Raw genomic sequence first — 56805 nt, 5'->3', positions numbered from 1 at the left:
GCTTGATGGAATTGCCTATGCAAGCGAGGCAAAAGTAGGCCAAGCGAAAGGTCAACAAAGTGTTGAAAAGATAAGGCTATGGGTAAAAATAAGCGTATTTTGGGGCATGTTGTTTGGCATTTTGTATAGTGTATTTTTTATATTATTTGGCAGCTCCATTATAAAGCTGTTGACTAATGTACCTGAGGTTATTGAAGAGGCTACATATTACTTACCGTGGGTAATTGTGCTGCCAATTTTAGCGATGAGTTGTTTTTTGTTTGATGGTATATTCGTTGGTTTAACACGTGCTAAAGCAATGCGAAATAGTATGCTGTTATCGGCGACAATAGGTTTTTTTGGGGTGTTTTGGCTATTTAAGGAATGGCAAAATAATGGCTTATGGTTGGCAATGAGTTGCTTTATGCTAATGCGGGGTGTAACACTTATAATTAAATATCAGCAGCTAAAAACTAATAATCAATTACTTGATTAAACCGTTATTTCCACAGATCGGGGTCGTTATTTTTGGCAGGGATGTTTTTCAATACTTGCGAAAAACGATTGGCAAAAATACCCGCGTAGCCCCAGAATGCAAAAAACAATGCCGGCGCTAAAATTACTATGCCAATGACTTGTAAACTATAATGACTGTAATAACCCAAAGTGATAAATATCACGGCCAGCACAAACAGTGCTAGGCCGCGAAAAAAGCGCTTTAGACTCAACTTAGGGTCGCTCCCTAAGCGGTAAATGAGTGGCTTTAGCATAGTGGATTAATACTTAGTAATAAGAGTGCTCGCCAGCTTCGTGATCGGTTATGTCAGCCACACCGGTGATCTCATCAAACTTAGCAATCATTTCTTTTTCAATGCCTTCTTTTAGTGTGACATCAATCATAGAGCAACCATTACAACCACCACCAAATTGAAGCACAGCAATACCAGCAGCAGTGATCTCTACTAAGCTTACTTGGCCGCCATGATTTGCAAGTTGTGGGTTAACTTCTGTTTCTAACATGTGTTGAACGCGTTCATTTAGGCTTGCGTCTTCACCTAGCTTACGTGCTTTAGCATTAGGCGCTTTTAGAGTTAGCTGCGTGCCCATTTTGTCAGTAACAAAATCAATTTCAGCTTCGGCTAAAAAAGGCGCGCTTTCGGCATCAACAACAGCGTCAAAACCGTTAAAGTTTAGGCGAATATCGCTCTCTTCTACCGCGTCTTCTGGACAATAAGAAACACCACATTCAGCTTGTGATGTACCAGGATTAACAACAAACACACGAATATTCGTTTGTTGAGATTGATCTGCTAATAGCTTAGCAAAATGCGCTTGCGCTGTTTCGGAAATTGAAATCATAAAACCGTCTATACTTGACTAAATTACTCGGATACTGCATATCATACTCCGCTCATCGTGTTGCGGCTAGTGTTGAACGTAAAAAGTTGGCATCTATTTTAAGCAATGGTAGCGTGCAATTAACAAACATTTTTAGAGTGATTTATATGCGGTTTATATTAACAGTAATGGTGATACTAGCCAGTTTTTCAAGTGTGGCAAAGCCCCTGTCGTATTATTTTGAGCAACAGGTTGAATTTGATCCCAGCATTCCAACACCTGAAAAAGTACTTGGTTATCAAGTGGGTGAATGGCATGTAAGGCATGATCAGCTTGTACGCTATATGGAAATTTTGGCTCAAAAAAGCGATCGAGTTAATTTTGAAGTAATAGGTCGTACCCACGAGCAGCGCCCACTAGTTATGCTCACTATTACCGCAGCTAACAAACTAAAAAATATAGAACAAACTCGCCAAGCACACTTAGCTCGCCTAAATAACTCAAACAATAAATTAGCAGAGCAGCCAAGCGTTGTGTGGATGGGTTATAGCGTTCATGGTAACGAATCGTCAGGGAGTAATGCTGCCTTGCTAGTGGCTTATTATTTAGCAGCCGCGCAAGGTGATGAAATAAATGAGCTACTTAACAACACGGTGATTTTACTCGACCCGTCGCTTAACCCAGACGGCTTAGCACGTTTTGCTAATTGGGCTAATAGTAATCGTGGGATGAACTTATCGTCAGATCCGCAAACGCGTGAGCATGTAGAGAGCTGGCCAAGTAGCCGTACCAATCATTACTGGTTTGATTTAAATCGTGATTGGCTTTTACTGCAGCACCCTGAGTCGCGAGCGCGTATAGCCAAGTTTCATTATTGGAAACCTAATATTTTAACTGACTTTCATGAAATGGGACCAAACAGTAGCTACTTTTTTCAACCAGGGATCCCAAGTCGTAAACACCCCATTACCCCTGAAGAAAATGTGAGCTTAACCAAAGCAATTGCAAATTATCATGCAAAAACTTTAGATGAAAACAACGCACTGTATTTTACAGAAGAAAGCTTTGATGACTTTTATTATGGCAAAGGTTCAACTTACCCTGATGTAAATGGCGGTGTCGGTATTTTATTTGAACAAGCAAGTTCTCGCGGTCATATTCAAGAAACGATCAATGGCCCGCTAACTTTTTCGTTTACGATTAAAAACCAACTTTTAACGAGCTTATCAACGTTTAAAGCGGCGATTGATAACCGCCAAGCTTTGCTAGAGTACCAAGCTAACTTTTATAACAAAGCAGTTACATTAGCAAAAGATGAAGACTATCAAGGCTATATTGTTCAAGGTGGGGAAGATAAAACACGTACTAACGACTTTTTAAGCATACTTAAACAGCACCAAATTAATGCTTATCCAGTTAAAGAGGGACTAAAAGCTGAAGGTAAAAACTTTACCGTTAATAGCTATTTTGTGCCGCTTGCGCAACCACAATACCGATTAGTTAAAGCTATTTTTAGTGAACAGCAAAACTTTGCCGATAACACTTTTTACGATGTATCAGGTTGGACATTAGCGCATGCGTTTAATTTACCATTTGCTAAAGTAAACAGCCGCTGGGGATTAGAGGTTGATACTACGGCTTGGCAAAAAGCAAAACAGCCTGTTTTAACGCCGCTAACTAAAAACTATGCCTACGGATTTGCTTGGGACGACATGCTTGCCCCAAAAATGCTCAATAGTCTGTTACAGCAAGGTATTAAAGCACGTGTTGCATTAAAACCATTAACCGCAACATCAACGAGTAATGAGATAAATTTTGATGCTGGCAGTATTATTATCCCTGCAGGACTGCAAACAGAGACTGATTGGGTGGCAAAGCTAAATCAAGCACAAAGCCAATTTGATATTGAAATTAAGCCAATTACCACAGGCTTAACCAGTAAAGGTGCCGACTTAGGCTCGCGCTCTATGGCGGTTGTTTCTGCGCCTAAGGTGTTATTAGTTGGCGGTAAAGGGGTTAGCCAATATGAAGCAGGTGAAGTGTGGTATTACCTAGATCGCTTTGTAGGCGTAGCGCCTACCATTGTTGAAATGAACCGTTTAGCGTCTTTAGAGCTCAGTAATTACAGCCATATTGTGTTGCCACATGGTAATTATTCTACTTTATCTGATTCCGATAAAGTTGCTATAAAAAGCTGGGTAAGAAAAGGTGGTGTTATTTGGGGACACAAAGGCGGAGCAAAGTTCTTAGCTGATCAGCAGTTATTAAAAGCAAACTACTTATCACGTAAAGATGTTGCCAGCGCATTTGATACTCAAGGTTTAAAATATGCAGACAAAGACCATCTAGCGGGTCGCCAGCGTATTGCAGGCGCTATATTTAATACTGATGTAGATACTACGCACCCACTGACGTTTTCATTTAAGCGTGACACTCTGCCAGTATTTAAAAACAGTACCTGGTTACTTGAAGCCTCGCAAGCGCCGTTTGTAAATATACTCACCTATACACAACAGCCGTTACTTGCTGGTTTTACTGATGCAGTTAATGTAGAGCAAGTGGCCGGCGGTGCTGCGCTAATGGCTCACTCTTATGGTCGAGGTAGTGTGATTGCGATGACAGACAACCCTGTATTTAGAGGTTACTGGTATGGCACCAGCCGATTATTAAGTAACGCTTTATTTTTCGGTCATACCTTTCGTGTCAGTGGTAACTAAATCTAAAGTGGCGTTAAACAGGTCGTAAATGCCCAGACTTGTTTAGCGCCCGCTTCTTTTAGCGACAAGGTGGCTGCATTGAGTGTTGCACCTGTGGTCATAATATCATCAATAATGACCACCGTTTTACCCTCTAAATTGGCAGTACATGAAAAAGCCTGCTGTAAATTTTTTATCCGCTTTGTTTTGCTCAGTTGTGACTGTGCCGAGGTGTTTTTATTGCGTATTAAAACATTATTCAAGACCTTAAAGGATGACAAACAAGGCTGCCATACTTGGGTAACCTGATTAAATCCTCGACTAAAAAAACGCGACTTGTGCAAAGGTAAAATAATAAATACAGCAGCAGCTAAATGCTGTTTATTAGTAAAAATAGTAAGTTGTTTTTTGATGACTTGCTGCAGTGCTTTTTTGTAATGAATTTGATTATTAAATTTGAGTTGTTTTAGCCATAAATCAAAAGGGGGTTGATAAAAAGCGCAGGCAAATAGTTTCTCAAAGCTGCAGTTAGGAAACATTTCTACAATATCTGGGCGGTAAAATAAATTGTCATACTCAGCCAAATCTAGCAAAGGCAGGTCATCTAAACAAAACTGACATAGTCCCAGCGAGTTGTGTACCTGATTCTGACACAACACGCAATACGAGGGAAACAGCCAATCAGTTAGGTTAAGTTTCATTCGCTGATTCTCCTCATTACAAACTCCCCCTAAAACGCTATCATAGATTTAAGTTTGGTTAAGGTTAGGCAAATATGCAAAATGAATGTGTGTTGTTGCATGGTTGGGGAATGAACCAAGGCGTGTGGCAGTTAATAAAACCAGAATTAGAATTTTTATATTCTGGTAAGGTACGTTGTTTAGACTTACCTGGTTACGGTGATCATGATGTCTCTTTGGATCCGTATACTTTACATGATGCAGCTCAGCTGGTGAGTCAGCAATTAAAACCAAAATCTGTTTTGATGGGATGGTCTTTAGGCGGTTTGTTTGCCATTTATATTGCCAAACATTGGCCAGAAAAAGTGTCAAAAGTTATTTTAGTTGCCTCCACTCCTTTTTTTGTAGAGCAATTGCCCTGGGAAGGTATTAAACCTAAAGTGCTCACACAGTTTAAAGAACAGCTATTGCAAGAGCGTTCAAAAACGATAGAGCGCTTTTTGGCGATTCAAGCGATGGGCAGTGAGTCGGCGCGAGATGATGTAAAACAGCTAAAACAACTATTGAGTCAGTCACCGCCGCCGAGTAATCAAGCATTAAGTGTGGGGTTAGATATACTGCAAAGTGAAGACTTACGTGAATTATTTTCTCACTGTCCCGTCGCGATTAGTGGAATTTTTGGGCGTTTAGACTCTCTCGTTCCTTATCGAGCAATTGAAAAAATGGTCGCACTTAATTCTGACTTTGAGTACGAAGTAATAGACAAAGCATCACATGCGCCATTTATTTCTCATAAAAACGAATTTTTATCTGCCGTTAAATCAATGCTTTGAAGCAAAGCCATGAATACAGCGGTTTAAAGCTTTATTTTGCGTGATTTTTGAGCGATAATTAAACAATATTTATTTGCTGGAGGTTTATTATTATGCCGATTGGATCTGTATTTAATAGCGGTGTTGAAGGGTTTAATAGAGCCAGCCAAGGTATTGAAAAGGCCAGCGCTGAGATTAACCGTGCCAGCATAGAGCAGCAAGATGATTCTCAATTAGCGCAGCAACGTCAATTAACGGCTGCTCGCCCTGAAGAAGCCGTAACCGCGCCGGTATCCCAACCTGCACGAATTGATGATGCATTAGTAAACTTAAAAGTTGAAGAGTTTAATGCCAAGGCTAACACGCAATCAATTCAAACTGCAGATGATGTACTAGGCACTTTAGTTGATATTAAAGTGTAATTCCTCATGAATATCGTCACGCCGTTTCCGTCTATCAATATAAACACTGCAAATGTTTATACGGAGACTGCTCGGCGTGACAATCAGTTACGTGAAGTCATTCCCCCAGCCGCTGCAAACACCGCCGGTAGTACTGAAAACAAAGCTCAAAGTGATGCAGAAAAAGCCAAACTACCTGGTAACAGCGATAGTTCAACTTATACTGCAAGCGGCAAAATTGCAGACAACAAAATTATTGAACAACGCGAAGGCAATGCTGATAGTGATCAAGATGATGCCGAGCAAGAAAAACAGCAAGCTGCCGAAGAAGTTAGTGAGCAAGAAGAGCTTCAACTTGAGCAAGAACAGCAACAAATTAAAGAGCTCAAAGCTCGCGATACCGAAGTGCGAACCCACGAGCAAGCGCATGCGGCTGTTGGTGGACAATATGCCGGTTCACCCAGTTACGAATACCAAAGAGGCCCCGATGGCACTAATTATGCCGTAGGTGGTGAAGTACCGATTGATGTTGGGGTTATCAATGGCGATCCGCAAGCAACCATCGATAAAATGCAAACGGTACGTGCTGCTGCACTAGCACCAGCAGAACCCTCAGGTGCCGACAGAGCGATTGCGGCAGACGCCACACAGAAAATGGCTGCCGCACAAGCTGAGTTAGCTTCAGCTGATGACGAAGACAGCAGCGAAGATAAAAGTAGAGTCAGTGCGTCGTTTTCTAATAGTGAAAGTTCAGAAGTAAAAACCGCTAAAAGCGAAGAACAATCGCGTGATATTGAAGTTGAAGCGCGTGCAGGACGCATTGCTAGCTTTTATCAACTGGCGACATCACCCGCGATTCAGAGCGAATTTTCAGCGCAAATTTAGCTTATTTAAAATGCATAAAAAAAACCGCCTAGGCGGTTTTTTTTATTTTTAAATATATCGTTTAAATTACTTTTTCACTTTTGCGTTAGCAAAGGCGTCAGCAAAGGCATTCCCCATCATCGCATTGCCTGTATCGCGTTTAGGCTTAGGCGCTCGTGCTTGGTTGGTATTATTGCTGCGAGGCTTTTGCTGTGCCGCAGCAGCTGCTTTATTGCTGGTGTCTATGTCGTCATCTAGGCGCATAGTAAAACTAATGCGTTTACGGGCAGCATCGACTTCAACCACTTTTACTTTAACAATGTCACCTGCTTTAACCACTTCGCGTGGGTCTGAAATAAACTTGTTAGTAATAGCTGAAATATGTACGAGTCCATCTTGATGAACACCCACATCAACAAATGCACCAAAATTAGCAACGTTAGAAACCACACCTTCTAAAATCATACCAGGCTTAAGGTCACTAATTTTTTCAACACCGGCTTTAAACTCCGCGGTTTTGAATTCAGGACGTGGATCGCGACCTGGTTTATCAAGCTCGCTAATAATGTCAGTCACGGTTGGTAAGCCAAATTTATCGTCAATATAGTCGTTTGCAGCGAGTTTACTTAAAAATTCACTGTTACCAATTAAGTTATTTACGTCTACCTGATTATGTTCACAAATACGCTTAACGATTGGGTATGCTTCAGGGTGAACTGATGAGTTATCTAGCGGATCGCTGCCATTATTAATGCGTAAAAACCCGGCCGCTTGTTCGAATGCTTTTGGCCCTAAGCGTTCTACTTTTTTCAATTGACTACGTTTTGTAAATGACCCATTCGTGTCACGGTAGTTTACAATGTTTTGAGCCAACGTTTTGTTTAAGCCAGAAACACGTGCAAGCAAAGGCACTGAGGCCATATTTAAATCAACCCCAACACTGTTTACACAGTCTTCTACTACAGAAATTAGGCTTTGCCCAAGTTGGCTTTGTGATACATCGTGTTGATATTGGCCTACACCGATAGACTTAGGCTCTATTTTAACTAGTTCAGCTAATGGATCTTGGAGGCGACGTGCAATAGATACTGCACCGCGTAAAGATACATCTAAATCTGGGAACTCATTAGCGGCAAATTCAGACGCAGAATACACCGAAGCGCCGGCTTCACTGACCATAATTTTATTCAGTTTAAGCTCGGCATTGGCTTTGATAAGTTCGCCAACCAGTTTATCTGATTCGCGAGAAGCAGTGCCGTTACCAATCGCAATAAGCTCAACTTTATGTTGGCGGCATAATTGCTCGAGCGTACGCAGTGATTTATCCCAATGATTTTGCGGTGCATGTGGGAAGATTGTTTGTGTAGCGAGCAGTTTTCCTGTGCTATCGACTACCGCAATTTTACAACCAGTACGCAAGCCAGGATCTAAACCAAGTGTTGTGCGAGGGCCTGCAGGCGCTGCCATTAATAAATCTTTTAAATTTTTAGCAAATACGTCAATGGCACCGGTTTCGGCTTTTTCACGCATTGCGGCTAAAAACTCGTTTTCTAAGTGTAGCCCAAGCTTAATTTTCCATGCCCACTGCACCACAGTTAATAACCATGCACTAGCAGGTTTGTTTTTAATATCTAGGCGGTAATGATCACTGATCATTTGGGCACATAACTGGGCTGGATTTTCAGCACTTGGCTCAGGGTTAATCGTTAACTGTAAAATGCCTTCATTACGTGCTCTTAGCATGGCTAATGCACGGTGCGAGGGCACTTTTTTTAACGGCTCTTGATGTTCAAAGTAGTCTCTGTATTTAGCACCTGCTTGTTCTTGCCCGTCAATTAACTTACTCTCAATCGCCCCATTTTGACTAATATGGCTTCTAAACTTAGCGAGTAATTTAGCGTCTTCAGCAAAACGCTCCATTAGAATAAATTTGGCACCATCAAGGGCTGATTTTGTATCAATAATGGCTTTATCGGCATTAATATAGTGAGCAGCTTCAGCTTCTGGGTCGAGCATTGGGTCGTTAAATAACGCATTAGCAAGAGGTTCTAAACCGGCCTCAATAGCGATTTGACCTTTAGTGCGACGCTTTGCCTTATAAGGCAAGTATAAATCTTCAAGCTCGGTTTTACTTTGCGCTGCTTTTATATCAGCTGCTAATTCCCCGGTAAGCTTATTTTGAGATTCTATCGTCGATAGAATAAAGCCACGACGCTCTTCAAGTTCACGTAAATAAGATAAACGTTGTTCTAGAAGGCGTAGTTGGGTGTCATCTAATCCACCGGTCACTTCTTTTCTGTAACGGGCAATAAAGGGGACGGTTGCGCCTTCATCAAGTAACTTTGTTGCTGCAACCACTTGTTGCTGCTGTGCATTTAGCTCAGTTGCTAAACGTGCAGAGATATCGCTCATGCAAAAACCTTTTAATACAAAAAATAAGACCAGCTAAGAAGTTAACTGATGCGTCAATGTCTTGAATAATATCACAGGGGAAGGTAATAAAAAGCTCTTAAAGCAAGCTATTTTACTTGCTTTAAGATGCCATTACTGAGGTTGGAACTATACTAATAAAAAGCTGATTTAGTGAGGGTGCTCTATACTTTCGAGTACTTCACTAAATGTGTGCGCTATTGGACTAATATGAACAGGAATTTGCAGCTTACGTGCTATATCGCGTGCTGAAATTAAACCACTTATTTCATTATTAGCCGCAGTGACTAATAAAAACATAGCGCCATGATGTTCCATAGTTTGCAGTGCATCACCAATGCATGAGTAGCTTAAGCTTTTCATACTTACACCCATTAAATTACTTAGCGGTGTCATTAAATAGCGCAAGCTAATTTCACTACGAGGCAAGCCTAAACGCTGTGCTAAAATCATGATTTTTGAGCTTTGTAAATCAGCACTCGCCACTATACCTACTAGCTTTTGCTGCTCATCAGTTACCAAAATAAAATCAGAGCGTTGAGTCGTTAACTGTTTTGACGCTTGTTCAATTGTTGTATCAAACGATGCACGCATCGGGCTTGTATCAGTAAAACTAGTCACCACTTGTGTAGCAGGTGAAGTTAAATCAATGACAGCTTCATTAGTAAATGTATTCGCAATAGTGCCATGCGAAATATCTTGGGTACGGAGTTCTTTAAAGTTAGACATAATATCCACCTAATTAGTTATAAAATTTAATAATGTTTAAAAGCAAGTTATTAAACTAAATAACGGGTGGCGCTCGCGGGTGTGCATGGCTGTAAGGTGTGACTAAAAGGCTGCTTTCATAATGAAAGTAAAACGCTAAAGGAAGTGGTTGAATTTCTCTAAGCGCAATAACACCGACATGAGAGTCTATATCGGTGTCGAGGTTTGCTTGGTCAGGAGAATCGCAAACAATAAATTCAGCAGGTGTAAAACCAGCATCAATTTGCGTATTTTTGGGTATTGCATGCAATGTCAAACTTACACTCATGAAGAGTGTAAACAATAGGGCATGTTGTAATATGCGCGCTGTAATGTTTGACATAGTGACGACCTTAATTAACTACTCTCAAATTAATACATCATAACTTGAGTTATTTTAGTTATAGCTTACTCAGATAATATAAACAATAAAAAGTTAATATGATCTGAATCAAAACTAAGCAGTTTTATTTTTGGTAGGAAATATTATTTACATACCATTGCTTAGCACCTTGAGGGGTCATGACCTCAAAATCATCGTCTACTTGTTTTTTTAATAATGCTCGCGCCATCGGTGAGTCAATAGAAATGTAATCGTTGCGATCATAAATTTCATCGGGACCGACAATTCTAAACTTCTTACACTCCCCAGCCTCGTTTTCTATTTCAACCCAAGCACCAAAAAAAACTTTGCCGTCTTGCACGGGTGAGTAATCAACAATTTTTAAATCGGGGATGCGCTTACGTAGATAGCGCACTCGGCGGTCTATTTGGCGTAATAGACGCTTGTTATACTGATAGTCTGCATTTTCAGAGCGATCACCAAGGCTTGCAGCCCAACTCACAATTTTAGTGACTTCTGGGCGTTTTACATTCCAAAGATGGTCATGTTCTTGCTGAAGTTGTAAATAACCTTCGCGAGTAATTAAGTTTGTTTTCACGCCGTGTTCTTGTTTAATTTTCATGTGTGGCACGGTATTAAAATAAAGGCAGCTTGTCGAGATAAAATAGCCACCAATTGGTTTGAAATGTTCAGTAACAATCTAAGCACTTAATTAGTTTTTTATTATTAAGTTTTTCATTTATATTAACTATTAATAAATTATAAAAATAAGCAACAGATTATGGGACAAGAGACAGTAAAAGTATTAGTGGTTGATGACGATAAACGTTTGCGCAGTTTGCTTGAGCGCTATTTAGTAGAGCAAGGATTTATTGTTAGAACAGCCGCCGATTCACAGCAAATGGATAGGCTTATTGAGCGTGAAAACTTTCACTTAATGGTGCTTGATTTAATGCTGCCTGGAGAAGACGGGCTCTCTATTTGCAGACGGTTACGTCAAAAGGAAAACCAAATCCCAATTGTGATGTTGACCGCTAAAGGTGATGAAGTAGACCGCATTATTGGTTTGGAGCTCGGTGCTGACGATTATATTCCTAAACCGTTTAATCCACGTGAGTTACTTGCCCGCATAAAAGCAATTTTACGTCGCCAATCAAAAGAAGTGCCAGGGGCGCCCTCAGCAGAAGAGAATTTAATCAAGTTTGGTAAATTTACCTTAAATTTAGCCACACGAGAAATGAGCGAAGGGGATAATACCGTATCACTCACAAGTGGTGAATTTGCCGTATTAAAAGCGTTGGTATCTCACCCTCGAGAGCCGTTAAGTCGTGATAAATTAATGAACTTGGCAAGAGGTCGTGATTACAGTGCGCTAGAGCGTAGTATTGATGTGCAAGTGTCACGCCTTCGCCGTATGATTGAAGTGGATGCGGCTAACCCGCGTTATATTCAAACTGTATGGGGATTAGGTTATGTGTTTGTTCCTGATGGTGAAAAGTAATAATTATGGGGATGTTTCCACGTAGTGCGTTTGGGCAAACTGTTTTTTTAGTGGCAGCTTTGTTGCTGATTAACCAAATTGTATCCTACGTCACAGTAAGTTTATATGTTGTTAAACCCACCATTGAGCAAGTTAATTTGATGCTCGCTAAGCAAATTAAAACTGTATTTATTGACTGGGAAGATGGGGTTGAAGTAACCGATGAAGTTTCAGAAAAGTTTTTTGAAATAACCGGTATTGAGGTGATGACTCAGCGTGAAGCGATGCGCAATGGCTTAGGGCAAAGTCGTGAGTATTCAGGGCTATCGCGAAGTATGTCAGAGCAGTTGAATGGGTTTTCTCGGGTACGCATTAGTCAAACCGATCCACTTATTTATTGGGTGGAAGCCCCGCAAGCACCGGGCTATTGGGTTAAAGTTCCCTTAACCGGATTTAAAGAAAGTAATCTTGAATTTTTAACTTTTTACTTATCCAGTATAGGCTTTTTAAGTGTATTAGGCGGGTGGCTATTTGCAAGACATTTGAACCGACCATTAAAAGCACTGCAACAAGCGGCAATAAAAGTAGGCGTTGGTGATTTTAGTACTAAGTTACAAGAACAAGGCTCAAGTGAAGTTATTGAGGTAACGCGGGCTTTTAACCAAATGTCGCGAGGTATTGCAGCCCTTGAAAATGATCGTCGATTACTCATGGCCGGTGTCTCTCACGACTTACGCACACCGCTTACCCGTATACGCTTAGCCACAGAAATGATGGTTGATGAAGATGATTATTTACGCGAAGGTATTATTTACGACATTGAAGATATGAATGGCATTATTGATCAGTTTATTGAATATTTACGCCATCATAAACGTGAAGAACAAAGCTATGAAGATATCAATGCGTTGGTAGCCGAAGTCGTACAAAGTGAATTAAAGCATCAACGTGTTATCACGTTTGAAAGCAATCCTAACCTAGGTAATATTCCCATCAGCTCAGTGGCTATTAAGCGAGTAGTGACGAATATGATCGAAAATGCACTGCGTTACTCGCAAGGGGATATTGAGGTGCAAAGTTATTTTAATAGCAATAAAAAGTACGTCATTATTGCGGTTAACGATAATGGCCCAGGTATTCCTGAGAGTGAATTAGAATCAGTGTTCGAACCATTTAAGCAAGGTGACGCTGCACGAGGCAGTGAAGGCAGTGGTTTAGGCTTAGCTATTATTAAACGCATTATAGACATGCATAATGGCAAGGTTGTGCTCTCTAATCGCCCTGAAGGTGGTTTAAGTGCGCAAATATATTTGCCAGTTAAAGTGGTTAATCAAAACTAAGTAAAGCTATCCGCCGTTATATGCGGATAGCTTTAACCATTTTATAGTGCTTTAAAACGAATGGCTGTACCACCACTGGTGGCCAATTTTAGTGTGAGTTTATCATTTGCGGTAACAGTGCGTTTTTCGATTTTTAAATCGTAAGGGTTGTTCTTCCACTCTGCCTTATCACCATCTTTGTAGATTTGCGCTTCAAACTGTTTATCTTTATCTAAGAAGTCGAGTTTAACCTCAATAGTGCGGGCGTTTTCATCAGTTACAGCGCCTAAGTACCAGTCATTACCAGTGTACTGATCGCGTTTACGTTCTTTACGTGCAAATACAATAAAGTCGCCTACTTCTCCATCAAGCGCAATACTTTGTTGCCAATCGGTCGGTACGTCTTGAATAAATTGAAAAGCATCGGGCTTAGCTAAATAATTTTTAGGTAAATCAGCCGCCATTTGAATTGGGCTGTACATTACAACATAAAGTGCTAATTGCTTTGCAAGTGTTGTTTGCGGACGGTTTGTATCGCCACCTAAGCCATTAAAACTCATGTCAAAAATACCCGGTGTAAAGTCCATTGGGCCTGCAAGCATACGCGTAAAAGCAAGCATTGGAATGTGCTCTGGTGGGTTGGGTGGCGTGCCCCATGCGTTAAATTCTTGGCCGCGAGCGCCTTCACGAGCAATCCAATTAGGGTAAGTTCGGCGAAGGCCGGTGTCTTTTATTGGCTCATGAGTATTAATACTTATTTTATGTTTTGCAGCTAGCTTAACGTTGTATAAGTACTCATTAACCATAAATTGGCCGTCATGCCACTCAAAACGGGCAATGCCGTTTTCATCAATGCGTTTAATATTGCCACCATCGGCCACATAACCGGTTTTAATTTGGCTTACATTTGATTGCTCGTAAAGCGCAAAAGCGTCTTCCATTTGATTACGATAATTTGTTACGTTACCTGAGGTTTCATGGTGGCCAATTAACTGCACCCCTTTTTGCTTACCGTAGCGGGTAAGCTCCTCAATATCAAAGTCATCATATGCTTGGGTAAAGCTAAATACATCGCCATTAAAAAACCAGTCGCCATCCCAACCGGTGTTCCAACCTTCCACTAATACACCATCAAAGCCGTATTTTGCGGCAAAGTCCATGTAGTATTTAGTATTTTTTGTGGTAGCACCGTGTTTTTCGCCACTACCCCAAGTATTCTCATTGATGTGCATGCCCCACCAAATACCTACGTATTTGCCTGGTTTAACCCAGGACACATCACCGAGCTTATTTGGCTCATTTAGATTTAAAATAATATCTGAATTAACTAAGTCTACCGCATGTTCGCCAATTTGAATGGTGCGCCAAGGCGTATTAAATGCACCGTGCTTTTTGACTGCTATACCATCTGACCATGGCGTTAAATCGGCGCTAAAAGTGCCTGGGCGACGTTGGTTAAGCACCATGCCCGCATAATCGACTAGGGCTGCTTCATGAATACTGACATGCACGCCGTTGCCATTTTTAAAAGTAAAAGGGGTGTGAGCGAGTGCAGCATCTTGTAAGGCTGTGGTGTTGTAGACATATTCGTAACGATTCCAACCGCGAGCAGGTATCCACCATGCAGTGGCTTTATCGGCACCGGCGATGGCAAACTCGGTCAGCTCTTTAGTAATTTCTGTTTTTTCAAAACCGGCTTGTTTAGGGACTTCATAGCGAAATCCCACACCGCTATCAAAGGCTTTAAATCGCACTGTGTATGTGCCACCGTGGGGTGCGGGTTTATTAAAGGTAACGGCAATTTCATTGTGCTTGTCGACAACGGTTTGACGCTCACCCCAAGGCTGTTGCCATTGGCTATCTGTTTGTGAGTGGGTTACTTCACTAATAACAAAACCTTCATCAAATGGCGCTTGGCTTTTAAATCTAAAACCTAAATGTGACTGCGCAATAACAGGTTTACCATTAAAGCTAATAGAATAGTAAGGAGATGAAGATTGATCAGATATGGTGATTTTAATTTTTTGATCAGGCGATTCCAGCATGGCTTCTTTTGCAAAAGCGCTGCTTGAAAGTAAAGCAACTAGCAGTAAAGGTAATCTCATTGTGTGTCCTTTATGTCAAATTGTAGACTATGAGCATAAAGTGAAGGTGGGGTTATTACGAGATGACTGCAAACGTATTCAATGTAATTAAACACATAAAAAAGGGCTCTAGCGAGCCCTGTTTTGTATTTATAACTTATTATTTTTTATCAAAAGCGCGTTTCATGTAATTAGGTGTTGCGAGTGCACCGTGATGAATGCCGCCATTGTAGTATTCACTATACTGTGCAATTATTGCTGCGCCGTCTTCTCTAAAGCCATTAAATGCCTCAGATTTGCGAGCTAGCGTCACTGACCATAACCCACTTGGGTAAATAGGTTGTGGGAATGGGAGTGTTTGTAAATCGTTAAAACCAACACTTAGCATAGCTTCGCGCATTTCAACCAACAGTGGCAGATGCATTAATGGCGATTCACTTTGTTGTACCAGTATTCCACCAGGGCGAAGTGCGTTTAAACAGCTAGTATAAAACGCATGGTTAAATAAACCTTCACCTGGGCCTACCGGATCAGTACCATCAACAATCACTACATCAATAGACTCACCAGCTGCTTCGCGCATGTATTTAATGCCATCGTCAAACATCACAGTAGCACGTGGGTCGTTATTTGATTCACATAACTCTGGAAAGTACTTTAACGACATTTGGGTAACCACTTCGTCAATATCGATTTGTGTAACAGTTTCTACACTTGGATGCTTGAGCACTTCACGTAATGTACCGCAATCGCCGCCACCAATAATAACTACGTTTTTTGGGTTTGGATGCGCCAGTAATGCTGGGTGGCTGATCATTTCGTGGTAAAAAAAGTTTTCACGGCTACTTACCATAGTACAACCATCAATGATCATTAAATTACCAAAGTCTGTGGTTTCAAACATTTCTACTTTTTGAAAAGGAGACTGTTTTTCATCTAACTTTTTGTTAATACGTAATGAAAATGCGCTGCCATCGCGGTCGCTAATTTCAGTAAACCACTTACTTTGATCTAAATTTGCCATAGTTGTTGTTACACTTTTGGTTGAGTATGAAAAAAAGGAGGCAATTCTGCCAGTGCTTGGCCTATTGCTCAATCAAATTTTACTCTCTTTAGCGAATAAAGTTAGTTATAAAGAGGGGAAAGTTCAATTTTTGTTAGCTTAGCAGATAGTGACGTATTAAAATGCCCCTTTACACCTAATTTAATAAAGAAGAGTTGCCATGACTTGGGGTTTAGAAACAGCACGTGCTACATACAATGTTGCTCATTGGAGCGATGGTTATTTTGATATTAACGCACAAGGTGAGTTGATAGCCTATCCGGATGGCGACCAAACAAAACCTGCCATTTCTTTAAGTCAGCTTACTGAGCAATTTAAGCAGCAAGGGTTAACATTGCCCGTACTGGTGCGCTTTACTGATATTTTAAAAAATCGTGTAGATACGCTCACCAATGCCTTTACTCAAGCGCGCACTAACCGCGAATATAACGGCAAATACACCTGTGTTTATCCTATCAAAGTAAACCAACAGCGCTCTGTTGTGAGTAAGTTATTAGCTCACCCAAGTGGCCTAGTGGGACTTGAAGCTGGTTCTAAGCCTGAACTAATGGCCATTTTAGGGGTGGCGAAAGAGCCTATTACTATTGTATGTAACGGCTACAAAGACAGCGAGTTTTTACGTTTAGCCTGTATTGGTCAAGCAATGGGACACAGCGTTAAAATTGTGGTTGAAAAACTCTCAGAGCTAACCACATTGCTTGAAGAAATTGATAATTTAGGCATTGAACCGGCTATTGGAATTCGTATTCGCTTAAATTCGGTTGGCAAAGGTAAATGGCAAAATACCGGTGGTGAAAAAGGTAAGTTTGGTTTAACCGCAGGACAAGTACTCAGTGCAGTGGAAGTACTTAAGCAACATAGCAAGTTGCATTTAATGCAAATGGTGCATTTTCATATTGGTTCTCAAATCGCCAATATTCGTGATATCCATCGTGCCTTGCGCGAATGTGCTCGCCATTTTGCTGAATTAACTCAATACGGTGTACCGCTAAATACGGTTGATGTGGGTGGCGGGCTTGGCGTTGACTACGAAGGCTCAGGCTCACGCAGTGCCTGCTCAATGAACTACACAGTCGAAGAGTACGCGCGTAATGTAGTGAATGCATTTGCCGATGTGTGCGATCAGCATAACTTAACGCACCCTGCGATTATTACCGAATCTGGCCGTGCATTAACGGCTCATCATGCAGTGTTGATCACCGATGTCATTGATGTAGAAAAAGCACCGAATCATTTAAACCCAGAACCGCCATTGGAAAACAGCGCATTAGTGCTAGATGAAATGTGGCAATGCTTACAACGTTTGAACCCACGTATGGCACTTGAAATATATCATGATGCTATGCACTTATTTAGCGAAGCACACGATCAATACGTGCATGGTTTAGTGAGCATGCTAGAGTGGGCGAAAATAGAGCAGCTTTACTTTACGATTTTACACCGAGTTCGTGCATCGTTAAGCGTTAACGCACGTGCTCATCGCGAAGTGCTGGATGATTTAAACGAAAAGCTAGCCGATAAACTGTTTGTGAATTTTTCATTGTTTCAGTCATTACCTGATGTATGGGGTATTCAGCAGTTATTTCCGGTCATGCCCATCGAAAACCTAACGCAGCCGCTTACTCAGCGCGCGATTATCCAAGACATTACTTGTGATTCTGACGGGCAAATACGTGAGTACGTTGAAGGTGCAGGTATTGAAACTAGTTTACCTATCCCTGAATATACACAAGGTCAGCAGTATCATATTGCCATGTTTATGGTGGGGGCATACCAAGAGATTTTAGGTGACTTACATAACCTATTTGGTGATACCGACTCAGTCCATGTTGAGCTTAATGAGCAAGGATATGTATTAACCAATGCCATCAAAGGTGACAGCGTTAAGGATGTATTAAAATTTGTTGATTATGATAGCGAGTTATTAGCTGATAACTTTGCCACTCAAATTAATAAACTTGATGTATCAGAACACTGTAAAGAAGGGTACCTAGCCGAGCTCAATGCAGGGCTTGAGGGCTACACCTATTTTGAAGATTAATTTAGTTGCATAGTTAAGCGCGGTCTTAGTGGCTGCGCGATGTTTAAAGGAATAGAAGTAATGTCAGTTATTCGCAGTGTATTTAGTATTTTCTTTTATACAATAAACACTCTTTTTTGGTTTGTGCCTATTTTTATTTGTGGCATCGTTAAGTTAATCCCAATCAAACCACTACAAAAATTAATGAGCTGGACGGCCAAGCAATGTGCCTCTATTTGGGTGACCTTCAACACGTTAAATCAGACGTTATTAACGCCAACTAAACTTAATGTTATTGGCCTTGAAGAGCTTAAATTAAAAGATTGGTACCTAGTCATTGCTAACCACCAAAGCTGGGTAGATATTTTAGTGTTACAGCGGGTGTTTAACCGAAAAATACCTTTTTTGAACTTCTTTTTGAAAAAAGAGCTTATTTACGTACCTGTTTTAGGTTTGTGTTGGTGGGCACTCGACTTTCCTTTTATGACCCGTACCAGTAAAAGCCAATTAAAAAAGAATCCTAAATTGCGTGGTAAAGATTTAGAAACCACCCGTAAAGCCTGTGAAAAATTTAAAGAAATGCCAGTCAGTGTGGTTAACTTTGTTGAAGGGACGCGTTTTACAGCGCAAAAGCATGCGCGTCAAAATAGCCCGTTTCCTCACTTACTTAAACCGAAAGCGGGTGGTGTGGCGTTTGTAATGCAAGCCATGGGTGAGCAAATTTCTAAAGTGGTAAATGTCACTATTCATTACCCTGAGGGCATTCCTACCTTTATGGATTTTGCAGCCGGTAAAGTAAAACACATTGATGTACATGTTGAAGTAAAAGGCGTTAGTGACGACTTAATTGGTGATTACACTAATGATCCTGACTTTAGAGTACGCTTTCAAAGTGAATTAAATCGCGTGTGGGAAGAAAAAAACCAGACGTTGGTTAATCTCAAACAAAAATAACAAAATGAGCTGACAGTTATGCTAAAAAAATGGTTACCTAATTGGTTAAATGGCTTAATTGTTGGCTGTGTTTTATTTGCTAATTTAATAATATTTGGCGCATTAGTGCTTACCCTAGGGTTAGTTAAATTAGTGCTGCCCATACCTGTAGTGAGTAAATTATTACACAGTGCGTATAAAGGGTGGTGCAAAGGTAACCGCTTAGGGCTGTGGTTAGGCTGTAATAATATTAAAGTTAATATTAGTGGGGAGGTAAACGCCAACAGTTGGTATTTGCTAATCAGTAATCATATTAGCTGGCTTGATATTGCGGTATTGAGCTCGTTGGATGCATTGCCAGCCCCTAAGTTTTTTTTAAAAGATGAGCTTAAATACGTGCCATTTATTGGCACTGGTGCGTGGGCGATGGGTATGCCCTTTATGAAACGAGTGACCAAAGCGCAATTGGCTAAAAATCCGAATTTAAAAGGCTTAGATGTCGAGCGTACTAAGCGCAGTTGCCGTAACTTTCGTCATCATCCTACAACCATAGTTAACTTTGTAGAAGGTACGCGTTTTACTGCGCAAAAGCACCAGCATCAACAAAGTCCTTTTCAGCATTTATTAAAACCTAAGGCTGGTGGAACTGCTTTTGCCTTAGAGGTTTTAAACGAGCAGTTTGACGCTATGCTTAACACCAGTTTAGTGTATAGCGGTCAGTCAGATCATGTGTGTCGTAATATTTTAAAAGGCGAGTTGGAGTCTATTCATATTACTATTGAGGTTATGCCAATAAATACACAGATGATTGGCAGTTACCAAACCGATAAGGCATTCAGGGCCCAGTTTCAGCAATACTTAAATAACTTATGGACAGTAAAAGATAAGCAATTAAGCGCTATTCATATTCAGCAAGCTAGTACTGAATTAACACCCAGTAAGGAAATTGAAATACCATGAGCAAAACACACCTACAGGAGCTAATTACTCCTTGGTTTGAAAAAGTCCCCGATGCTTTTTTTCTCAGCGCAATCACCGCCTCATCAATTGGCATTCTTTCATTATTATTTGTTTACTTATTTACTCGTCGCTTGATGTTACCGGGTATTCAAAAGGTGGTGACTAAACTCTCTCCTGAGCGTATTGGTTCATTGTCACCTATGTTAACTAAGCTGAATAAACGAATTGCTTGCTTGTTATGTTGTGTACTTTTTTTAGCCACATTTGATAGTGTTTATCCGGTTAATGCAATTGCTCAAGAGATCCTTAAAACCATTGGCCAAGCATTATTAATTATTTATATTGGTTTTATTATTAGCAGCATAGTGAGCATTGCTGGCGCTATTTATAACCAATTAGATTTTGCTCGCGAAGTACCTATTCAAGGCTTAATTCAAGTGGTTAAGCTGATCACCTTTATTGTGTGTTCAATATTAATTGTTAGTATTGTGCTTGAAAAATCGCCGACTTATATTCTCTCTGGTTTTGGTGCTATTGCCGCTGTTACTTTATTAGTATTTAAAGACACCATATTAGGTTTTGTCGCCAGCATTCAAATTGCCGCTAATCGTTTGGTGACCTATGGAGATTGGATCCAAGTAGATAACTACGGCGCCGATGGCGAAGTAATTGATTTAGGACTTAATACTGTAAAAGTGCGTAACTGGGATAACACCATAACGACCATCCCTACTTATATGCTGGTGGCCGGTTCATTTAAAAATTGGCGCGGTATGCAAGAATCTGGTGGGCGACGCATCAAGCGTTCTTTAAACATTGATATGAACAGCATCTTTTTAGTTGATGACGATTTTAAAGCGCAAATAGAAGCGGCTATACCACTGCAAGAATATATTCGACTAGGCACACTTCCCGATCCGGTGTCGAACTTAGGGCTATTTCGTCGCTATGCAGAGGGTTACTTAAAACAACACAGTAAAATCAATACCTCGCTCACACTTATGGTGCGTGAACTACAACCGCTTAATCATGGCTTACCGATTGAGTTTTACTGCTTCAGTGAAGACAAACGTTGGATATCGTACGAGCACTTACAAGCTGAAATTATGGACCATTTACTGGCCGTATTACCTGTGTTTGGGCTGCGCGCTTATCAAAGTGTCAGTGGGCAATTAAGCCCAGCTGACGGAGCCAATATGGCAGGTAAACCCAGCATTAAAGTGCCCAATAATGCTGTCCAAGGCCAACACCAATAAACAATAACAATAGCCACCAAATAGGTGGCTTTTTAATACGTAACCATGCAAACGCAGCAATCACTAATGCAATTTGCCAAATATTGCTTACGGCAGAAGTCCAAATGGGCGAATATAATGCAGCTGCCAAAAAGCCAACTACAGCAGCATTAAGCGCTGCAATTGAGCTGGCAAAGCGAGGATTACTGGCCAAGTTTATCCAGCTTTTTTGAAACGCCAGCATCAGTAAAAAACCGGGTGAAAATATCAATAATGTTGCGATTAGCGCACCCACTAATGGTTGTGCAGAGTTCAATTGTGCCCCCAAGTAGGTGGCTATAGTAAACATTGGGCCAGGAACGGCTTGGGCACTGGCGTACGCAGTTAAGAATTGATCATTACTCAGCGTTGGAACTCCCGCTTGCAAAACAGGTAATACAACGTGTCCACCACCAAATACCATGGCACCTGCTTGGTAAAAAGGCGCGAATAACGCAGCGTTTTCGCCAAGTGGGATAAAGCTGATGGCAAGTAGTAGTGCAAATAAGCCAAGAGCAATCCAATTGATGTTGGTTTTTTCTCTGCTAACATTTTCTGTAGATTTAGCTAAGTTAAGTAAAGGCCATAAAGCACCGATAATGGCAGCGGTTACTAAAATGGCGATTTGAGTGCCCAACATAGGAAATAAAATCAGTGCTAAAGTACTCATTATTGCCAGAAGTTTAAGTACCGCACTGGTGCAAAAGCTTTTCGCCATACTAAGGGTCGCATCAGCAACAATAACCACGGCAAATAGTTTCAAACCTGCAATAATAGCAAAATAAACAGCATCAAACTGATGTGCACTTATTGCAATTAGCACCATGATCAAAAACGAAGGCAGGGTAAAGCCTATAAACGCAGCGATACCACCGAGTACACCAGCACGTTCTACGCCAATAGCAAAGCTAACCTGACTTGAACCAGGGCCTGGCAGAGCTTGACTTAAGCTAATTAGCTGCGCGTAACGCGCTGTACTTAACCAGCGAAGCGAATCAACAAAGTGGTGCTTAAAGTAACCTAAATGCGCGGCAGGGCCGCCAAAGCTCATGCAGCCAAGCAAAAAGAACTGTCTAAAAATCGCAATTAACATAGTGTCCATCGCCTTTTGATAAATCATAAAATTGTCACAAACAAGTATGACATTATTATGAAACGCTATCACTACTTCCTTATTTGATAGGCAATATCAACGCTTATACATTATTCTTCATTGTTGGTTCATACATATATTTGCATAATCGCAATAATAAATTCTAAATGAATAGGAAATTACCATGATGTTAACTAAATCACTTTTAAGTGTCACTGTCGTTGCTGTATTACTTTCTGGCTGTGAAATGAATAACACAGGTAAAGGTGCCGCTATTGGTGCAGCCGCGGGTGGTATTTTAGGTAAAGCTACAGGTAATCATAAAGATAAGCGTATTTTTATTGGTGCAGCTATTGGTGCGCTAGCGGGTGCTGCTGTAGGTGATTACATGGATAAACAAGAAGCTGCTTTTCGTGATGAGTTAGCGGGTTCGGGAGTTGAAGTGGTTCGTGAAGGCGATAACTTACGCTTAGTGATGCCCTCTAATATTACGTTTGCGACTGATCAATCTTATATTTCATCGGGCTTTCATGACACTCTAAATGCGATAGCAAGTATAATGAATAAATACGAAAAAACCTACTTAAGTGTTGAAGGTCACACCGACAGTACGGGCAAAGACAGTTACAACATGACTCTTTCAGAGCAGCGTGCACAAAGTGTAAAAAACTACTTAGTGAACCAGCAAATTATGGCGGCACGAGTAAGCACGAGTGGCTATGGCGAATCACGCCCAATAGCGACTAACGACACAGCGAATGGTCGTGCGCAAAATCGCCGAGTAGAAATTCAAATTGTACCAAACACTCAAGGTTAGCTTTTGTAGTTACAAACCGCGTTTGCGCGCGGTTTGTGTACTTATTTAAAGGGCACTTTTAAATAAGTTAGTTGTCATAAGGAGTTCTTCATAGGGACATGTTTATGACAAATTGGCGTACAGCAATTATTTTATCGGTATTTTTACATGGGTTAGTTTTGTTTTTTTTAACTACCTTAAAAGCCCCTAAAATTAAACAGCCGCAATTAACGCCAATTAAAGCGTATATGGTGAATGTGCCTGCCAAAACTAAAGTAACGCAACAAGCCACTCAGCAAAGCGCTAATAAAAATGTTAATACAGAAATAACCCCAACCAAGCCTGTTAATGCAACCCAATCAAAACCACTAAATGCGACTAATAAAAAAACAAAGGAGACGACTGAGCCGGTAAGTACCACCTCCATAAACACCCACCCTGTAACCGCAACGTCTTATAAAAAGATCGACCTGAAAAAAGGGCTCAATAGTATTTTACAGCAACAAACTGGCTATTCTGATACTGCAAAGAATGACCCTCAGAAAAAGCGCATTACCGTCCCAAAAGAGCATGCAGGGAAGGTGAAGCCGCTATTAAAAATAGAGCAGCAAAATATGCAATTTACCACTTACCGACGAGGTGATAGCTGTTTTAAAAAGGTATCCGTTGGTGCTGGAGTTATGCCAAAAAATGACTTGCCAGATAGTTATATTGTTGGTGCAAAGTGCGATAAAACCAAGCTAACTGAGGCTTACGATACCGCAATGAATAAATGGCTTGATAAAAAGTAGCGACTAAATTGCAATCAATCTAGGTTAAACTGTAATTCACATAGCTTTTGATACAAAGGGTTGCTTGCCATTAATTGCTGATGAGTGCCTGTGGCTTTTATTTCGCCATTTTCCATTACCACAATCATATCGGCGTGTTTTACCGTGGCTAGTCTATGGGCAATAATCAGCGTTGTTCTATTTTGCATTAAGTGCTCAAGTGCGGCCTGAACATGATGCTCACTTTGCGCATCAAGTGCGCTGGTAGCTTCATCGAGTAGCAGTATTTCGGGATCTTTTAAAATGGCGCGGGCAAGTACAATACGCTGCTTTTGCCCACCCGAAAGCCTAACACCTTGCTCACCTAAAAAGCTGTTATAGCCTTGTGGTAACTGTTTTATAAATTCATCAGCATGTGCATGTTTGGCGGCCGCATAAACTTGCTCGTCACTGGCGCTTGGGTTGCCATAGCGAATGTTATGCATGACATCAGAGCTAAATAAAATTGGGTTTTGTGCCACCATGCCCATTTTGTTGCGTAAGGTGTTTAACGACAACTGTTTAATATCTATATTATGAAACTTAATCGCTCCGCTGGCTGGATCGTAAAAGCGCTGCAATAGTTCAAATAAGGTAGTTTTACCCGCACCGGAAGGGCCAACAATAGCCACAGTTTTACCTGTTTCAATATTTAAGCTGATATTATTTAATGCGCTTACATCTGGGCGAGAAGGGTAATTAAAACTAATACCTTCAAGTGAAATTGCACTGTTGCTGGTTGTTGCATGTAACTCATCATCTTGTGGAATTTCGGGGTTTTGTATTTTACTTTCAACGGCGAGCAGTTCGAGCAATCTTGCTGCGGCTCCTGCGGCGCGCTGTAGTTCACCATAAACCTCTGCAACGGTCGCTACCGACATGGCCACCATAATGGCATAAAACACAAAAGCACCGAGTTCACCGCCCGTCATAGTGCCTGCTAACACATCACTACCGCCTACCCAGAGCATGGCACTAATAGCACTAAAGGTAAGAAAAATAACAGCTGCAATTAAAAACGAACGTTGTTTAATTCGGCTTTTAGCCACATTAAAGGCCTTTTCGGTTTCAAGCGCAAAAGCAGATTGTTCTAGTTGTTCGTGGCTATAACTTTGTACCACTTTTATGTTTTGAATGATCTCACCCGCGTAGGTGCTTATATCGGCAATAGCATCTTGGCTAGAACTGGCGAGTTTGCGCACCTTTTTACCAAACACTATCATAGGCACCAGTACTAAAGGGACGCAGGCCACAACGACCAAGGTAAGCTTTAAATTAGTAACAAGCAGCATAATTAAACCACCGACTAACATTAGCGAGCTTCGCAGTGCCATAGAAAATGACGAGCCAATAATAGATTGTAATAATGTGGTGTCGGTGGTTAAACGCGACATCAGCTCGCCGCTACGATTTTCTTCAAAGTAACTCGGGTGCAAGGTAACAATACGATTAAACACGGCTTTTCGAATGTCGTTACTGACTCGTTCGCCAATCCACGACATTAAATAAAATCGGCTGAATGTACCCACTGCCAATAAACTGATCAAACCAATTAATACCAACACAGCTTGTTGTAATTGCGCTTGCGAGCCGGCAATAAAGCCATGATCAATCACAAATTTAACGCCTTGCCCTAGCGATAAGTTAACTCCTGCGGTGGCAAGTAACGCCACTAAAGCCCCTAAAACTACCCATTTATAAGGCTTAATAAAATTGAATATAGGGAATAAAGCGCTAAAGGCGGCTTTATCTGAAGCAGGCTTGTCTGTAGGCATAGTAGATTCTTATTGATGATTAAGGTATAGATATGGCATCAATAGATTAAAAATCAATAGTATTAAAAATCATCAATAAGGAAAAGTTATGACAACTAAACAGGTAACAGGCGAGTTTACCGTTACATTAGCGCCTATAGAGGGGTATGCACACGGGCAGCAAGGCGTTAACTTAGGTCGTATGTCGATTGATAAACAATTTACTGGTGGCCTAACCGCAACTAGCCAAGGTGAAATGCTCAGCGCCATGACCCCCACCCAAGGCAGTGCCGGTTATGTGGCTATTGAACAAGTAATAGGCGAACTTGATGGTTTGCAAGGTGGTTTTGTAATGCAGCATTTTGGCACCATGGATAAAGGCCAAGATAGCTTGATTTTAAAAGTGGTACCCGACTCAGGCACTGATGAGCTAGCAGGATTAACAGGCAGTATGAAAATACGGATTGAGCAAGGGATTCACCATTACGATTTTGAATACATGTTATAAGTTCAATAAGGATTAAAATGCAAAAAGTAATCGAATTCAGAAAGGCCCGTTTTTTGGGTGGGGTAGATATAGTCGCACTAAATGATCGCATACAGGAATTAAACCAAGACGGCTGGAAAGTAATAAACGCAGTGCCATTGACAGGCTTTTATGGGCAAGTGCATGGTTATGCATTACTTATTGAAAATGAAGAAATATAAGGGTTACTAATGGCATTATCATTATGGTTTAGCTTAGCACTGGTATGCATGATGGGCGCAATGTCGCCAGGGCCTAGTTTAGCTGTGGTATTAAAGCATAGCTTAAATGGCGGGATGAAAAATGGCATGCTGGCAGCGTTAAGCCATGGTTTTGGGGTTGGTTTATATGCAGCGGCCTCATTATTAGGATTAGGCGCATTGATGTTGCAGTTTCCTACTGTGTATCAATTTTTAGTGTACTTAGGGGCAGCCTATTTAGCGTATTTAGGTTTGAAAATACTATTTTCAAAACCTAACGACAGCGAGCTGCAAGTTCAAAAAAGTGCAGTGAGCAGTTCTAAGGCGTTACAAGATGGTTTTGCGATTGCATTTTTAAACCCTAAGTTGGCAATTTTCTTTTTGGCGCTATTTTCGCAGTTTATCGATCCAGAAAACCTTACATTAAACATCGGTATTATTATGTGCTTAACCGTTTTTGTAATAGATACTGGGTGGTATTTATTGGTGGCTTTACTCACTGATGTGTCTAAAAAGCGCTTTGGCTTTACCAAGCAAAATGTGTGGTTAGATAGACTATTAGGTATGGTATTTATTGCGCTTGCGATCAAAGTGGTAATAGGATTTTAACTATCAAAGTGATTGAATTGCGTACAGTTGGTAATTAATGTAACTTAAAATAACTATAATTTAAAAGTGATAAACCGATGTCTAATATAACTTTAAAAAGTGCCACTTTTGATAACAAAGTCAAACAGTACTGGATGTGTTTAGCTGCAATATTTAGCCTTTTTCCAGTTGTAACTATTGTGTTTTTACCCGTTGTATTGCTTTTGGTGTGGCTAGTCGCAGGGCGAGTATTAGCAGCTATGTCGGCCGATTTACTAGAGCGCAAGCTAGTGGTTAAACGTGGTATTTTGTTTAAAGAAGAAAAATCGATTCCGCTTGAAAAAATCACTGATGTGGGATTAAGTCAGGGGCCATTAATGCGACTATTTGGTTTATACCGCTTAAGCTTTGAAACTGCAGGGCAGTCTGGTCACGGTGCATTAGTATCGTTACTTGGGGTAGTTAATGCCAGTGAATTTCGTGAAGCCATTTTAACTCAAAAAGATAACCTCACTTCAGATCAGCCAGCCCAATCTAATAACGATGAACCACAAAGCCAAGTAGAGCTCATCCGCTCGCTTACCTATAGCGTAAAAAATATCGAGCAAATGCTAGTCAACTTGTTGGATGAGAGGAAGTAAGGCGCAGGTATACATTAATTTTCGGCGATCGGTTGATCGCCGAGTGATTTAATTTTTGGCCTTTAAAATGCCTGACAAACAGCTTCTGCTTTACAGGTAATAACTGTGACGTTTTCATAACCTACGCGTGTCAGTGCTTCAGCACTTAATGTTGCACGCGCACCACTAGCGCAATGTAAGTAAATAGGGCGTGCTGCGTCTTTTTCTATTTCCATTAACTTCATTTCAAGTAAGCCGCGCGGAATATTAATTGCGCCGGTAGCGGCTTTGGTTGCATGTTCAGCCGGTTCACGCACATCAATGAGTAATCCTTTGTTTTCACTGATCTCCTGTTTAGCTTGTTCGGCGTCGATACGACGTTGATTAGGCGTAATAATTTTTAGTAAATCGGGGATAGATGTAAGCATGGTGATTATTCCTTAAAGCCAAGTTTGCGTAATAGAGTGATCATTGGGCACCAGCTAGTAAAAGCTGATTGGATTAAGTTTACAGCGATAAAAGCGGTAAAGTATATCCACTTCGGATCGTGATACGTTTGCAAAAGGATTGATACAACAATCATGATGCCAGCGATAAGACGAAGTGCGTTATTGAGTTTCATAATAGTAGGTCACTTATTTGATTGAGTACAGAGCTACTATATTAGATATTATTAAATTAGTAAATTCTAATATTAGACATTTCTTATCTAGCAATTTATACTAAGTGCATATTTTAGAATAAGAGCATAGTATGAAAATTGACTTTACAGCGATGGCGACTAATGTGGATCAAGCTGAGCAGCTATTAAAAATATTAGCGAATAAAAATCGACTAATGATTTTATGCTCATTACAAGATACCGAAATGAGTGTGTCGCAGCTTAACGAAGCCGTACCGCTAGCGCAGTCTGCGTTATCACAGCACCTAGCGGCACTGCGCAAAGCCAATGTAGTGGCTACTCGCCGCGAAAGCCAAACTATTTATTACCGCGTGATTGATCAAAATGCCGTGCATTTGTTAGGCACATTATATGGACTGTTTTGCAAGGGCTAAAAGTTATGAGCATGATTGATAACGCAGTAAAAAGCAGCTTAAGTGGCCGTATTCCGGTTATTATTTTTGTGTTGTCGATTTTGTTTGGCTTATTTGCTTTACAACAAACAGCGCGAGAAGAAGAACCACAAATAGTGGTGCCTATGCTCGATATATACGTATCGGCGCCCAACGTAGAAGCTCCAGAGGTAGCCAGATTGGTTACCCAGCCACTTGAAAAGCTACTTGCCCAACTTGGCGGTGTGGAACATATTTATTCCACTACACAAACGAATGCCGCAGTGGTTACACTTCGCTTTGAGGTTGGCCATGACCGCGAACAAGCAATTTTAGATACCTATGCAAAACTAAATAGTTATCAACATACTATGGCTTCTGTTATCAAAAGTTGGCAAATACGGCCCGTTGAAGTGGATGATGTACCTATTGTTATGCTGGGGCTATACAGTAAAGACCCACAACTTTATGGTGATTACGAGTTAACCCGCTTTGCTAACGAAATAGCCAACAGTTTACAGCGTATTGAACACACCAGTGAAGTAAAAGTCATTGCTGGTCGTAAACGAACCCTCACCATTAATTTAAATGCCAGCGCATTGGCTGCCCACCAAACAACCGTAAATGACGTTTTTTATGCATTAAGCGTGTCTAATCAACTAACGCAAGTAGGCAGTGTGGTTGATGGTCAGCAGCAAATTGAATTGCAAGCAGGTGATGTTCTACGAAGTCAATCTGCTGTAGAGCAGCTGGTAGTGAATGTTGTTAATGGCAAAAGTGTTTACTTGCTTGATGTTGCAAACGTTATTGATGGCCCAAGTGAAGCTAAGCATTACCAATGGCTTGCTCAATCGGCAAACCAGCAGCATTTACCAATGGTAACACTAAGCGTTGCAAAACAAACCGGCACGAACGCTGTTGCAGTTGCCAACGATGTTCATCAAATGATGACGCAGCTAACACGCACGCTATTACCCACTGAGGTGAGCTATGCGGTATTAAGAGATTATGGCCAAACTGCCGATGAAAAAGTAAATAACCTCACTTCAAGTTTAGTCTTTGCGGTCTTTACTGTGGTGATATTTGTGGGGGTGTTTTTAGGTTGGCGTCCGGCGGTTGTGGTAGGGCTGGCTGTGCCTATTTGTTATGGCATTACACTGGCTCTGGATTTTGCATTTGGCTATACCATTAACCGAGTGACCTTATTTGCGCTTATTTTATCTTTGGGTTTACTGGTAGATGACCCAATCACAGGTATTGATAATATTAGCCGCTTTTTGAATAAAAAAGGCGATAAAAAACAGCAGATTGTTGGCGCAATGAGCGAAATTCGAAGTGCCTTACTTATGTCTACGCTCACTATTATGGTGGCGTTTATTCCACTGGCGTTTATCACCGGAATGATGGGGCCGTACATGGCACCTATGGCATTTAATGTGCCGGTTAGCGTGATGGTTTCTACCATTGTTGCATTTTTTGTAACCCCTTGGCTTGCGATGAAGTTACTCAAGCCTGATAACGAACAACCCTCCGAGCTTGCTCCTAAAGTTGGTACATATCAAAGAATATTAAGCCCATTATTGGTTTCTAAGGGGCGAGCAAAACTTGTTTTGTGGCTAACCCTAGCATTATTTATTATTAGCGCCATGTTACCCGTGATGCGTTTGGTGCCTTTAAAGCTACTCCCTTTTGATAATAAAAATGAGCTGCAAGTACTGATAGATATGCCAGAGGGGACTAATCTGGAGCGCACAGCTGCATTTACTAAACAAATCCAAACACTCACATGGCAATTAAACGAAGTAAGTGAAATAGCGGCCTATGTTGGTCAACCTTCAAGTATGGATTTTAATGGTATGGTGCGCGGTTATTATCGCCGTGAGGCAGCGAATCTCGCCGAGCTGAGGGTATTGTTAGTGGATAAGTCTGAGCGCGATCATCAATCCCATGGGGTGGTTATGCGCCTTCGCGAACAGCTCGCGATGCTAGCAACCGATGGCATTGTAATAAAAGTGGTTGAAGTACCACCAGGGCCGCCGGTACTGAGTACCTTAGTTGCTGAGGTTTACCGAGATGCTTTTGTTGATGAGCAAACACATTCTCACGCTGCCCAGCAGTTAGCTGCGCGTTTAAAACAAGAGCCTCATGTAGTTGAAGTCGATACCTCAATGGTGGCACCCTCGCCATTACAGCGCTTTGTTACCAATAAAACCAAGGCCGCACTCAGTGCGGTTTCAACTCAAAATATTGCACAAACACTCAGTATTGCCTCTCAAGGTGAAAGCGTGGGTGTACTTTATGTGAGCAATGAAACAGAGCCCGTTGATATTAAATTACAGCTACCGTACAGCGAGCGAAATCAGCTTTCGCAATTACTTGCACTTCAGGTAAGGGGCGATAGAGATTTAGCTAAAACCAGTAACGAGTTTGGTTTAAGCAGTGCGCCAAGGCCGTTAGTATCGCTTTCAGAACTCGGTGAATTTACACAACATCATGTTGCTAAAACGATTGTTCGTAAAGATCAGCGTGACGTGATTTATGTTATGGCTGAGCTTAATGGGCGCACACCAGCGGAAGTGATTGCTGATGTGAATGCTGATTTAAATGTATCAAACGATGAGTTTGTTAAAACATCGTGGGTAGGTCGTCACTTTTTTAATAATGGCGGAACAGCCCCATGGCAACTACCACAAGGAACCCATGTCAGCTTTAGCGGCGAGGGGGAATGGCGCATAACCATTGATGTATTTAGAGATATGGGCATTGCCTTTGCGTTTGCGCTCAGTGCTATATTTATAATTTTACGGGTACAAACACAGTCGGCGAGTTTATCGCTGATTATCATGTCAGCTATTCCGTTAACAGTGATAGGCATAATGCCAGGTTTTTGGCTGTTAAATCAGTTTGGTGAGCGCTCTATAGCTGGAGCCCCAGAGCCGGTATTATTTACTGCCACAGCGATGATAGGCATGATTGCCCTTGCAGGTATCGTGGTGCGTAACTCACTTATTTTGGTTGAGTTTATTAATCAAGCTCGCGGCCAAGGCATGGCAATTAAAGAGGCGCTTGTTGCAGCGGGTACGGTGCGAATGCGCCCTGTGCTCCTAACCGCAGGTACCACTTTATTAGGTAACTTAGTGATCACACTCGATCCGGTATTTAGCGGGCTCGCGATTGCGATTATTTTTGGCATTGTGGCGTCTACATTATTTTCATTATTTGTAGTACCGCTTGTTTATTATTTAGTGTTTGCAAGCACAGAGGATAAAGCGCATGCAGGGTAAATCAAAATTTATAGGCACATTGGCCGCGTTATTTGTCATTATTATGGCTGTGCTTTATATGGCGGGCAGCTTTTCTGACAAGCAAACTGCAGGCTTAAAAGAATCACAAATAACGAACTATCAAGGTGAGCGAGTAACGGTAACGCTGCAAAGTATTGCAGGCACTGAGCAGGTACCAGGTAGTGTAATAGCAAAACAAAATACGCAAATTTCATCGCATGTTATGGCACAGGTTGAGCAGTTAAAAGTACGTGCTGGCGATAAAGTCGCTAAGGGCGATTTACTTATTATGCTCAAGCAAGATGATTTTAAAGCGGCGTTAGCGCAAAGCAGCGCAAATATTAATGCGGTGCAAGCGTCGTTAACGCAAGCTAAAAAGCAACTAGCCAGAATGATTGATTTAAATGCGCAAGGATTAGTATCTGTTAGTGAATTAGATGACGCCAAAGCAAAGTTTGAAAACTTAACCGCTAATTTAGCGGTTGCTAAGCAACAGCAAACGCAAGCTCAGGTATCGCTTAATTATACGCGTATTACTGCCCCTATTTCGGGCGTGGTCGTTGAGCGCCTAACTGAACCTGGTGATACTGCAACACCCGGTAAACCGCTGATTACTTTGTATAACCCATTACAGTTACAGCTTGAATTTAATGTACGTGAACAACAAGCAGTAAAATTAAGAGTAGGGGACAGTTTAAATGTGGTATTACCTTCTCTAGATATAACAACACCCGCAACGGTGAGCGAAATTGTACCAGTGGCAGATAACGCGGCGCGCAGCTTGCTTATTCGTTTAGAAGCCGATGCGCAACTTGGTTTAATGCCAGGCCTTTATGCTCAACTACAGTTACCAATAAAAAGTACCCAAGGTGTATTAATTGATCCACGTTGGGTGCATGAGTTTGGTCAGCTCAATATGGTGTATGTACTTGAAAACGAAACGCTGGTTAAACGTTTCGTGCGTTTAGGCAGTATTATAAATAACCAGCAACACGTAATAGCAGGCCTAAAAGAGGGGGATGTACTTGCTGTTGATTACATGCCAAGTCAAAGCGATTAAATAAAACTCGCAATTTCATCAATCGACTTTTTATCTAGGGCGTGCAGCGGCACTGTTGCATGCTCATCTGGGTAACCAGTAATAAGTAACATATAAGGGCGTTCGTTGTCTTTATCACGCCCACAAATATCGGTTAGAAAACTCATCGGTTTTGGTGTGTGGGTAAGTGTTGCAAGGCCTGCGCGGTGCAAGGCTTGAATTAAAAAGCCAGTGGCAAGGCCTACCGATTCATGTACATAGTAATTGGTGTTTTTATCGTCCGTATTTACACCCCCCTTTTTTTGACTAAACACCGCGATTAACCATGGCGCGTGCTCTAAATAGAGTTTGTTAGCATCGGTGCCTAAGGGTTTTAGTGCATCTAACCATTCTTCACCCGCTCTGCCTTCATAAAAAGAGCGTTCTAATTTCTCGGCTGCTTCACGAATTTTCTTTTTAACATCACTATTATTAATTGCTACAAAATGCCAAGGCTGGTGGTTTGCGCCACTAGGCGCTGTACCTGCCGCTTTTATACAGGTTTCGATGATTTCTTTTGGCACTGGGCGGTTACTAAAGCTGCGAATACTATGACGGCGTTGACTCGTTTGTAAAAACTCATTCGCACGCTCAAGCATTTCCTCTGGCGGGTATTCTATAAAATCGGCTAATAGTTGGCTTTTATGATTTTGCATGGCTGTTCGCTTCTTATTTTTAGAGTGTTTGGTTTTTATACCGAGAGGCTCATTTCTAAGCAAGTGTTATTAGAATGAATTTCTGTTTATTTATTGTTACAAAGTTAACTTCTTGCTAACTTATGTTCCCGTTTTTAATATGGTATAAAGCAGTACAAAAATAATACTTACAATTCAAGGAAGTAAAAATGCTATCAATAACAGGGTTATCAAAAACCTACGACAACGGCGTACATGCTCTACAAGGTGTCGACTTAAATATTCCTAAAGGTATGTTTGGATTACTCGGTCCTAATGGGGCTGGTAAATCTTCATTGATGCGTACAATTGCAACGTTACAATCAGCAGATAGCGGCAGCATAAAGTTTGATGGGATTGATGTTTTAGCACAACCCAAAAGTTTACGTGAGCGTTTAGGCTATTTACCGCAAGATTTTGGTGTATATCAACGCGTAAGTGCTTATGACTTACTTGATCATATGGCTATTTTAAAAGGCTTAAACAATAAAGCTGAGCGTAAAGAGGCCGTTGAAGGGTTACTCGCGCAAACTAATTTATACGACCACAGAAAAAATGCAGTGAGTGGTTTTTCGGGGGGGATGCGTCAGCGTTTTGGTATTGCACAAGCTTTATTAGGCGATCCTGATTTACTCATTGTTGATGAACCTACGGCAGGACTGGATCCTGAAGAGCGCAATCGTTTTCATAATTTATTGGTTGGTTTAGGCGAAAGTAAAGTGGTGATTTTATCAACCCATATAGTTGAAGATGTATCTGAGCTTTGCCCAAATATGGCTGTATTAGCAAGTGGACAAATTTTGCTGGAAGGTAATCCAATCGAGCTGACTAATACGCTGCAGGGCAAAATATGGCACAAGGCGATGAGTCAGGCTGAAGCTGTCGAACTAGAACAGTCATTACCTGTGATCGCGAAGCGTTTGTTTGCCGGAAAAACATTACTCAGCGTATTTGCTGACGACGCCCCGCAAGGCTTTGAGGCAAAGCCTGCTGATTTAGAAGATGTTTATTTTTCAACATTGCATAAACATCGCAATAAAGCAGCATAAGGATACAGATTATGTTGTTTAAAATGATGCAATTTGAGCTGCGCTATTTTATGCGTCAGCCCTCTTTCTATATCACGTCACTTATTTTGTTCTTTCTCACTTTTATGGCGTCGGTGTCTGACACGGTGCAAATAGGAGGAAGCAGCAATGTGAATGTAAATTCTCCTTACGCAATTTTGCAAGTTATTGCGATTATGTCGGTGTTTGCTATTTTCTTAGTGGTCAATTTTGTCGGCAGTTCAGCTATTCGTGATGACGTGAGTAAACTCAATGAATTAGTTTTGAGTAAGCCACTAAATATCGCCCAATATAGGGCGGGCAGATTCATCGGGGCTTATTTAGTCACGCTATTGGTGTTTTCAACTACTATGTTGGGAGTGTGGATTGGCAGTGGTTTTGGTAGCCTAATTGGCTGGTTAGACAGTGAAATGTTGGGAGAGAATAAACTCAGTTACTATTTGGTACCATTCTTTTATATTGCAGCCCCTTCTTTATTTGTTGTCTCATCGCTAATTAATGTTGTCGCAATGCGTTTTCGCAGTATGGTGGCACTCTACTTGGTTGCAGTTGCGTTACTTATAAGCTACTTGGTTAGTTCAAATATATTTTCTGACATTCAATATCGCGAAATCTCAGCCTACCTAGATATGTTTGCTCTGTCAGCCGTGGGAATACAAATGGAATATTGGACAATAGCTGATCGCAACGTGATGGAAATTACGTTAACTGATCAACTATTACACAATAGGCTAATTTGGGTCGGTGTTGCTTTGGTGGCATTAGTAACCACAGCGCTCAATACATCCCATCACTTAATGCAAAAGCAAAAAGTGAAAGGCAAGGCCAATAAAGGTACCAATACTAATTCCGCAACTGCTCTTGGTTTTAATATAAAGGCAAAGGCGACAGGAAGTAATGCGTGGTCGCAGTTTTTAACGCGGACTGTTTTTGAAGTCAAACACGTTATAAAAAGCTATTCGTTTGGTATTTTGCTTATTTTATCTTTAGCGACATTAATTCCTGCGTTGGTAGGTTCAATGGGAGCATACGGAACTGATGTTTGGCCAGTTACTTTTAGAATGGTTGAGCTAATTCAAGAAAGCTTTAGCGTATTGATGATTATTGTACTGGTTTATTATTGTGGTGAACTTGTATGGCATGATCGTGAATCACGTATGGCAGACATAGTTGATGCTTACCCTGTTGCAAATTGGGTGTTCTGGGGTTCTAAATATGTAGCGCTAAGTGCTGTTTTATTATTGTTATGTGCATTTGGCTCTTTGGTGACATTGTTTTACCAAATGATTATGGGCATGGAGAACTTTGATATTGCACAATATGTAATCAGGCTTGGTTATTTATTTGTACTTATGCTTATTTTTCAAGGCGGCTTTGCTTTTTTATTACAGGTAATGAGCCCCAATAAATACGTTGGAATGGGTTTGTATGTGCTGTATTTTATCGTTACTTCGGTGGCGAGTAATTATGGCTTTGAGCATAAAATGCTTAAAATAGGTAGCACGCCAAGTGCTCCTTATTCAGACATTAATGGTTACGGCCACTTTTTAACTGCGGTGCATTGGTATAATTTATACTGGCTAGGCTTTAGTGTGATCATTGCTGCACTCAGCTATGCGCTTTGGCCTCGTGGTGCAGGGCAAGGTATAAAAACGCGCGTTAAGCTAATTGGTTATCAGCTAGGTAACTCAGGTAAAGTGATTGTAGTATGCGGTGCACTTATTTTTGTAGGCGCAGGCAGTTATATTTACTACAACACAACAGTGCTTAACCCATTTATTACTAGTGATCAGCGTGAAGACTTGAAAGAGCAATATGAACGTGAGTTTGGTCAATTTGCCGATGCGGCTGTGCCTATACCAACAGATGTTGTTGTTACTGCTGATATTTACCCTCAAGAGCGACGTATTAATGCAAGCGTAGTTATGCAAGTAGAAAATAAGTCGCAGCAATCGATTACACGAGTACTGGTGAATAAGCCTAATCATACTCACAACTGGAGTGTTGAGGTAGATGGTGCGCAACTGGGCGAGTTAAATGAGCAGTATCGTCATGCATGGTTAGAGTTTACAGAGCCAATGCAACCAAATGAAAGCCGCGAAATTGTGATGAGCGTAGAGCGCTATAGTAAAGGTTTCGTAGATAGAGGCAGTGATGAACAACTTTTATATAACGGTACATTCATAGATAACACTGCACTGTTTCCAACCTTTGGTTATTCCTTTGGTAAACAATTGCAAGATAAAAATGAGCGTCGTCAAAGAGGTTTGCCAGAGTTAAAGCGCGGTAATAAAATTGAAGAAACGCAATATCATAACCAACCTTTATTTGCGGATAATTACGTCAGTTTTGCTGCCACTATTACCACCGATGAGTCGCAAATTGCGATGGTTCCGGGTTACTTGCAATCACAAACTACTAAAGACGGCCGTACTACGTTTGTATACGAAATGGATGCACCTATGTTACATTTTTACACCTTGCTGTCTATGGAGCTTGAGGTGAAAAAAGAGCAGCACAATGGTGTAAATATTGAGGTGTATCATCACAAAGATCATGCTTGGAACGTAGATTCGATGATTCAATCTACTAAAGATTCTTTAGATTACTTTTCCAAAGAATTTAGCCCCTATCAGCATAAGCAAATGCGTATTATAGAGTATCCTCGCTATCGTGGTTTTGCGCAGAGTTTTGCTAATACAGTCCCATTCTCTGAAAATTTGGGATTTATTACCGATACGCGTGAACCTGATAACATTAACCTTCCTTACTACGTTACCGCCCATGAACTAGCACACCAGTGGTGGGCACATCAGGTGATTGGTGCGAACGTTGAGGGCTCTAATATTTTATCTGAAATGCTCTCGCAATATGCAGCAATCATGGTGATGAAAGAGAGATACGGTGAAAACAATCTTCGTAAATTCTTAAAGTATGAGCTAGATCGTTATTTGTTCGGACGAACGACTGAGCCTTATGAGGAGAGGACTCTTGCACGTACAGTAAGGCAGCAATACATCCATTATAACAAAGGGTCTGTGGTTATGATGGCCATTCATGATCTGTTAGGTGAGCAACGTTTAAATGCCGTTTTACGAGCTTTTTTGCAAGATTACCAATATGCACAAGATCGTTATCCTACCACGTTAGACTTTATTGCCTACCTAAAGCAAGGAGCGAGTGAGCAAGAGCAAGCATTCATTGAAGATCAGTTTAATGCCATTACATTATATGAGTTAAAGCTCAATGATATTGATGTTCAAGAGGCTGAATCTGTTGATGGCGAGCATACTGTTACGCTAACTATTTCTGCAGCAAAAAAACATGCAGATGGGGAAGGGAATGAAGAAGATGTGCCATTAGCTCAAATGATAGATGTCGCTTTGTTTAGCGCAGACCCTAACGAGATACATGACACAAATACTGTTATCTATATGCAAAAACATGAGATTAAAACAGGTGAAAATACCATTACATTAAAGGTAACTGAGTTACCTAAATTTGCTGGTGTTGACCCATTTATCAAATTAATAGATAAGAAAAGCGGAGATAATATCAAAGCACTATAATTACAAAAGGCCTCTTACGGGGCCTTTTCCTTATTCGCTAAATTTCCTATAAAGTCACCCGCTGTTTTTTATAACGCTTACCCTTTTCCTACTTCATGAATAAGTGTTCTAAGGCTTCATTGCTTGTGTGCTTATCACCATTTCGAATAAATAAAGTAATACTTTGTGCAATAAACTTGATGAAGATGCTTAACCTCTTTACCGATTTCGCTTGCGTGACTTGATTAGCTAAATAACACGAGTGGTGAAATGTTAAGTCGATGTGGGTAATTCATATTTTTGAACATTGAGTAGTCTTATTTTAGTTAACGTAGCGTCCACTTTAAGATAACCATTGCCTTATATACCCAAGCCACCTCAAGGTGCACGTTTCAGTTGGAATTAAAAGCGATTTAGGCCAGGCATTGATTGTAAGTAATAGTGGCTCTATTGTTAAAATCAATAACGCAGTATAAATCGCTTTTAAACCAACCCTTTGGGCGTTTCACAGGCACTTACTCTCAGTGTTGTTACTTCTTAAAAGGGACTGCCATTGTTGCAAAGTAACGCCTTGATATTTAGCCCCTGTGAAACGCTGAATTCTGCATCTTGAGGTGGTTTGGGTATAAGTACACTGTTAAAAAGTGTTGCCAGTTCTACGATTTGCCTACAAAGCTATAACCGTTTCTTACCATTTGATAGAAAACCTATGTATACAATTACAACTCTTAAATACATAAAAGGACAAACCTGATGAAGGCATTAATCACATGTTCAATAGTACTGATGCTGAGTGCATGTTCTTCGGTGACGATTCAACCACAAAAAATTGCCAAGTTAAGCGATAAACCAACATATCAAGATAGCCGCCCCTTTTTTATGTGGGGGCTCGTTGGTGAAGAGCGTGTGGATGTGAAAAAAGTATGCGGCGATCAAGCTGTAGTGCAAATGCAGTCGCAACAAACAGTGACAGATGGGGCTTTAGGGTTGGTCACATTAGGAATTTATGCGCCTCACACAGTAAAAGTATGGTGTGATGAGCAGCGAGTGGCAGGGGAGGTATTATGAAAAAATTAACGGTATTAGCAGCAAGTTTAGTGATACTCAGTGCGACTGGGTGTACCAATATTCATTTTGACAATGGCGAATACACAACGTCAGAGACTGCGAATAAAACAAAACAGTGGCATCACAATTTTGGACTCGGGTTATACGAAGGCTCCGATGCGATTAATTTATCGCAAACGTGTGCGGATGGTCAGTGGCAGAGTGTTCATACGTATAAATCATTTGTAAATGGTTTAGCTGAAATGGCCGTTAATGAAGTAGGCCCTGTTTGGTACCCTAAAACTGTCGAAGTCGACTGCGCCAAGGTACCTTACAAGGTGCAATAATTACTCGTAACGCAGTGCATCAATAGGATTTAGCCTTGCTGCTTTTATAGCGGGGGCTAATCCAAATACTATCCCAATTAACGATGTAAACCCAAACGACAGCATAATTGCCCAACCAGGTATATACGCATCAGGCATGCTCGGCACAGAGAGTGAAATAAGCGCAGCGGCGCCATAGCCAATAGCCAGACCAATTAACCCGCCAAAGAGTGATAACACCACGGCTTCAACTAAAAATTGCAGCATGATAAAACCAGGAGTCGCCCCCAGTGCTTTTAATGTGCCTATCACACGGGTGCGTTCGGTGACAGATACAAGCATAATGTTCATTACACCAATACCGCCAACAACAAGACTGATACCTACAATCCCTGCGGTAATTGCTGTAGCGCTACCTGTAAATTTATCAACGTTAGCGCGTGCTTTTTCAGCTGTTTCAAATTCAAAGTCGTTTTCTTGATTGTCTTTTAGTTTATGTAATTGGCGTAAAATGCGAGTGATTTTAGCAAGTACCAATTCTTCATCACTGTCTTCTTTGAGTCTAAACATAATTTGTACATTGCTGCTGCTACTTGGACCCTCTAATGCGCTCATGGTACTGATGGGAATATTAATATAATCGTCTTGATCGAACCCCAATAAACTACCTTGTTTTTCAGCCACGCCAATAATTCTAAACCACTCGCCGCCAAGTTTAATATATTCGCCTACAGGGTTTTTTGGCAGGTTTAGCTTTTCAATAATGGATGGACCAATAAAAGCAACTCGACGGCGCTTTTCATCATCCTCTGCGCGAATAAAGCGCCCAAGTTCTGGAAAGGTTCTATACGCTTTTTGGTAATCTTGCTCTGTACCCATTACTCGTGATGAGTGGCTTTTATTTCCATATTCAGCGCCACCAGAAAAACGCCAAGTAAACATCAGTGCAGTGAGTGTTTCAGCCTCTTTTACTCGGGCTTTTAAGACTAAAAAATCGTTGTAAGTGAGTTTAGCATTTTTGCCCACCATTTCTTGTTCAATGCTGGTAAAGGGTTTAATTGTGGTTACATCAGGTGCCATATCTGCGAGTTGATCGTTAATTTGCTTAGTAAAGCCTTGCATAACGGCTACCACTGTAATAACCGCGGCAACCCCAATTATAATCCCTAAACAAGTGAGTGCGCTTCGCATGGCATTGGCTTTAATGGCCATTAGTGCTGCTTTTGTTCCTTCCATAATTGCAATAGCAGATTTAAACATGCTGTTTGTCTCCTTCACCTTTACGCACATCGCTCACTACCTTGCCATCAACTAAGCGAATAACTCGCTGGCAATGATCTGCAATTTCTTGTTCGTGAGTTACCAAAATAATGGTGTGGCCTTCATTATGTAGCTCATCAAATAGCGCCATAATTTCAGTGGTAGTTTTGCTGTCTAGATTCCCGGTTGGTTCGTCACCGAGTAAAATATGCGGTTTAGTCACTAGCGCTCGTGCAATGGCAACACGCTGGCGTTGCCCACCAGACAACTGGCTTGATAGATGATCCACTTTATCACCGAGTCCTACACGTTTGAGTGCATCGAGGGCTTTTTGTTTACGTTGTTTTGCGGGTATAAACCTATAAACCAAAGGCTGCATCACATTTTCAAGTGCCGACGCACGCGGAAGTAAGTTAAAGCTCTGAAAAATAAAGCCAACACTTTCGTTACGCTGATGAGCGAGCTCGGTTTCTGTCATACTTTTTACAAGTTTATCTTTTAAAAAGTAATCCCCAGTAGTTGGAGTATCTAAGCAACCCAATAAGTTCATTAAAGTTGACTTACCTGAACCTGAAGGACCGATTATAGCGACATACTCGTTTTCATTAATGACCACGTTTACATCATCTAGGGCCTTAAATATTTGCTCACCCATTTTGTATTGCTTGTTAATATGCTCAAGCTTGATTACCGCCGACATTATTGCGCATCCTTGGCAGTTGTTTGCTTAACTTTTACCGTATCATTTTCTTTTAGTTTACTGATAGGACGTGCAGGGCCAATAACAATTCGCTCCCCTTTATTTAAACCTTGGGTAATTGCTTGCTCTATATCTGAAGAAATACCTACTTCTACATAGGCTTTGCTTACAGTGTTATCGTCGTTTAAACGCCATACAAACGTTTTGTCATCTTCTTTTTGTACGGCTTCGATAGGGAGCTTTAAGCCATTCACAGCAAGGCTTGTTGCGATTTCTGCACGGCAGCTCATACCTGCATATAGTTGCCTATCGGTATTATCAAGTAACACTTTCACTCGAAATGATAAACCTTGTGAACCTGCTTGGTTTTTTGCTGAGGTTCCAATGTTAATGACCTTGCCAGTGAAGGGTTGATTGGGGTACGCAGCAGCATAAATATCTGCATGCTGGTCCAATTTAATGCCAGCAATATCAGTTTCATCAACTCTGAGCTCAGCTAAAATAGCGCTTGGGTCGGCAACCAGCATTAAATCTGAGCCAATAATATTAGTGGTGCCGGCAATAACGGTTTCGCCTTCTTTAATATTTACTGAGGCGAGCAAACCACTCATTGGAGCACGAAATACACTTTTGCTAAGTCTATCTTCAGCGATTGAAAGAGAGGCTTTGGCTTGATTATAAGACTCTACTCTGGCTTCAATATCTATTTTGGCAAGGTCGCGTGCATTTTGTAAGTTCTCGTATACTTCTTGCCCTGCTAGGCCTACGTCATAAAGCTCTTTTTGACGTTTAAGCTGACGTTCAAAGTTCAAAAGGCGTGTTTTACTATGTTTTATTTCTATTTCGCTAGCTCGCAATACCGCTTTATTACGTGTTACTTCTGACTCAAAAGCAGTGGTATCTAAGCGCATTAAAATGTCGCCTTGTTTTACACTTTGCCCTTCTTCAACAAACACCTTGTCGACTCGTCCGGTTACCTCTGAACGTAACTGCACTTGAGTATTAAAGACTAAATTGCCAGAGGCCATAATGGAGTCTGCAATACTACCTTGCTCAACCTGTGCAACATTTACCTCTGGTGCTTTTTCATCGCCAGTAATTTGCTTTGATACAACAAGAGCAATAAAAGCTGCAATTGCAAGGGTAATGATAATCGCTTTTTTCATTTTTATTTCCGTATTTATGAGTAGGCAGAAAAGTTTGCCTACATTCCTTTAAGCAACAATAATAATTGTCCAGATGCTGTAAATGATAATGGTCGGTAGCGCAGCAAAAAGAAGTGCTTTATTAAAGCTGAAATTAGTCCAACACTTTAACCCAATAGCAACCAAAGCTATGCTCCAAAGACTAAAAATACTTAAACTCTCCATCATATTATAGAAGCTATCTCCAAGCTCTAATCCCAGAAATAACTGATTTATAGAGGCGTAATTGAATAAACTAATAGGTAATTCATTGTTACTGGCTGTAAGAACTAGCGCAACAACACCTAAACTTGAAATAACCATGGGCATCATGCTCCAAACACCAAAACCATACCACGCACCATAGCTATAATTAGCATCAGGGTCTTGCTTAGATATCAACATGTAATACCCAGATAGGAGTGCATTTATAAAAAGAAGGCCGAAAATACCCCCGCCAATTGCAAACCACACTTGGTTATCGAGGCTTTGCTCCATACTTTGACGGATCATTTTTTTCTCGCCGATTGTGGCATCCACACTCGCTGCAGCAACCTGCTGGTCTAAAATAAATTGTGAGTCTGCAGTGGTATAAAATGTATAAGCAGAGGCTGCAAGGGTTAGAGCGAGAAGTGCAAAAGCAAGCCAAGACCAGCCTTTAGCTTCTTTTAGCCCATTAAAAGCCTTGCTTGGGCTGATAAAAATGTCGATACAAGCAGATAGCGCGTTAGATGACTTCATGATTATTCCTTTATGATTTTCTCAATAGTGAACTATATAGTTATCAGTCATATACTAAGGTAAAAGCGAGGTAAGTTGATTTATTAATTGTAACGGTTTGTTAACAAGGTGTGGCGTGATTAGATCTAGTTAAGTTATTTAAAACGAGAAAAGGGCCTTTCGGCCCTTAGTGTTGCAGCAAGTAACACATTCTTTTTATAGGCTAAAGTCGACAGCGTAGGCTACATAAGCTTTAACATCTGAGCCGTCCATGTCGTTATCAGATAGGCCAAAGGTAAAACCATCTTTAGACACTGATACACCATAATCAATAATATTGTCATCACCGATGAAATCGCCTGAGTAATGCCCTATGTGTAGCGCCATTTCAGTGCCATTGCTACCAACAGCGAAGCTGTAATCGGCGTTTAAATACAGTGAATCACCAAAATCAGTACCATCACCACTGGCAGCAGATGTTGCAAGTACGGCTGCACCAAATGTAAAACCTTGCACACTAATGCTACCGTAAACTTCTGAAAAATCAGCATCTGCACCTGATGCCGCATCTGGGTAAGCGTAATAAATATAACCTACGTCATAACTTACGTTTTCATTAATAGCGCCGCCAAAACCGGCGTATAAATCTAGTTCGTAGGTCATTTCATCGGCCCAAGACGCATTTGACGCCCAGGTACCCGCATAAAAGCCAGATTCATTAGCGTAATCAATACCACCAGATACAGCTGCATCGCCCCCAGTTTGCTCTTGTCCGCGCCATAAGTAGTTAGAAGTAGCTGCTGCATTGGCTGTTACTTCGGCAAAGGCCGTTGTTGATGCCATTCCTGTTAATGCCAATGCACTGATGAGTATTGTTTTTTGTAGTTTTAGCATGTTTCATTTCCCATTGTATGATTTTGCACGCCAAGGTTTTTATTATAAACGACTACAACCTTTTGAATCGCGGCGTATTATTAGGTTACTGCAGGGGGAAATGCACTGTATGTGCCAGCTTCCATTTATTTAATAAAAAATAAATTTTATATTATAAAACAAAGTGTTGAAATTATGCGCAAAGACGCTTTGTGAAAAGTATGTAAGGAAAGAACACACTGCTGGTGCAAAAAAAAGCCTGGCTGCACCATTAGAGCGCTACCAGGCTACCTATATTAGGGTCTGTTAAAGCTAATTGCGTTTGATATACGTCTTATCCAAAAATGGTACGCATAAGTGTAATTGTTTCGTTTACACCACGGCCTTTTTGTACTTCGTTAATAATAGAATCACGCTTAGCACGAATATGCTCTGGGATATCATCAGCAGCAAGTGCGCGGTCTACTAATATTTCAGCCGATTCTTTTTCTCGGCGTGGCGCTTTACTGCTGCTCGAAGTACTACGTGTAGGTTTATTAAGTAGCTTAATGTAGTTAGAGTTATCTGCAGTATTCGTATCTGCATAATAAAAAAAGCAAGGTATTAGCGCTTTTATATCCACTAACTGAGTTTCTAGTTCATTACCTGCATTGGCCATTTTAAACCATGACATGGCGTGAATGCTTTGTACTACATCTTGCCAGTAACGCTCAAAGTCGCGGTTATTTAGTTTGGTGATACCTAAAGCGGAGCACAATGCATCTAGGCGACTATTGCTAATCGGTGTAAATACATCAGGGCGGCGCATTGCTAATAAACGGGTTGCAGGCGCTAGTGTTGGTTTTTCATCACTGCCATTAAATGCACTCAAGTAAGCAATTACAAATTGTTGGTAATTACTTTGCGCTACATCACCCTCAAGTGGGATATTGCTCAGGGCATCGTCAAATGCACCTGGCAAGTCAGCCAGCATCTGGTGAAAGCCTTTAGCACTTTTTGTAGAGGCAAACCATTCTACATCAAAGTTATAAGTACTCGGGTCGAGTGACGCCATGTGCTTACCGCTAAAAGCGAGTAAGTCTTCAGGGATCATATCTTTTAACGGCTTTTCACGCAGGCCTGCAATATAAGTAGTTAAACGTAGCTGCTCATCAAGTGCCACAAGTTCTTTATGTTGCTCTACAAACATACTCACTACTGGCCAAGGCGCTACCCGTAATGTTTTTAACTGTAAAAAGCTAATCGCTGAAATAAGTTGGTCGTGCAGTTTTTTTAATAATGGTAATTGTGAGGTTTCGAGTAAGTCGTAATTAATGCGGTCGCGGCTTGCACTTAATAGCTCGTAACACCAACCTAAAAAATCTTCTGGATGGTTTTCCACTTTCACGGCCATCAGGTTTAGGCTTAGCTCTGAAGATTGCTTCAGAATGTTTTGATAAATTTGACTTTCTTGTTCGCCTAATGCCATTTTTGACGGTGAAATTAGCAGTTTCTTCATGCCTTGTAGACTCTCCGGTTAGATATATTTTTTAGTCGCTACATTTTAGCTTATTTAGGCTAAATACAACAGGGGCGCGCATCATACCGAACAATTGCAGCAATGTAATCAGGGGCATGAATCTTTAAATTTATTAAAATGAGTTTTGAAAACCTGATTTTAAAAAGGGATGCCCTAATTGATATGTTTTTTATTTATTTAACAATGCTTTTAGTGTTAACTCCCGCTATGATAAGAACATTATTTGCACGTTTGAAAGGATGATCATGAAGACCTTATTTAAAATTATTGGTGTCATATTATTGCTATGCATAGCGTTAATTGTTGCTGCACCTTTTTTAATTCCTACTGATACCATTTTTAATAAAGTGTCTGAGCAGGTTGAAAAAACAACTGGGCGCACATTAACCATAAAGGGCGATAAAACCCTCAGTGTATTCCCTGCATTAAAATTAGAGCTTAATGATGTGCATTTTGCCAATATGCCTAGCGGTTCTCGCGCTGATATGGCAAGTATGCAGCAACTTGCCGTTCATATTCCTTGGCTTTCATTACTCGGTGGCGAGTTAAAGCTAGAAAAGTTTGTCATTAATGAGCCTGATATTTTGCTAGAAACCGATAAAAGCGGTAAAGCTAACTGGCAGTTATTTGATGCAGTGGCCAAGCAACCTGAGCAGCAAACTCAATCGGGTGAGGCAGTCAAACTACCTGAAAACTTTGATATTCAATTAGGTGAAGTCGCTATTTATGGCGGGTCGTTTACATATTTAGATGGTCAAACGGGTGCTAAACAACAAATTAGCGATTTAGAACTGGCTATATTACTGCCTTCACTGCGCAAACAGCTCGAAGTCAAAGGGGCTATTACTTATATGCAAGAGCGATTTGAGCTTGATGTAAAACTTGATACCCCAGCAAAAGCGATTGAAGGCGCCACATTTAATGTAAAGCAAACGCTTAACTCACGTTTAGTCGATTTAACGTTTGATGGCAGCATAGCCAAACAAGGCCAAGATATTAAAGGATTATTAGCACTTAACGGTGATTCAGTTAAAAATATTGCTAACTGGCAAGGGGTTGACTTAAACGCTAAAGACAATGCGTTTAATGCCTTTAGTATCAATACCCAAATGCACTTGCTCAGTGAGGAGTTTAACCTAACAGAATTAGTTGCAACGCTCGATGCACTCGAGATTAAAGGTAAAAGTAAGGTGAATCTAGGCAGCCGTTTAGCGGTTAATGCTGATATTGACCTAGGGATGCTTGATTTAAATCCTTACTTACCAGAAACCGTAGCTAAAAAAGAAGCCCCAGTAAAAGACGAGTCTAAGCCTGCAGAACCGATTGTATGGGATGATACTAAAATTGATTTAAGTGGCTTAGGTGCATTAGATGCAAATGTGATTGTTCGTTCAAGTGGTTTAAAAGCTAACGACATTAAACTAGGCGCTAATCAGTTTACTATGGCACTTAAAAATAGCATTGCTAAATTAAGCTTAGATAGCTTTGTCGCTTATGAAGGAACAGGTAAAGGGGTGGTTACTATCAATGCCCAAAATACCCCTTATAAAATAGCAACCAACTTCGATTTAGATAAAATAGAGGCACAGCCCTTACTTACTGATGCTGCAGGCTTTGATAAGCTAATGGGCAAGGGCTCTTTAAGTTGGAATCTAACCACGGCAGGGCAAAGCCAAAAAACATTCATTAACGCGCTTAATGGTAAGCTAGGGTTCAAGTTCGCGGATGGTGCCGTTAAGGGAGCAAACGTAGCGGAAATGGTGCGTAAGGGTAAAGAGCTAGTTAAAGGCAACTTTAATACCGTGTCTGAGGGATTAGATACAGGGTTTGAAGAATCTGAGAAAACCGATTTCTCTGCACTTTCTGGTAGTTTTAACTTTACCAATGGCGTAGGCAAAAATACTGATTTATCGTTGATCAGCCCTTTAATACGCATTTCAGGTGAAGGAGACGTTGATTTACCGCAAACTCTGGTTAATTACCGCCTAGTAACAGGCGTCGTGGACTCTATTGAAGGTCAAGGTACAACCGATGACAGTACTGGCTTTAAAGTTCCTTTACGCATAAAAGGCCCGTTTCATGACGTAAATATAAAGCTTGATGTAAGTAATGCTTTAAAAGATGAAGCTAAGCAAAAGCTTGATGATGCAAAAGACAAAGCTAAAGATAAAATTAAAGACAAATTAAAAGGTTTGTTTGGCTAATTTTAATTACTGATATAAAACAAGGCATCAACAAGATGCCTTGTTTGTTTTATAACCACCTGTAAATTAGATAAATAGCATAGAAAACCTCGTTTTAATTTAGCATCCCTATTAAATTAATTAAAAAATAACCTACCACTCCCCCCTCAATGCTGATACAATTGCCCGCCCTTAAGAGACATCTAGTATGTTTTTTGAGTGGAATTCAATCGAAATGTCTTGATTTTAAACAAATTTAAGACAAGTTGTAATTACTACACCGGAGGTCATTAACATGATCCAAATGCAAACTCAGCTGGAAGTTGCTGATAACAGCGGCGCTCGCAAAGTGCAGTGTATAAAAGTCCTTGGTGGTTCACACCGTCGCTATGCAGCGATTGGCGATATCATTAAAGTTTCTGTAAAAGAAGCGATTCCTCGCGGTAAAGTGAAGAAAGGTGATGTTAAAAACGCGGTAGTTGTGCGTACCAAAAAAGGCGTTCGTCGTCCAGACGGTTCATTGATCCGTTTCGACAGCAATGCGGCTGTTATCTTAAATGATAACTTGCAGCCTATTGGTACTCGTATTTTCGGCCCTGTGACTCGCGAACTTCGTAATGAAAAGTTCATGAAAATCGTTTCACTAGCCCCAGAAGTACTGTAAGGAGTCTATCATGGCAGCAAAAATCCGTCGTGATGACGAAGTAATCGTACTAGCAGGTAAAGACAAAGGTAAGCGCGGCAAAGTGCTTTCAGTTGTAACCGAGTCTGGTCGAGTATTTGTCGAAGGCATTAACTTAATCAAGAAACACCAAAAGCCGGTTCCACAGTTGAACCAAGCTGGCGGTATTGTTGAGAAAGAAGCGTCTATCGACGTATCAAACGTTGCGATCTACAACTCGGAAACGAGCAAAGCAGATCGTGTAGGTTTCAAGGTTGAAGATGGTAAGAAATTACGTATCTTTAAATCTACTGGTAAAACTATCTAATAGTTGGAGTAGAATGATGGCGAAACTGCATGAAGTATATAAAGACAAAGTAGTTGCTGAACTTCAAGAGAAGTTTGGTTTCAGCTCTGTCATGCAAGTCCCTCAGATCGAAAAGATCACATTAAACATGGGTGTGGGCGAAGCCTTAGCTGACAAGAAGATTTTAGATAACGCTGTTGCGGATCTAGAAGCTATCTCTGGTCAGAAACCTTTAATCACTAAAGCACGCAAATCTGTTGCTGGCTTCAAAGTGCGTGAAGGTTACCCGATTGGTTGTAAAGTAACCCTACGCGGCGAGCGTATGTGGGACTTTTTTGAGCGTTTGGTTTCAATCGCTATCCCACGTATCCGTGACTTCCGTGGTGTGAGTGCTAAGTCTTTTGATGGACGCGGTAACTACAGCATGGGCGTACGTGAACAAATCATCTTCCCAGAAATTGATTATGATAAAGTAGACCGTGTACGCGGTATGGATATCACAATCACTACATCTGCGAAATCAGATGAGGAAGGCCGTGCGTTGTTAGAAGCGTTTAACTTCCCATTCAAGAAATAAGGGTAGGGTTATGGCAAAGAATTCTATGAAAGCGCGCGAAGCAAAGCGCACTAAACTAGTTGCTCAGTACGCTGAAAAGCGTGCAGCACTAAAAGCTATCATCAGTGATGTTAATACATCTGAAGATGATCGTTGGGACGCGGTACTTAAGCTACAAGCTTTACCTCGTGATTCTAGCCCTGCACGTCAACGTAATCGTTGTAACATTACGGGCCGCCCACATGGTTTCCTTCGCAAATTCGGCATGAGCCGTATTAAAGTTCGCGAAGCAGCTATGCGCGGTGAAATTCCTGGCCTTAAAAAGGCTAGCTGGTAATAGAATCATGGGAGTAAGACTATGAGCTTGCAAGATCCTATCGCGGATTTATTTACACGAATCCGTAACGGTCAGTCAGCGAAGAAAGTATCTGTAACGATGCCTAATTCGAAACTGAAAGTAGCAGTAGCTAATGTATTAAAAAATGAAGGTTACATCGCAGACTTCTCAGTAAGTGGTGATGTAAAACCTGAGCTTTCTATCGAGTTAAAGTACTTCGAAGGCAAAGCTGTTATTGAAAATATCCAGCGTGTAAGTCGCCCTGGTCTACGTATCTATAAGAGACGTGACGAATTACCAAAGGTAATGGGTGGTTTAGGTATCGCTATCGTATCAACTTCTAAAGGCCTAATGACAGACCGCGCAGCACGTAGTGCAGGCGTTGGTGGTGAAATCATTGGTTTTGTAGCTTAATCGGAGGGGAACTATGTCTCGCATAGCAAAGGCACCAATAAACGTTCCTGCCGGTGTAGAAGTTACATTAAAAGGCCAGGAAATCACAGTTAAAGGCAAAAACGGTGAACTTACTCGTACTATCAACGATGCAGTTGAAGTACAAGTTAACGACAACGTTATTACAACTTTACCTCGTGAAGGCGTAGCCAATGCATGGGCACAAGCAGGTACTGCTCGCGCTCTAATCAACAACATGGTTGTTGGTACGCATGAAGGTTACGAGAAGAAACTTCAGTTAGTAGGTGTTGGTTACCGTGCTGCAGCTAAGGGCAAAGTTTTAGACTTAACTCTTGGTTTCTCGCACCCAGTTAATTTCGCAGTTCCTGAAGGAATTACGATTGAAACTCCAAGCCAAACAGAAGTTCTAGTTAAGGGCGTAGATAAGCAGTTAGTTGGTCAAACAGCTGCTAACATTCGTGCATACCGTAAACCTGAGCCTTATAAAGGTAAAGGTGTTCGTTATTCAGATGAGAATGTACGCCGTAAAGAGGCTAAGAAGAAGTAAGGTAAGACGATGGATAAAAAAACAGCTCGTCTACGTCGTGCTAAACGCACTCGTAGAAATTATATTGAACAAGGCACAACGCGTCTTGTTATCCACCGCACGCCACGTCACATTTACGCTCAAGTTGTAAACGCTGAGGGTAATGTACTGGCTGCTGCTTCTACTGTTGAGAAAGCTATTAGCGAAACAGTTAAAGGCACAGGCAACGTTGCAGCTGCACAAGCAGTTGGTAAAGCGGTTGCTGAACGTGCGGCTGACAAAGGCATCGAAAAGATTGCTTTTGATCGCAGTGGCTTTAAATATCACGGCCGTGTGAAGGCGCTAGCTGATGCTGCGCGTGAAGCCGGTTTGCAATTCTAGGAGTAGACAATGGCTAACGTAGAAGCAAAGCAACAACAGCCTGATTTAGCTGAAAAGCTAATCGCGGTGAACCGTGTGTCTAAAGTAGTTAAAGGTGGTCGTATCTTTAGCTTTACTGCACTAACTGTAGTTGGTGATGGCGCAGGTAAAGTAGGTTTCGGTTATGGTAAAGCACGTGAAGTTCCAGCTGCTATTCAAAAAGCAATGGAAAAAGCACGTCGTAACATGATCAACGTAGACCTAAATGGCAACACATTACAGCATCCTGTTAAAGGACGTCATGCTGGCTCACAAGTGTTTATGAAACCAGCATCTGAAGGTACTGGTATCATTGCAGGTGGTGCTATGCGTGCAGTACTTGAAGTGACTGGTGTGCAGAACGTACTTTCTAAATGTTACGGTTCTACTAACCCGATCAACGTTGTACGTGCAACGATCTCAGCTCTTGAGAACATGAATTCTCCTCAGTCGATCGCTGCAAAACGTGGTCTTCGAGTAGATGAGATTTTGGGGTAAACCATGGCTAATAAAACTGTAAAAGTAACACAAGTAAAAAGCTCTATCGGTCGTTTACCGAAGCATAAAGCTACATTACGCGGTCTTGGTTTACGTCGTATCAATCACACTGTTGAGTTAGAAGACACAGCATGTGTACGTGGTATGATTAACCAGGTTTATTACATGGTTAAGGTAGAGGGGTAATTCGATGCATTTGAATACACTTTCACCTGCTGCAGGTTCAAAAACTGCTCCAAAACGTGTTGGTCGTGGTATCGGTTCTGGTCTTGGTAAGACTGGTGGCCGTGGTCACAAAGGTCAAAAATCACGTTCTGGCGGTAAAGTACGCGTTGGTTTCGAAGGCGGTCAAATGCCTATGCAACGTCGTCTACCTAAGTTCGGTTTCACTTCTCGCAAATCATTAGTATCTGCAGAAATTAACCTATACGAAATCGCTAAAGTTGAAGGCGATGTGGTAGACCTAAGCGCGTTACAAGCAGCTGGTCTAGTTAAAAAGAACGTTCAGTTCGTTAAAGTTGTTAAATCTGGCGAAGTTTCACGCGCTGTTACCGTTAAAGGCCTTAAGGCTACTAAAGGTGCACGCGAAGCTATCGAAGCTGCCGGAGGCAAGGTAGAAGACTAAGGAAGTACTAATGGCTAAACCAGGTCAAGATACACAAAGTGCACAAGGTGGACTTTCGGAATTGAAGCGCCGATTACTCTTCGTATTGGGTGCTATCATAATTTACCGTCTAGGTTCATTTGTGCCGATCCCTGGGATTGACGCCGCTGTACTTGCCGATTTCTTCGAGCAACAAAAGGGCACCATTGTTGAAATGTTCAACATGTTTAGCGGTGGTGCGCTTGAGCGAGCTTCAGTGTTAGCACTGGGTATCATGCCGTATATCTCGGCTTCGATTATTACGCAACTATTAACGCATATGTATCCGCCGTTTATAGAGCTTAAGAAAGAAGGTGAGCAAGGGCGTAAAAAGATAAGCCAGTACACACGCTACGGCACGCTTGTGCTTGCTACTATCCAATCAATCGGTATTGCCACAAGCTTACCGGGCATGATGAACGGGTTAGTTGTTAACCCAGGTATGGGATTCTATTTCACCGCAGTGGTGAGTTTAGTAACCGGTACTATGTTCCTTATGTGGTTGGGCGAACAGATAACAGAACGTGGTATCGGTAACGGTATCTCAGTTCTAATATTTGTTGGTATTGTAGCTAACCTGCCGTCTGCTATTGGTTCGACAGCCGAAATGGCGCGCCAAGGTGATTTGAATGTTTTTGTACTGTTGATGGTTGCGGTTATAGTATTCGCTGTTACTTATCTTGTTGTATTCTTTGAACGTGGACAACGACGTATCGTTGTTAACTACGCCAAACGTCAACAAGGTCGTCAAGTATTTGCTGCTCAAAGCACGCATTTACCTCTGAAAGTAAATATGGCGGGTGTTATTCCACCAATCTTCGCTAGCAGTATAATTCTGTTCCCTGGTACAATTGCAAGCTGGTTCGGCCAGGGTGAAGGTCCGGTTGCTGATGTGCTACAAGCAATTGCTACAACGTTGACTCCAGGTCAGCCTTTGTATGCAATGGTTTTAGCTGCGGCTATCATCTTCTTCTGCTTTTTCTACACAGCGTTGGTTTTTAACCCGCGTGAAACGGCAGACAACCTGAAAAAATCTGGCGCATTTATCCCAGGTATTCGTCCAGGTGAGCAGACATCTAAATACATTGATAAAGTGATGACACGCCTGACATTGGCAGGTGCTTTGTATATAACCTTTATCTGTCTGGTGCCCGAATTCATGACTATGGCATGGCAAACGCCATTCTATTTCGGCGGTACATCAATTTTGATTATCGTTGTAGTAATCATGGACTTTATGGCACAAGTACAGACGCATCTGATGTCACATCAGTATGATTCTGTGCTGAAAAAAGCGAACCTTAAAGGCTACGGTCGATAAGGTCAGTTTACGGAGTTGAGCAATGAAAGTACGTGCTTCCGTTAAGAAAATATGCCGTAACTGTAAAGTTATTAAACGTGCTGGTGTAGTACGCGTAATTTGCAGTGAGCCTAAGCATAAGCAAAGGCAAGGCTAAGTAAACAGTCGTGCAGGCTGAGGTTTCTCGGCCTGTGTTTTTAGTTGTGATTTGGTCTTCGTTTGAGTATCCTTACGGGCTTTTCAAACAGATGATTACCAAATTCAAATATAGGAGATGTGTTAGTGGCCCGTATCGCTGGCATTAACGTCCCTGATCATAAACATGCAGTTATTGGTTTAACAGCTATTTATGGCATAGGTAAGACTCGCTCTAAGGCTATCTTAGAAGCGACTGGTATCGCCGAGACCACAAAAATCGGTGAACTTTCAGACGAAACACTTGACGTATTGCGTGAAGCAGTTGGCAAGTACACTGTAGAAGGTGACCTTCGTCGTGAAGTTACTTTGAATATCAAGCGCCTTATGGACCTTGGTTGTTTCCGTGGCCTACGTCACCGTCGCTCTTTACCACTTCGTGGTCAAAGAACAAAGACTAACGCGCGTACCCGTAAGGGTCCTCGTAAGCCTATTAAGCGATAAGGGGATAGTAAAATGGCTAAGACACCAATTCGTCGTAAAAAGGTTAAAAAGCAAGTTGCTGATGGTATGGCTCATGTTCATGCGTCTTTCAACAACACTATTGTAACAATTACCGACCGTCAAGGTAATGCACTATCATGGGCTACTGCCGGTGGTTCAGGTTTCCGTGGTTCACGTAAATCTACTCCATTTGCTGCTCAGGTTGCTGCAGAGCGTGCAGGTACTGCTGCTCAAGAATACGGTTTAAAAAATCTAGAAGTTTTCATCAAAGGTCCAGGTCCAGGTCGTGAATCTGCTGTACGTGCTTTGAATGCTGCTGGTTACCGTATCACCAACATTACTGACGTGACGCCAATACCACACAATGGTTGTCGTCCACCGAAGAAACGTCGCGTTTAACAATAGGTTAGGAGAAATAACATGGCAAGATATTTGGGCCCTAAGCTCAAGCTGAGTCGTCGTGAAGGTACTGACCTGTTCCTTAAGAGCGGCGTAAGAGCTATCGACTCTAAGTGTAAACTTGAGACTGCACCTGGTCAGCACGGCGCTCGTAAAGGACGCTTATCTGATTACGGTTTACAATTACGTGAAAAGCAAAAAGTACGTCGTATCTACGGTGTATTAGAAAAGCAATTCCGTAACTACTACAAAGAAGCTGCTCGCCTTAAAGGTAATACAGGTGAAAACTTGTTACAGCTTTTAGAGCAACGTTTAGACAATGTTGTATATCGCATGGGTTTTGCTAGCACACGCGCTGAAGCACGTCAGTTAGTAAGCCACAAAGCGATTCTAGTTAATGGTCGTGTTGTGAACATTCCTTCATACGTAATTACTCCAGAAGATACTGTTGTAATCCGTGAGAAGTCTAAGACACAAGCACGTATCATCGCTGCTCTAGAGTTGGCTGAGCAACGTGAAAAGCCGACTTGGGTTGAAGTTGACGGTAAGAAATTGGAAGGTAGCTTCAAGCGCCTACCTGAGCGTTCAGATCTGTCTGCGGACATTAATGAACAACTAATCGTCGAACTTTACTCTAAGTAAAGTTAAGAGTTAAGAGAGGATAAAATGCAGGGTTCTGTTACAGAATTTCTAAAACCAAGGTTAGTCGATATCGACGCTATAAACCCAACGCGTTCTAAAGTAGTTTTAGAACCACTCGAGCGTGGCTTTGGTCACACTTTGGGTAATGCCTTACGCCGTATACTGTTATCATCTATGCCTGGATGTGCAGTAACTGAAGTTGAAATCGACGGTGTATTGCATGAGTACAGCGCGAAAGAAGGCGTACAAGAAGACATCATTGAAATACTACTAAACCTTAAAGGTCTAGCGGTAACGTTAGAAGGCAAAGATGAAGTTTTTCTGACCCTGACTAAATCTGGTGTAGGCCCTGTGACTGCGGCAGATATTCAGCACGATGGCGATGTAACAATTGCTAACCCAGATCATGTTATTTGTAATTTAACTACAAATAACAGCGAGATCAGCATGCGTATTCGTGTTGAGCGTGGTCGTGGTTATGTGCCGGCATCTAGTCGTTTATCCTCTGATGACGATGAGCGTCCAATTGGTCGATTGCTGCTTGATGCATCATTCAGCCCAGTTGAACGTATTGCGTACTCGGTTGAATCAGCCCGTGTTGAGCAACGTACAGACTTAGACAAGTTAATCATTGATATGGAAACAAACGGCACTTTAGATCCTGAAGAAGCGATCCGCCGTGCGTCTACTATCTTAGCTGAGCAACTAGATGCATTCGTAGATTTACGCGATGTAACTGAGCCAGAAGAGAAAGAAGAGAAGCCAGAATTCGATCCTATTCTACTTCGTCCAGTTGATGATCTTGAACTAACAGTACGTTCAGCAAACTGTTTGAAAGCCGAGCAAATTCAATATATCGGTGATTTAGTTCAGCGCACTGAAGTTGAGCTTCTTAAAACGCCTAATTTAGGTAAGAAGTCTCTAACTGAAATAAAAGACGTGCTAGCTTCACGTGGTCTTTCTCTAGGTATGCGCCTAGAAAATTGGCCGCCTGCAAGCCTAGCTGAATAATCTAAATCACTATATTAGTTTAGTTAGAAGGATAGGGTCATGCGCCATCGTAAGAGTGGTCGTCAATTAAACCGTAACAGTAGCCATCGTAAAGCGATGTTCAGCAATATGGCAGGTTCTTTGGTGAAACATGAAATCATCAAAACTA

62 protein-coding genes (2 of these 62 only partly in view) are annotated in these 56805 nt (G+C 41.3%); 42 read left to right on the top strand and 20 right to left on the bottom strand.

Annotation, left to right across the window (positions count from 1 at the left end; all coding sequences use genetic code 11):
* A protein-coding gene (locus tag AAGD16_RS14470; RefSeq protein ID WP_028834835.1) for an MATE family efflux transporter crosses the window boundary here: on the top strand, positions 1 to 475 show its 3' portion. Its footprint begins 797 nt before the window's first position; only the last 475 of its 1272 coding nucleotides appear in the window; its start codon lies beyond the left edge, outside the window; it ends in the stop codon at positions 473 to 475.
* A 4-nt stretch (positions 476 to 479) separates the two neighbouring features.
* Here AAGD16_RS14470 and AAGD16_RS14465 read toward each other — a convergent pair whose 3' ends face one another.
* Both AAGD16_RS14465 and nfuA read right to left on the bottom strand, forming a co-directional pair.
* A complete protein-coding gene (locus tag AAGD16_RS14465) occupies positions 480 to 749 on the bottom strand; it encodes a hypothetical protein (protein ID WP_016900082.1) in 270 nt (89 codons plus the stop codon).
* Between the two features lie 13 nt (positions 750 to 762).
* Entirely contained in the window at positions 763 to 1338 is a 576-nt protein-coding gene (nfuA, locus tag AAGD16_RS14460) for a Fe-S biogenesis protein NfuA (RefSeq protein ID WP_013466120.1), read from the bottom strand.
* 146 nt (positions 1339 to 1484) lie between these two features.
* Between nfuA and AAGD16_RS14455 the strand changes: the two genes are divergently transcribed.
* Positions 1485 to 4034, top strand: coding sequence for a M14 metallopeptidase family protein (locus tag AAGD16_RS14455; protein ID WP_377112625.1), 2550 nt, complete (start codon positions 1485 to 1487; stop codon positions 4032 to 4034).
* Between the two features lie 2 nt (positions 4035 to 4036).
* Here the strand turns inward: AAGD16_RS14455 and AAGD16_RS14450 are convergent, their stop codons facing one another.
* Complete coding sequence (locus AAGD16_RS14450) at positions 4037 to 4714, bottom strand: ComF family protein (RefSeq protein WP_377112622.1); 678 nt, start codon at positions 4712 to 4714, stop codon at positions 4037 to 4039.
* 74 nt (positions 4715 to 4788) lie between these two features.
* Between AAGD16_RS14450 and bioH the strand changes: the two genes are divergently transcribed.
* From bioH to AAGD16_RS14435, 3 genes are all read left to right on the top strand, one after another.
* The gene (gene bioH, locus AAGD16_RS14445) at positions 4789 to 5526 is read left to right on the top strand and encodes a pimeloyl-ACP methyl ester esterase BioH (RefSeq protein ID WP_036957092.1); all 738 of its coding nucleotides are present in this window, start codon (positions 4789 to 4791) and stop codon (positions 5524 to 5526) included.
* Positions 5527 to 5618: 92 nt separating this feature from the next.
* On the top strand, positions 5619 to 5927 hold the full coding sequence (locus tag AAGD16_RS14440) for a hypothetical protein (RefSeq protein WP_008112879.1): 309 nt from the start codon (positions 5619 to 5621) through the stop codon (positions 5925 to 5927).
* Positions 5928 to 5933: 6 nt separating this feature from the next.
* Positions 5934 to 6791, top strand: coding sequence for a putative metalloprotease CJM1_0395 family protein (locus AAGD16_RS14435; protein WP_013466116.1), 858 nt, complete (start codon positions 5934 to 5936; stop codon positions 6789 to 6791).
* Positions 6792 to 6857: 66 nt separating this feature from the next.
* Here AAGD16_RS14435 and AAGD16_RS14430 read toward each other — a convergent pair whose 3' ends face one another.
* From AAGD16_RS14430 to greB, 4 genes are all read right to left on the bottom strand, one after another.
* Entirely contained in the window at positions 6858 to 9182 is a 2325-nt protein-coding gene (locus AAGD16_RS14430) for a Tex family protein (protein WP_013466115.1), read from the bottom strand.
* Between the two features lie 168 nt (positions 9183 to 9350).
* Complete coding sequence (locus AAGD16_RS14425) at positions 9351 to 9929, bottom strand: CBS domain-containing protein (protein WP_013466114.1); 579 nt, start codon at positions 9927 to 9929, stop codon at positions 9351 to 9353.
* A gap of 55 nt (positions 9930 to 9984) precedes the next feature.
* Entirely contained in the window at positions 9985 to 10290 is a 306-nt protein-coding gene (locus tag AAGD16_RS14420; RefSeq protein ID WP_377112615.1) for a hypothetical protein, read from the bottom strand.
* A 124-nt stretch (positions 10291 to 10414) separates the two neighbouring features.
* Positions 10415 to 10888, bottom strand: a complete 474-nt coding sequence (gene greB / locus AAGD16_RS14415; RefSeq protein WP_024602196.1) for a transcription elongation factor GreB — start codon at positions 10886 to 10888, stop codon at positions 10415 to 10417.
* A gap of 183 nt (positions 10889 to 11071) precedes the next feature.
* On the opposite strand from greB, the gene ompR reads away from it, so the two are divergent.
* Positions 11072 to 11791 (top strand): two-component system response regulator OmpR, encoded by a 720-nt coding sequence (gene ompR, locus AAGD16_RS14410; RefSeq protein WP_013466099.1) that lies wholly within the window; start codon positions 11072 to 11074, stop codon positions 11789 to 11791.
* Positions 11792 to 11796: 5 nt separating this feature from the next.
* Positions 11797 to 13110, top strand: coding sequence for a two-component system sensor histidine kinase EnvZ (envZ, locus tag AAGD16_RS14405; RefSeq protein WP_013466098.1), 1314 nt, complete (start codon positions 11797 to 11799; stop codon positions 13108 to 13110).
* 41 nt (positions 13111 to 13151) lie between these two features.
* Here envZ and AAGD16_RS14400 read toward each other — a convergent pair whose 3' ends face one another.
* Together AAGD16_RS14400 and speE are read right to left on the bottom strand one after the other, a co-directional pair.
* Entirely contained in the window at positions 13152 to 15194 is a 2043-nt protein-coding gene (locus tag AAGD16_RS14400; RefSeq protein ID WP_377112609.1) for a glycoside hydrolase family 97 protein, read from the bottom strand.
* A gap of 139 nt (positions 15195 to 15333) precedes the next feature.
* Complete coding sequence (gene speE, locus AAGD16_RS14395) at positions 15334 to 16197, bottom strand: polyamine aminopropyltransferase (RefSeq protein ID WP_377112606.1); 864 nt, start codon at positions 16195 to 16197, stop codon at positions 15334 to 15336.
* Between the two features lie 199 nt (positions 16198 to 16396).
* Here speE and speA point away from each other — a divergent pair, with 199 nt between their 5' ends.
* From speA to AAGD16_RS14375, 4 genes are read left to right on the top strand one after another with little or no spacing between them, the layout of a single operon-like run.
* Positions 16397 to 18277 carry a biosynthetic arginine decarboxylase gene (speA, locus tag AAGD16_RS14390; RefSeq protein ID WP_013466095.1) on the top strand — a complete coding sequence of 627 codons (1881 nt, stop codon included), beginning with the start codon at positions 16397 to 16399 and terminating at the stop codon, positions 18275 to 18277.
* A gap of 60 nt (positions 18278 to 18337) precedes the next feature.
* Positions 18338 to 19210, top strand: a complete 873-nt coding sequence (locus AAGD16_RS14385) for an acyltransferase (RefSeq protein WP_008109502.1) — start codon at positions 18338 to 18340, stop codon at positions 19208 to 19210.
* Between the two features lie 18 nt (positions 19211 to 19228).
* Positions 19229 to 20149, top strand: a complete 921-nt coding sequence (locus AAGD16_RS14380; protein ID WP_013466094.1) for an acetyltransferase — start codon at positions 19229 to 19231, stop codon at positions 20147 to 20149.
* Positions 20146 to 21405, top strand: coding sequence for a mechanosensitive ion channel family protein (locus AAGD16_RS14375; RefSeq protein ID WP_016899329.1), 1260 nt, complete (start codon positions 20146 to 20148; stop codon positions 21403 to 21405). Before AAGD16_RS14380 ends, AAGD16_RS14375 begins: the two co-directional genes overlap by 4 nt.
* Here the strand turns inward: AAGD16_RS14375 and chrA are convergent.
* Positions 21365 to 22516, bottom strand: coding sequence for a chromate efflux transporter (gene chrA, locus AAGD16_RS14370; protein ID WP_024602198.1), 1152 nt, complete (start codon positions 22514 to 22516; stop codon positions 21365 to 21367). The two genes, AAGD16_RS14375 and chrA, sit on opposite strands and share 41 nt — an antisense overlap.
* 184 nt (positions 22517 to 22700) lie before the next feature.
* Here chrA and AAGD16_RS14365 point away from each other — a divergent pair, with 184 nt between their 5' ends.
* Positions 22701 to 23333: an OmpA family protein gene (locus AAGD16_RS14365; RefSeq protein WP_377112599.1), complete on the top strand. Its 633-nt coding sequence runs from the start codon at positions 22701 to 22703 to the stop codon at positions 23331 to 23333.
* Between the two features lie 104 nt (positions 23334 to 23437).
* Positions 23438 to 24103 carry a hypothetical protein gene (locus AAGD16_RS14360; RefSeq protein ID WP_377112596.1) on the top strand — a complete coding sequence of 222 codons (666 nt, stop codon included), beginning with the start codon at positions 23438 to 23440 and terminating at the stop codon, positions 24101 to 24103.
* A 14-nt stretch (positions 24104 to 24117) separates the two neighbouring features.
* Here the strand turns inward: AAGD16_RS14360 and AAGD16_RS14355 are convergent, their stop codons facing one another.
* Positions 24118 to 25896: an ABC transporter transmembrane domain-containing protein gene (locus tag AAGD16_RS14355; protein WP_377112593.1), complete on the bottom strand. Its 1779-nt coding sequence runs from the start codon at positions 25894 to 25896 to the stop codon at positions 24118 to 24120.
* A gap of 88 nt (positions 25897 to 25984) precedes the next feature.
* Here AAGD16_RS14355 and AAGD16_RS14350 point away from each other — a divergent pair, with 88 nt between their 5' ends.
* The 4 genes from AAGD16_RS14350 (at position 25985) to AAGD16_RS14335 (ending at position 27830) form a co-directional block, all read left to right on the top strand.
* Positions 25985 to 26383 carry a DUF3224 domain-containing protein gene (locus AAGD16_RS14350; protein ID WP_377112590.1) on the top strand — a complete coding sequence of 133 codons (399 nt, stop codon included), beginning with the start codon at positions 25985 to 25987 and terminating at the stop codon, positions 26381 to 26383.
* A gap of 17 nt (positions 26384 to 26400) precedes the next feature.
* Entirely contained in the window at positions 26401 to 26583 is a 183-nt protein-coding gene (locus tag AAGD16_RS14345) for a hypothetical protein (RefSeq protein WP_008109493.1), read from the top strand.
* Between the two features lie 9 nt (positions 26584 to 26592).
* Positions 26593 to 27210 (top strand): LysE family translocator, encoded by a 618-nt coding sequence (locus tag AAGD16_RS14340; RefSeq protein WP_013466086.1) that lies wholly within the window; start codon positions 26593 to 26595, stop codon positions 27208 to 27210.
* A 77-nt stretch (positions 27211 to 27287) separates the two neighbouring features.
* Entirely contained in the window at positions 27288 to 27830 is a 543-nt protein-coding gene (locus tag AAGD16_RS14335) for a PH domain-containing protein (RefSeq protein WP_377112585.1), read from the top strand.
* Between the two features lie 62 nt (positions 27831 to 27892).
* Here the strand turns inward: AAGD16_RS14335 and AAGD16_RS14330 are convergent, their stop codons facing one another.
* Complete coding sequence (locus AAGD16_RS14330) at positions 27893 to 28237, bottom strand: rhodanese-like domain-containing protein (protein ID WP_008467278.1); 345 nt, start codon at positions 28235 to 28237, stop codon at positions 27893 to 27895.
* 5 nt (positions 28238 to 28242) lie between these two features.
* A complete protein-coding gene (locus tag AAGD16_RS14325; protein WP_008467276.1) occupies positions 28243 to 28431 on the bottom strand; it encodes a DUF2892 domain-containing protein in 189 nt (62 codons plus the stop codon).
* Between the two features lie 131 nt (positions 28432 to 28562).
* Here AAGD16_RS14325 and AAGD16_RS14320 point away from each other — a divergent pair, with 131 nt between their 5' ends.
* The 3 genes from AAGD16_RS14320 to AAGD16_RS14310 are packed head-to-tail and all read left to right on the top strand — an operon-like array spanning position 28563 to position 33206.
* The gene (locus tag AAGD16_RS14320; RefSeq protein WP_008467273.1) at positions 28563 to 28865 is read left to right on the top strand and encodes a metalloregulator ArsR/SmtB family transcription factor; all 303 of its coding nucleotides are present in this window, start codon (positions 28563 to 28565) and stop codon (positions 28863 to 28865) included.
* Positions 28866 to 28870: 5 nt separating this feature from the next.
* Complete coding sequence (locus AAGD16_RS14315) at positions 28871 to 32146, top strand: efflux RND transporter permease subunit (protein WP_377112580.1); 3276 nt, start codon at positions 28871 to 28873, stop codon at positions 32144 to 32146.
* A complete protein-coding gene (locus AAGD16_RS14310) occupies positions 32136 to 33206 on the top strand; it encodes an efflux RND transporter periplasmic adaptor subunit (protein WP_008115415.1) in 1071 nt (356 codons plus the stop codon). Before AAGD16_RS14315 ends, AAGD16_RS14310 begins: the two co-directional genes overlap by 11 nt.
* Here the strand turns inward: AAGD16_RS14310 and AAGD16_RS14305 are convergent.
* Entirely contained in the window at positions 33203 to 33880 is a 678-nt protein-coding gene (locus AAGD16_RS14305) for a nitroreductase family protein (protein ID WP_377112576.1), read from the bottom strand. The two genes, AAGD16_RS14310 and AAGD16_RS14305, sit on opposite strands and share 4 nt — an antisense overlap.
* 188 nt (positions 33881 to 34068) lie before the next feature.
* Between AAGD16_RS14305 and AAGD16_RS14300 the strand changes: the two genes are divergently transcribed.
* The 4 genes from AAGD16_RS14300 to AAGD16_RS14285 all read left to right on the top strand — a co-directional run bounded on the left by AAGD16_RS14300 (position 34069) and on the right by AAGD16_RS14285 (position 39907).
* On the top strand, positions 34069 to 34947 hold the full coding sequence (locus AAGD16_RS14300; protein WP_076919638.1) for an ABC transporter ATP-binding protein: 879 nt from the start codon (positions 34069 to 34071) through the stop codon (positions 34945 to 34947).
* Between the two features lie 11 nt (positions 34948 to 34958).
* On the top strand, positions 34959 to 38534 hold the full coding sequence (locus AAGD16_RS14295; protein WP_377112572.1) for a M1 family aminopeptidase: 3576 nt from the start codon (positions 34959 to 34961) through the stop codon (positions 38532 to 38534).
* Between the two features lie 732 nt (positions 38535 to 39266).
* Positions 39267 to 39581 (top strand): Bor family protein, encoded by a 315-nt coding sequence (locus AAGD16_RS14290; RefSeq protein WP_377112568.1) that lies wholly within the window; start codon positions 39267 to 39269, stop codon positions 39579 to 39581.
* Positions 39578 to 39907 carry a Bor/Iss family lipoprotein gene (locus AAGD16_RS14285; RefSeq protein ID WP_377112565.1) on the top strand — a complete coding sequence of 110 codons (330 nt, stop codon included), beginning with the start codon at positions 39578 to 39580 and terminating at the stop codon, positions 39905 to 39907. Before AAGD16_RS14290 ends, AAGD16_RS14285 begins: the two co-directional genes overlap by 4 nt.
* Here the strand turns inward: AAGD16_RS14285 and AAGD16_RS14280 are convergent, their stop codons facing one another.
* The 6 genes from AAGD16_RS14280 to AAGD16_RS14255 all read right to left on the bottom strand — a co-directional run bounded on the left by AAGD16_RS14280 (position 39908) and on the right by AAGD16_RS14255 (position 46121).
* Entirely contained in the window at positions 39908 to 41146 is a 1239-nt protein-coding gene (locus AAGD16_RS14280; protein ID WP_377112562.1) for an ABC transporter permease, read from the bottom strand.
* Positions 41139 to 41846: an ABC transporter ATP-binding protein gene (locus AAGD16_RS14275; RefSeq protein WP_008467268.1), complete on the bottom strand. Its 708-nt coding sequence runs from the start codon at positions 41844 to 41846 to the stop codon at positions 41139 to 41141. The genes AAGD16_RS14280 and AAGD16_RS14275 overlap by 8 nt, the downstream gene beginning before the upstream one ends.
* Positions 41846 to 43012, bottom strand: coding sequence for an efflux RND transporter periplasmic adaptor subunit (locus AAGD16_RS14270; RefSeq protein WP_028834846.1), 1167 nt, complete (start codon positions 43010 to 43012; stop codon positions 41846 to 41848). Before AAGD16_RS14270 ends, AAGD16_RS14275 begins: the two co-directional genes overlap by 1 nt.
* Positions 43013 to 43060: 48 nt before the next feature.
* Positions 43061 to 43771, bottom strand: coding sequence for a YIP1 family protein (locus AAGD16_RS14265; RefSeq protein ID WP_013466079.1), 711 nt, complete (start codon positions 43769 to 43771; stop codon positions 43061 to 43063).
* Positions 43772 to 43966: 195 nt separating this feature from the next.
* Complete coding sequence (locus AAGD16_RS14260) at positions 43967 to 44644, bottom strand: TorF family putative porin (protein ID WP_024602208.1); 678 nt, start codon at positions 44642 to 44644, stop codon at positions 43967 to 43969.
* A 313-nt stretch (positions 44645 to 44957) separates the two neighbouring features.
* A complete protein-coding gene (locus AAGD16_RS14255; RefSeq protein WP_377112556.1) occupies positions 44958 to 46121 on the bottom strand; it encodes a hypothetical protein in 1164 nt (387 codons plus the stop codon).
* Positions 46122 to 46387: 266 nt separating this feature from the next.
* Here AAGD16_RS14255 and AAGD16_RS14250 point away from each other — a divergent pair, with 266 nt between their 5' ends.
* The 18 genes from AAGD16_RS14250 to rplQ all read left to right on the top strand — a co-directional run.
* A complete protein-coding gene (locus tag AAGD16_RS14250; RefSeq protein WP_377112553.1) occupies positions 46388 to 48346 on the top strand; it encodes an AsmA family protein in 1959 nt (652 codons plus the stop codon).
* A 274-nt stretch (positions 48347 to 48620) separates the two neighbouring features.
* Positions 48621 to 48989, top strand: a complete 369-nt coding sequence (gene rplN, locus AAGD16_RS14245; protein ID WP_008115397.1) for a 50S ribosomal protein L14 — start codon at positions 48621 to 48623, stop codon at positions 48987 to 48989.
* A 10-nt stretch (positions 48990 to 48999) separates the two neighbouring features.
* Positions 49000 to 49314 (top strand): 50S ribosomal protein L24, encoded by a 315-nt coding sequence (gene rplX, locus AAGD16_RS14240; protein WP_377112549.1) that lies wholly within the window; start codon positions 49000 to 49002, stop codon positions 49312 to 49314.
* A 16-nt stretch (positions 49315 to 49330) separates the two neighbouring features.
* On the top strand, positions 49331 to 49870 hold the full coding sequence (gene rplE / locus AAGD16_RS14235; RefSeq protein ID WP_010392500.1) for a 50S ribosomal protein L5: 540 nt from the start codon (positions 49331 to 49333) through the stop codon (positions 49868 to 49870).
* Between the two features lie 10 nt (positions 49871 to 49880).
* Complete coding sequence (gene rpsN / locus AAGD16_RS14230; RefSeq protein ID WP_006794245.1) at positions 49881 to 50186, top strand: 30S ribosomal protein S14; 306 nt, start codon at positions 49881 to 49883, stop codon at positions 50184 to 50186.
* A 21-nt stretch (positions 50187 to 50207) separates the two neighbouring features.
* Entirely contained in the window at positions 50208 to 50600 is a 393-nt protein-coding gene (gene rpsH / locus AAGD16_RS14225) for a 30S ribosomal protein S8 (RefSeq protein WP_016899320.1), read from the top strand.
* Positions 50601 to 50613: 13 nt separating this feature from the next.
* The gene (gene rplF, locus AAGD16_RS14220) at positions 50614 to 51147 is read left to right on the top strand and encodes a 50S ribosomal protein L6 (RefSeq protein WP_006794247.1); all 534 of its coding nucleotides are present in this window, start codon (positions 50614 to 50616) and stop codon (positions 51145 to 51147) included.
* A gap of 9 nt (positions 51148 to 51156) precedes the next feature.
* Positions 51157 to 51507 (top strand): 50S ribosomal protein L18, encoded by a 351-nt coding sequence (rplR, locus tag AAGD16_RS14215; protein ID WP_008115388.1) that lies wholly within the window; start codon positions 51157 to 51159, stop codon positions 51505 to 51507.
* 9 nt (positions 51508 to 51516) lie between these two features.
* The gene (gene rpsE, locus AAGD16_RS14210; protein ID WP_008115387.1) at positions 51517 to 52023 is read left to right on the top strand and encodes a 30S ribosomal protein S5; all 507 of its coding nucleotides are present in this window, start codon (positions 51517 to 51519) and stop codon (positions 52021 to 52023) included.
* Between the two features lie 3 nt (positions 52024 to 52026).
* Positions 52027 to 52209 carry a 50S ribosomal protein L30 gene (rpmD, locus tag AAGD16_RS14205; RefSeq protein WP_008115384.1) on the top strand — a complete coding sequence of 61 codons (183 nt, stop codon included), beginning with the start codon at positions 52027 to 52029 and terminating at the stop codon, positions 52207 to 52209.
* Between the two features lie 4 nt (positions 52210 to 52213).
* On the top strand, positions 52214 to 52648 hold the full coding sequence (gene rplO, locus AAGD16_RS14200; protein WP_013466073.1) for a 50S ribosomal protein L15: 435 nt from the start codon (positions 52214 to 52216) through the stop codon (positions 52646 to 52648).
* A gap of 10 nt (positions 52649 to 52658) precedes the next feature.
* Positions 52659 to 53987: a preprotein translocase subunit SecY gene (gene secY, locus AAGD16_RS14195; RefSeq protein WP_008115380.1), complete on the top strand. Its 1329-nt coding sequence runs from the start codon at positions 52659 to 52661 to the stop codon at positions 53985 to 53987.
* A 22-nt stretch (positions 53988 to 54009) separates the two neighbouring features.
* Positions 54010 to 54123 (top strand): 50S ribosomal protein L36, encoded by a 114-nt coding sequence (gene rpmJ / locus AAGD16_RS14190; RefSeq protein ID WP_002959476.1) that lies wholly within the window; start codon positions 54010 to 54012, stop codon positions 54121 to 54123.
* A gap of 125 nt (positions 54124 to 54248) precedes the next feature.
* Positions 54249 to 54605 (top strand): 30S ribosomal protein S13, encoded by a 357-nt coding sequence (rpsM, locus tag AAGD16_RS14185; protein WP_008115377.1) that lies wholly within the window; start codon positions 54249 to 54251, stop codon positions 54603 to 54605.
* Between the two features lie 12 nt (positions 54606 to 54617).
* The gene (gene rpsK, locus AAGD16_RS14180) at positions 54618 to 55004 is read left to right on the top strand and encodes a 30S ribosomal protein S11 (protein ID WP_002959471.1); all 387 of its coding nucleotides are present in this window, start codon (positions 54618 to 54620) and stop codon (positions 55002 to 55004) included.
* 21 nt (positions 55005 to 55025) lie between these two features.
* Positions 55026 to 55646, top strand: coding sequence for a 30S ribosomal protein S4 (rpsD, locus tag AAGD16_RS14175; RefSeq protein WP_002959461.1), 621 nt, complete (start codon positions 55026 to 55028; stop codon positions 55644 to 55646).
* 24 nt (positions 55647 to 55670) lie between these two features.
* Complete coding sequence (locus tag AAGD16_RS14170; protein ID WP_008115371.1) at positions 55671 to 56657, top strand: DNA-directed RNA polymerase subunit alpha; 987 nt, start codon at positions 55671 to 55673, stop codon at positions 56655 to 56657.
* Between the two features lie 39 nt (positions 56658 to 56696).
* On the top strand, positions 56697 to 56805 hold the start of the coding sequence (gene rplQ / locus AAGD16_RS14165) for a 50S ribosomal protein L17 (RefSeq protein ID WP_013466072.1). Its footprint extends 293 nt past the window's final position; only the first 109 of its 402 coding nucleotides appear in the window; the start codon lies at positions 56697 to 56699; the stop codon falls past the right edge of the window.

The sequence above is a fragment of the Pseudoalteromonas sp. M58 genome (genome assembly GCF_042604605.1).
Lineage (GTDB): Bacteria > Pseudomonadota > Gammaproteobacteria > Enterobacterales > Alteromonadaceae > Pseudoalteromonas > Pseudoalteromonas tetraodonis.
The sequence above is the reverse complement of the archived record's forward strand: the minus strand, read 5'-3'. Positions and strand labels throughout refer to the sequence as shown.

Bases quoted from the DNA above. Each gene is read 5' to 3' on its own strand.
- AAGD16_RS14385 (WP_008109502.1), top strand. From the start codon at position 18,338: ATGTCAGTTATTCGCAGTGTATTTAGTATTTTCTTTTATACAATAAAC.
- AAGD16_RS14450 (WP_377112622.1), bottom strand. From the start codon at position 4,714: ATGAAACTTAACCTAACTGATTGGCTGTTTCCCTCGTATTGCGTGTTG.
- rpsN (WP_006794245.1), top strand. From the start codon at position 49,881: ATGGCAAAGAATTCTATGAAAGCGCGCGAAGCAAAGCGCACTAAACTA.
- rpsH (WP_016899320.1), top strand. From the start codon at position 50,208: ATGAGCTTGCAAGATCCTATCGCGGATTTATTTACACGAATCCGTAAC.
- ompR (WP_013466099.1), top strand. From the start codon at position 11,072: ATGGGACAAGAGACAGTAAAAGTATTAGTGGTTGATGACGATAAACGT.
- AAGD16_RS14355 (WP_377112593.1), bottom strand. From the start codon at position 25,896: ATGCCTACAGACAAGCCTGCTTCAGATAAAGCCGCCTTTAGCGCTTTA.
- AAGD16_RS14340 (WP_013466086.1), top strand. From the start codon at position 26,593: ATGGCATTATCATTATGGTTTAGCTTAGCACTGGTATGCATGATGGGC.
- AAGD16_RS14170 (WP_008115371.1), top strand. From the start codon at position 55,671: ATGCAGGGTTCTGTTACAGAATTTCTAAAACCAAGGTTAGTCGATATC.
- AAGD16_RS14300 (WP_076919638.1), top strand. From the start codon at position 34,069: ATGCTATCAATAACAGGGTTATCAAAAACCTACGACAACGGCGTACAT.
- AAGD16_RS14305 (WP_377112576.1), bottom strand. From the start codon at position 33,880: ATGCAAAATCATAAAAGCCAACTATTAGCCGATTTTATAGAATACCCG.
- AAGD16_RS14335 (WP_377112585.1), top strand. From the start codon at position 27,288: ATGTCTAATATAACTTTAAAAAGTGCCACTTTTGATAACAAAGTCAAA.
- rpmD (WP_008115384.1), top strand. From the start codon at position 52,027: ATGGCTAATAAAACTGTAAAAGTAACACAAGTAAAAAGCTCTATCGGT.
- AAGD16_RS14360 (WP_377112596.1), top strand. From the start codon at position 23,438: ATGACAAATTGGCGTACAGCAATTATTTTATCGGTATTTTTACATGGG.
- AAGD16_RS14285 (WP_377112565.1), top strand. From the start codon at position 39,578: ATGAAAAAATTAACGGTATTAGCAGCAAGTTTAGTGATACTCAGTGCG.
- AAGD16_RS14290 (WP_377112568.1), top strand. From the start codon at position 39,267: ATGAAGGCATTAATCACATGTTCAATAGTACTGATGCTGAGTGCATGT.
- rplR (WP_008115388.1), top strand. From the start codon at position 51,157: ATGGATAAAAAAACAGCTCGTCTACGTCGTGCTAAACGCACTCGTAGA.
- speA (WP_013466095.1), top strand. From the start codon at position 16,397: ATGACTTGGGGTTTAGAAACAGCACGTGCTACATACAATGTTGCTCAT.
- AAGD16_RS14465 (WP_016900082.1), bottom strand. From the start codon at position 749: ATGCTAAAGCCACTCATTTACCGCTTAGGGAGCGACCCTAAGTTGAGT.
- rplX (WP_377112549.1), top strand. From the start codon at position 49,000: ATGGCAGCAAAAATCCGTCGTGATGACGAAGTAATCGTACTAGCAGGT.
- rplF (WP_006794247.1), top strand. From the start codon at position 50,614: ATGTCTCGCATAGCAAAGGCACCAATAAACGTTCCTGCCGGTGTAGAA.
- speE (WP_377112606.1), bottom strand. From the start codon at position 16,197: ATGGCAAATTTAGATCAAAGTAAGTGGTTTACTGAAATTAGCGACCGC.
- AAGD16_RS14375 (WP_016899329.1), top strand. From the start codon at position 20,146: ATGAGCAAAACACACCTACAGGAGCTAATTACTCCTTGGTTTGAAAAA.
- AAGD16_RS14420 (WP_377112615.1), bottom strand. From the start codon at position 10,290: ATGTCAAACATTACAGCGCGCATATTACAACATGCCCTATTGTTTACA.
- AAGD16_RS14275 (WP_008467268.1), bottom strand. From the start codon at position 41,846: ATGTCGGCGGTAATCAAGCTTGAGCATATTAACAAGCAATACAAAATG.
- AAGD16_RS14315 (WP_377112580.1), top strand. From the start codon at position 28,871: ATGAGCATGATTGATAACGCAGTAAAAAGCAGCTTAAGTGGCCGTATT.
- AAGD16_RS14430 (WP_013466115.1), bottom strand. From the start codon at position 9,182: ATGAGCGATATCTCTGCACGTTTAGCAACTGAGCTAAATGCACAGCAG.
- AAGD16_RS14330 (WP_008467278.1), bottom strand. From the start codon at position 28,237: ATGCTTACATCTATCCCCGATTTACTAAAAATTATTACGCCTAATCAA.
- AAGD16_RS14455 (WP_377112625.1), top strand. From the start codon at position 1,485: ATGCGGTTTATATTAACAGTAATGGTGATACTAGCCAGTTTTTCAAGT.
- AAGD16_RS14440 (WP_008112879.1), top strand. From the start codon at position 5,619: ATGCCGATTGGATCTGTATTTAATAGCGGTGTTGAAGGGTTTAATAGA.
- AAGD16_RS14265 (WP_013466079.1), bottom strand. From the start codon at position 43,771: ATGAAGTCATCTAACGCGCTATCTGCTTGTATCGACATTTTTATCAGC.
- AAGD16_RS14350 (WP_377112590.1), top strand. From the start codon at position 25,985: ATGACAACTAAACAGGTAACAGGCGAGTTTACCGTTACATTAGCGCCT.
- rplN (WP_008115397.1), top strand. From the start codon at position 48,621: ATGATCCAAATGCAAACTCAGCTGGAAGTTGCTGATAACAGCGGCGCT.
- rpsK (WP_002959471.1), top strand. From the start codon at position 54,618: ATGGCTAAGACACCAATTCGTCGTAAAAAGGTTAAAAAGCAAGTTGCT.
- AAGD16_RS14365 (WP_377112599.1), top strand. From the start codon at position 22,701: ATGATGTTAACTAAATCACTTTTAAGTGTCACTGTCGTTGCTGTATTA.
- AAGD16_RS14425 (WP_013466114.1), bottom strand. From the start codon at position 9,929: ATGTCTAACTTTAAAGAACTCCGTACCCAAGATATTTCGCATGGCACT.
- chrA (WP_024602198.1), bottom strand. From the start codon at position 22,516: ATGTTAATTGCGATTTTTAGACAGTTCTTTTTGCTTGGCTGCATGAGC.
- AAGD16_RS14320 (WP_008467273.1), top strand. From the start codon at position 28,563: ATGAAAATTGACTTTACAGCGATGGCGACTAATGTGGATCAAGCTGAG.
- AAGD16_RS14345 (WP_008109493.1), top strand. From the start codon at position 26,401: ATGCAAAAAGTAATCGAATTCAGAAAGGCCCGTTTTTTGGGTGGGGTA.
- AAGD16_RS14310 (WP_008115415.1), top strand. From the start codon at position 32,136: ATGCAGGGTAAATCAAAATTTATAGGCACATTGGCCGCGTTATTTGTC.
- AAGD16_RS14325 (WP_008467276.1), bottom strand. From the start codon at position 28,431: ATGAAACTCAATAACGCACTTCGTCTTATCGCTGGCATCATGATTGTT.
- AAGD16_RS14260 (WP_024602208.1), bottom strand. From the start codon at position 44,644: ATGCTAAAACTACAAAAAACAATACTCATCAGTGCATTGGCATTAACA.
- AAGD16_RS14255 (WP_377112556.1), bottom strand. From the start codon at position 46,121: ATGAAGAAACTGCTAATTTCACCGTCAAAAATGGCATTAGGCGAACAA.
- rpsD (WP_002959461.1), top strand. From the start codon at position 55,026: ATGGCAAGATATTTGGGCCCTAAGCTCAAGCTGAGTCGTCGTGAAGGT.
- rplO (WP_013466073.1), top strand. From the start codon at position 52,214: ATGCATTTGAATACACTTTCACCTGCTGCAGGTTCAAAAACTGCTCCA.
- AAGD16_RS14250 (WP_377112553.1), top strand. From the start codon at position 46,388: ATGAAGACCTTATTTAAAATTATTGGTGTCATATTATTGCTATGCATA.
- AAGD16_RS14295 (WP_377112572.1), top strand. From the start codon at position 34,959: ATGTTGTTTAAAATGATGCAATTTGAGCTGCGCTATTTTATGCGTCAG.
- AAGD16_RS14435 (WP_013466116.1), top strand. From the start codon at position 5,934: ATGAATATCGTCACGCCGTTTCCGTCTATCAATATAAACACTGCAAAT.
- secY (WP_008115380.1), top strand. From the start codon at position 52,659: ATGGCTAAACCAGGTCAAGATACACAAAGTGCACAAGGTGGACTTTCG.
- envZ (WP_013466098.1), top strand. From the start codon at position 11,797: ATGGGGATGTTTCCACGTAGTGCGTTTGGGCAAACTGTTTTTTTAGTG.
- nfuA (WP_013466120.1), bottom strand. From the start codon at position 1,338: ATGATTTCAATTTCCGAAACAGCGCAAGCGCATTTTGCTAAGCTATTA.
- rpsE (WP_008115387.1), top strand. From the start codon at position 51,517: ATGGCTAACGTAGAAGCAAAGCAACAACAGCCTGATTTAGCTGAAAAG.
- AAGD16_RS14380 (WP_013466094.1), top strand. From the start codon at position 19,229: ATGCTAAAAAAATGGTTACCTAATTGGTTAAATGGCTTAATTGTTGGC.
- rplE (WP_010392500.1), top strand. From the start codon at position 49,331: ATGGCGAAACTGCATGAAGTATATAAAGACAAAGTAGTTGCTGAACTT.
- AAGD16_RS14400 (WP_377112609.1), bottom strand. From the start codon at position 15,194: ATGAGATTACCTTTACTGCTAGTTGCTTTACTTTCAAGCAGCGCTTTT.
- AAGD16_RS14280 (WP_377112562.1), bottom strand. From the start codon at position 41,146: ATGTTTAAATCTGCTATTGCAATTATGGAAGGAACAAAAGCAGCACTA.
- rpmJ (WP_002959476.1), top strand. From the start codon at position 54,010: ATGAAAGTACGTGCTTCCGTTAAGAAAATATGCCGTAACTGTAAAGTT.
- AAGD16_RS14270 (WP_028834846.1), bottom strand. From the start codon at position 43,012: ATGAAAAAAGCGATTATCATTACCCTTGCAATTGCAGCTTTTATTGCT.
- bioH (WP_036957092.1), top strand. From the start codon at position 4,789: ATGCAAAATGAATGTGTGTTGTTGCATGGTTGGGGAATGAACCAAGGC.